This window comes from Pseudomonas sp. TE12508 (assembly GCF_056279485.1).
Genome location: NZ_JBWCCN010000002.1, coordinates 170602 through 226129, shown reverse-complemented (window position 1 = coordinate 226129; position 55528 = coordinate 170602). Strand labels below are relative to the sequence as shown.

The 55528-nt window shown below is 58.0% G+C and carries 62 protein-coding genes, 4 tRNA genes and 1 pseudogene (2 of these 67 running past the window's edge); 44 read left to right on the top strand and 23 right to left on the bottom strand.

Annotated elements, in window-relative coordinates; all coding sequences use genetic code 11:
* From ACZ9IM_RS03300 to ACZ9IM_RS03285, 4 genes are all read right to left on the bottom strand, one after another.
* A protein-coding gene (locus tag ACZ9IM_RS03300) for a VapE domain-containing protein (RefSeq protein ID WP_476223354.1) crosses the window boundary here: on the bottom strand, positions 1-292 show its start. It extends 1925 nt beyond the left edge of the window; 292 of the gene's 2217 nt are visible here — the first part of the coding sequence; it begins with the start codon at positions 290-292; its stop codon lies beyond the left edge, outside the window.
* A complete protein-coding gene (locus ACZ9IM_RS03295) occupies positions 282-509 on the bottom strand; it encodes a TraR/DksA family transcriptional regulator (RefSeq protein WP_476223353.1) in 228 nt (75 codons plus the stop codon). Before ACZ9IM_RS03295 ends, ACZ9IM_RS03300 begins: the two co-directional genes overlap by 11 nt.
* A complete protein-coding gene (locus ACZ9IM_RS03290) occupies positions 502-1020 on the bottom strand; it encodes a phage regulatory CII family protein (protein ID WP_476223352.1) in 519 nt (172 codons plus the stop codon). The genes ACZ9IM_RS03295 and ACZ9IM_RS03290 overlap by 8 nt, the downstream gene beginning before the upstream one ends.
* A 332-nt stretch (positions 1021-1352) precedes the next feature.
* Complete coding sequence (locus ACZ9IM_RS03285) at positions 1353-1613, bottom strand: hypothetical protein (RefSeq protein ID WP_476223351.1); 261 nt, start codon at positions 1611-1613, stop codon at positions 1353-1355.
* 79 nt (positions 1614-1692) lie between these two features.
* Between ACZ9IM_RS03285 and ACZ9IM_RS03280 the strand changes: the two genes are divergently transcribed.
* A complete protein-coding gene (locus ACZ9IM_RS03280; RefSeq protein WP_476223443.1) occupies positions 1693-2424 on the top strand; it encodes a LexA family protein in 732 nt (243 codons plus the stop codon).
* A 7-nt stretch (positions 2425-2431) separates the two neighbouring features.
* Here ACZ9IM_RS03280 and ACZ9IM_RS03275 read toward each other — a convergent pair whose 3' ends face one another.
* Complete coding sequence (locus ACZ9IM_RS03275) at positions 2432-3805, bottom strand: SIR2 family protein (protein WP_476223350.1); 1374 nt, start codon at positions 3803-3805, stop codon at positions 2432-2434.
* A 204-nt stretch (positions 3806-4009) separates the two neighbouring features.
* Here ACZ9IM_RS03275 and ACZ9IM_RS03270 point away from each other — a divergent pair, with 204 nt between their 5' ends.
* From ACZ9IM_RS03270 to ACZ9IM_RS03215, 12 genes are all read left to right on the top strand, one after another.
* A complete protein-coding gene (locus tag ACZ9IM_RS03270; protein WP_476223349.1) occupies positions 4010-4186 on the top strand; it encodes a hypothetical protein in 177 nt (58 codons plus the stop codon).
* Positions 4183-4773, top strand: coding sequence for a hypothetical protein (locus ACZ9IM_RS03265; RefSeq protein WP_476223348.1), 591 nt, complete (start codon positions 4183-4185; stop codon positions 4771-4773). Before ACZ9IM_RS03270 ends, ACZ9IM_RS03265 begins: the two co-directional genes overlap by 4 nt.
* 9 nt (positions 4774-4782) lie before the next feature.
* Positions 4783-5067 carry a phage antirepressor KilAC domain-containing protein gene (locus tag ACZ9IM_RS03260; protein ID WP_476223347.1) on the top strand — a complete coding sequence of 95 codons (285 nt, stop codon included), beginning with the start codon at positions 4783-4785 and terminating at the stop codon, positions 5065-5067.
* A gap of 25 nt (positions 5068-5092) precedes the next feature.
* Positions 5093-5233 carry a hypothetical protein gene (locus ACZ9IM_RS03255; RefSeq protein WP_476223346.1) on the top strand — a complete coding sequence of 47 codons (141 nt, stop codon included), beginning with the start codon at positions 5093-5095 and terminating at the stop codon, positions 5231-5233.
* Positions 5226-5543: a pyocin activator PrtN family protein gene (locus ACZ9IM_RS03250; protein WP_476223345.1), complete on the top strand. Its 318-nt coding sequence runs from the start codon at positions 5226-5228 to the stop codon at positions 5541-5543. The genes ACZ9IM_RS03255 and ACZ9IM_RS03250 overlap by 8 nt, the downstream gene beginning before the upstream one ends.
* Positions 5544-5601: 58 nt before the next feature.
* Positions 5602-6021: a hypothetical protein gene (locus ACZ9IM_RS03245; RefSeq protein WP_476223344.1), complete on the top strand. Its 420-nt coding sequence runs from the start codon at positions 5602-5604 to the stop codon at positions 6019-6021.
* Positions 6018-6239, top strand: coding sequence for a hypothetical protein (locus tag ACZ9IM_RS03240; protein ID WP_476223343.1), 222 nt, complete (start codon positions 6018-6020; stop codon positions 6237-6239). The genes ACZ9IM_RS03245 and ACZ9IM_RS03240 overlap by 4 nt, the downstream gene beginning before the upstream one ends.
* A complete protein-coding gene (locus ACZ9IM_RS03235) occupies positions 6236-6778 on the top strand; it encodes a phosphohydrolase (protein WP_476223342.1) in 543 nt (180 codons plus the stop codon). The genes ACZ9IM_RS03240 and ACZ9IM_RS03235 overlap by 4 nt, the downstream gene beginning before the upstream one ends.
* Complete coding sequence (locus ACZ9IM_RS03230) at positions 6775-7359, top strand: hypothetical protein (RefSeq protein ID WP_476223341.1); 585 nt, start codon at positions 6775-6777, stop codon at positions 7357-7359. Before ACZ9IM_RS03235 ends, ACZ9IM_RS03230 begins: the two co-directional genes overlap by 4 nt.
* Complete coding sequence (locus tag ACZ9IM_RS03225; protein ID WP_476223442.1) at positions 7260-8408, top strand: tyrosine-type recombinase/integrase; 1149 nt, start codon at positions 7260-7262, stop codon at positions 8406-8408. The genes ACZ9IM_RS03230 and ACZ9IM_RS03225 overlap by 100 nt, the downstream gene beginning before the upstream one ends.
* Before the next feature lie 22 nt (positions 8409-8430).
* The gene (gene folE / locus ACZ9IM_RS03220; RefSeq protein WP_123496264.1) at positions 8431-8976 is read left to right on the top strand and encodes a GTP cyclohydrolase I FolE; all 546 of its coding nucleotides are present in this window, start codon (positions 8431-8433) and stop codon (positions 8974-8976) included.
* 101 nt (positions 8977-9077) lie between these two features.
* Positions 9078-9449 (top strand): glutathione S-transferase N-terminal domain-containing protein, encoded by a 372-nt coding sequence (locus tag ACZ9IM_RS03215; RefSeq protein ID WP_123496262.1) that lies wholly within the window; start codon positions 9078-9080, stop codon positions 9447-9449.
* A 197-nt stretch (positions 9450-9646) separates the two neighbouring features.
* Here ACZ9IM_RS03215 and ACZ9IM_RS03210 read toward each other — a convergent pair whose 3' ends face one another.
* Entirely contained in the window at positions 9647-10813 is a 1167-nt protein-coding gene (locus ACZ9IM_RS03210) for an aminotransferase-like domain-containing protein (protein ID WP_476223340.1), read from the bottom strand.
* Positions 10814-10896: 83 nt separating this feature from the next.
* On the opposite strand from ACZ9IM_RS03210, the gene ACZ9IM_RS03205 reads away from it, so the two are divergent.
* The 3 genes from ACZ9IM_RS03205 (at position 10897) to ACZ9IM_RS03195 (ending at position 13714) form a co-directional block, all read left to right on the top strand.
* Entirely contained in the window at positions 10897-11343 is a 447-nt protein-coding gene (locus tag ACZ9IM_RS03205) for a MarR family winged helix-turn-helix transcriptional regulator (protein WP_007898821.1), read from the top strand.
* 315 nt (positions 11344-11658) lie between these two features.
* Positions 11659-13008 carry an NCS2 family permease gene (locus ACZ9IM_RS03200; RefSeq protein WP_123496256.1) on the top strand — a complete coding sequence of 450 codons (1350 nt, stop codon included), beginning with the start codon at positions 11659-11661 and terminating at the stop codon, positions 13006-13008.
* 79 nt (positions 13009-13087) lie between these two features.
* A complete protein-coding gene (locus tag ACZ9IM_RS03195) occupies positions 13088-13714 on the top strand; it encodes a LysE family translocator (RefSeq protein WP_367372313.1) in 627 nt (208 codons plus the stop codon).
* A 201-nt stretch (positions 13715-13915) separates the two neighbouring features.
* Here the strand turns inward: ACZ9IM_RS03195 and uraH are convergent, their stop codons facing one another.
* Positions 13916-14269 (bottom strand): hydroxyisourate hydrolase, encoded by a 354-nt coding sequence (gene uraH, locus ACZ9IM_RS03190; protein WP_007898824.1) that lies wholly within the window; start codon positions 14267-14269, stop codon positions 13916-13918.
* A gap of 435 nt (positions 14270-14704) precedes the next feature.
* Between uraH and puuE the strand changes: the two genes are divergently transcribed.
* The 8 genes and pseudogenes from puuE to ACZ9IM_RS03150 all read left to right on the top strand — a co-directional run bounded on the left by puuE (position 14705) and on the right by ACZ9IM_RS03150 (position 21652).
* Positions 14705-15631, top strand: coding sequence for an allantoinase PuuE (puuE, locus tag ACZ9IM_RS03185; protein WP_476223339.1), 927 nt, complete (start codon positions 14705-14707; stop codon positions 15629-15631).
* Positions 15628-16143, top strand: a complete 516-nt coding sequence (gene uraD / locus ACZ9IM_RS03180; protein WP_476223338.1) for a 2-oxo-4-hydroxy-4-carboxy-5-ureidoimidazoline decarboxylase — start codon at positions 15628-15630, stop codon at positions 16141-16143. Before puuE ends, uraD begins: the two co-directional genes overlap by 4 nt.
* Before the next feature lie 90 nt (positions 16144-16233).
* On the top strand, positions 16234-17229 hold the full coding sequence (gene alc / locus ACZ9IM_RS03175) for an allantoicase (protein WP_427625197.1): 996 nt from the start codon (positions 16234-16236) through the stop codon (positions 17227-17229).
* Between the two features lie 153 nt (positions 17230-17382).
* Positions 17383-17886 carry an ureidoglycolate lyase gene (locus ACZ9IM_RS03170; protein ID WP_008005655.1) on the top strand — a complete coding sequence of 168 codons (504 nt, stop codon included), beginning with the start codon at positions 17383-17385 and terminating at the stop codon, positions 17884-17886.
* 50 nt (positions 17887-17936) lie between these two features.
* On the top strand, positions 17937-19241 hold the full coding sequence (locus tag ACZ9IM_RS03165; protein WP_476223337.1) for a urate hydroxylase PuuD: 1305 nt from the start codon (positions 17937-17939) through the stop codon (positions 19239-19241).
* Positions 19242-19404: 163 nt separating this feature from the next.
* Positions 19405-19524, top strand: a pseudogene (locus ACZ9IM_RS03160) (solute carrier family 23 protein); the annotation flags it as partial.
* A 183-nt stretch (positions 19525-19707) separates the two neighbouring features.
* Entirely contained in the window at positions 19708-20493 is a 786-nt protein-coding gene (locus tag ACZ9IM_RS03155; RefSeq protein ID WP_427625193.1) for an outer membrane protein OmpK, read from the top strand.
* Between the two features lie 373 nt (positions 20494-20866).
* Positions 20867-21652 carry an outer membrane protein OmpK gene (locus ACZ9IM_RS03150; RefSeq protein ID WP_008076341.1) on the top strand — a complete coding sequence of 262 codons (786 nt, stop codon included), beginning with the start codon at positions 20867-20869 and terminating at the stop codon, positions 21650-21652.
* Between the two features lie 87 nt (positions 21653-21739).
* Here the strand turns inward: ACZ9IM_RS03150 and ACZ9IM_RS03145 are convergent, their stop codons facing one another.
* Positions 21740-22894 carry a patatin-like phospholipase family protein gene (locus tag ACZ9IM_RS03145; protein ID WP_427625190.1) on the bottom strand — a complete coding sequence of 385 codons (1155 nt, stop codon included), beginning with the start codon at positions 22892-22894 and terminating at the stop codon, positions 21740-21742.
* 35 nt (positions 22895-22929) lie between these two features.
* Positions 22930-23862: a lipid A biosynthesis lauroyl acyltransferase gene (locus tag ACZ9IM_RS03140; RefSeq protein WP_476223336.1), complete on the bottom strand. Its 933-nt coding sequence runs from the start codon at positions 23860-23862 to the stop codon at positions 22930-22932.
* Positions 23863-23980: 118 nt separating this feature from the next.
* Between ACZ9IM_RS03140 and minC the strand changes: the two genes are divergently transcribed.
* From minC to ACZ9IM_RS03105, 7 genes are all read left to right on the top strand, one after another.
* The gene (gene minC / locus ACZ9IM_RS03135; RefSeq protein ID WP_476223335.1) at positions 23981-24718 is read left to right on the top strand and encodes a septum site-determining protein MinC; all 738 of its coding nucleotides are present in this window, start codon (positions 23981-23983) and stop codon (positions 24716-24718) included.
* Between the two features lie 201 nt (positions 24719-24919).
* Entirely contained in the window at positions 24920-25732 is an 813-nt protein-coding gene (gene minD, locus ACZ9IM_RS03130; RefSeq protein ID WP_007898841.1) for a septum site-determining protein MinD, read from the top strand.
* Positions 25732-25986 carry a cell division topological specificity factor MinE gene (gene minE / locus ACZ9IM_RS03125; RefSeq protein ID WP_007898843.1) on the top strand — a complete coding sequence of 85 codons (255 nt, stop codon included), beginning with the start codon at positions 25732-25734 and terminating at the stop codon, positions 25984-25986. The genes minD and minE overlap by 1 nt, the downstream gene beginning before the upstream one ends.
* A gap of 179 nt (positions 25987-26165) precedes the next feature.
* Complete coding sequence (locus ACZ9IM_RS03120; protein ID WP_008073690.1) at positions 26166-26801, top strand: RluA family pseudouridine synthase; 636 nt, start codon at positions 26166-26168, stop codon at positions 26799-26801.
* A 240-nt stretch (positions 26802-27041) separates the two neighbouring features.
* Positions 27042-28331: a M18 family aminopeptidase gene (locus ACZ9IM_RS03115; protein WP_063342977.1), complete on the top strand. Its 1290-nt coding sequence runs from the start codon at positions 27042-27044 to the stop codon at positions 28329-28331.
* Between the two features lie 229 nt (positions 28332-28560).
* The gene (locus tag ACZ9IM_RS03110) at positions 28561-28737 is read left to right on the top strand and encodes a hypothetical protein (RefSeq protein WP_007898847.1); all 177 of its coding nucleotides are present in this window, start codon (positions 28561-28563) and stop codon (positions 28735-28737) included.
* A gap of 72 nt (positions 28738-28809) precedes the next feature.
* A complete protein-coding gene (locus ACZ9IM_RS03105; RefSeq protein WP_476223334.1) occupies positions 28810-30945 on the top strand; it encodes a mechanosensitive ion channel family protein in 2136 nt (711 codons plus the stop codon).
* A 3-nt stretch (positions 30946-30948) separates the two neighbouring features.
* On the opposite strand, the gene ACZ9IM_RS03100 is transcribed toward ACZ9IM_RS03105, so the two are convergent.
* A complete protein-coding gene (locus ACZ9IM_RS03100; protein WP_007898856.1) occupies positions 30949-31662 on the bottom strand; it encodes a UTRA domain-containing protein in 714 nt (237 codons plus the stop codon).
* Positions 31663-32012: 350 nt separating this feature from the next.
* Between ACZ9IM_RS03100 and ACZ9IM_RS03095 the strand changes: the two genes are divergently transcribed.
* From ACZ9IM_RS03095 to ACZ9IM_RS03070, 6 genes are all read left to right on the top strand, one after another.
* Entirely contained in the window at positions 32013-33077 is a 1065-nt protein-coding gene (locus ACZ9IM_RS03095) for an ABC transporter substrate-binding protein (RefSeq protein WP_476223333.1), read from the top strand.
* Between the two features lie 212 nt (positions 33078-33289).
* A complete protein-coding gene (locus ACZ9IM_RS03090; RefSeq protein ID WP_218394253.1) occupies positions 33290-34096 on the top strand; it encodes an alkaline phosphatase family protein in 807 nt (268 codons plus the stop codon).
* 5 nt (positions 34097-34101) lie between these two features.
* Complete coding sequence (locus ACZ9IM_RS03085; RefSeq protein ID WP_427625251.1) at positions 34102-34938, top strand: ABC transporter permease; 837 nt, start codon at positions 34102-34104, stop codon at positions 34936-34938.
* Positions 34925-35725 (top strand): ABC transporter permease, encoded by an 801-nt coding sequence (locus tag ACZ9IM_RS03080; RefSeq protein ID WP_008073685.1) that lies wholly within the window; start codon positions 34925-34927, stop codon positions 35723-35725. The genes ACZ9IM_RS03085 and ACZ9IM_RS03080 overlap by 14 nt, the downstream gene beginning before the upstream one ends.
* The gene (locus ACZ9IM_RS03075; protein WP_007898867.1) at positions 35722-36711 is read left to right on the top strand and encodes an ABC transporter ATP-binding protein; all 990 of its coding nucleotides are present in this window, start codon (positions 35722-35724) and stop codon (positions 36709-36711) included. Before ACZ9IM_RS03080 ends, ACZ9IM_RS03075 begins: the two co-directional genes overlap by 4 nt.
* Positions 36712-36745: 34 nt before the next feature.
* Positions 36746-37399 carry an HAD family hydrolase gene (locus ACZ9IM_RS03070; RefSeq protein ID WP_476223332.1) on the top strand — a complete coding sequence of 218 codons (654 nt, stop codon included), beginning with the start codon at positions 36746-36748 and terminating at the stop codon, positions 37397-37399.
* A 123-nt stretch (positions 37400-37522) separates the two neighbouring features.
* Here the strand turns inward: ACZ9IM_RS03070 and ACZ9IM_RS03065 are convergent, their stop codons facing one another.
* Positions 37523-38485, bottom strand: a complete 963-nt coding sequence (locus ACZ9IM_RS03065; RefSeq protein ID WP_427625177.1) for a zinc-binding dehydrogenase — start codon at positions 38483-38485, stop codon at positions 37523-37525.
* A gap of 138 nt (positions 38486-38623) precedes the next feature.
* Here ACZ9IM_RS03065 and ACZ9IM_RS03060 point away from each other — a divergent pair, with 138 nt between their 5' ends.
* Entirely contained in the window at positions 38624-40705 is a 2082-nt protein-coding gene (locus ACZ9IM_RS03060) for a carboxy terminal-processing peptidase (RefSeq protein ID WP_476223330.1), read from the top strand.
* A 134-nt stretch (positions 40706-40839) separates the two neighbouring features.
* A complete protein-coding gene (locus ACZ9IM_RS03055) occupies positions 40840-42630 on the top strand; it encodes a bifunctional diguanylate cyclase/phosphodiesterase (protein WP_476223329.1) in 1791 nt (596 codons plus the stop codon).
* 274 nt (positions 42631-42904) lie between these two features.
* Here ACZ9IM_RS03055 and ACZ9IM_RS03050 read toward each other — a convergent pair whose 3' ends face one another.
* The 6 genes from ACZ9IM_RS03050 to ACZ9IM_RS03025 all read right to left on the bottom strand — a co-directional run bounded on the left by ACZ9IM_RS03050 (position 42905) and on the right by ACZ9IM_RS03025 (position 46413).
* Positions 42905-43228: a hypothetical protein gene (locus ACZ9IM_RS03050; protein ID WP_427625172.1), complete on the bottom strand. Its 324-nt coding sequence runs from the start codon at positions 43226-43228 to the stop codon at positions 42905-42907.
* A gap of 488 nt (positions 43229-43716) precedes the next feature.
* On the bottom strand, positions 43717-44124 hold the full coding sequence (locus ACZ9IM_RS03045) for an SEL1-like repeat protein (protein ID WP_218394246.1): 408 nt from the start codon (positions 44122-44124) through the stop codon (positions 43717-43719).
* Positions 44125-44496 carry a hypothetical protein gene (locus tag ACZ9IM_RS03040; RefSeq protein ID WP_007898892.1) on the bottom strand — a complete coding sequence of 124 codons (372 nt, stop codon included), beginning with the start codon at positions 44494-44496 and terminating at the stop codon, positions 44125-44127. It abuts the gene before it with no gap.
* Positions 44493-44834 (bottom strand): helix-turn-helix domain-containing protein, encoded by a 342-nt coding sequence (locus ACZ9IM_RS03035; protein ID WP_007898894.1) that lies wholly within the window; start codon positions 44832-44834, stop codon positions 44493-44495. The genes ACZ9IM_RS03040 and ACZ9IM_RS03035 overlap by 4 nt, the downstream gene beginning before the upstream one ends.
* 115 nt (positions 44835-44949) lie before the next feature.
* The gene (locus ACZ9IM_RS03030) at positions 44950-45405 is read right to left on the bottom strand and encodes a YkvA family protein (protein ID WP_007898895.1); all 456 of its coding nucleotides are present in this window, start codon (positions 45403-45405) and stop codon (positions 44950-44952) included.
* A 294-nt stretch (positions 45406-45699) separates the two neighbouring features.
* Complete coding sequence (locus ACZ9IM_RS03025; RefSeq protein ID WP_007898896.1) at positions 45700-46413, bottom strand: FKBP-type peptidyl-prolyl cis-trans isomerase; 714 nt, start codon at positions 46411-46413, stop codon at positions 45700-45702.
* 269 nt (positions 46414-46682) lie between these two features.
* On the opposite strand from ACZ9IM_RS03025, the gene ACZ9IM_RS03020 reads away from it, so the two are divergent.
* Positions 46683-48515 carry a di-heme-cytochrome C peroxidase gene (locus tag ACZ9IM_RS03020; protein ID WP_476223328.1) on the top strand — a complete coding sequence of 611 codons (1833 nt, stop codon included), beginning with the start codon at positions 46683-46685 and terminating at the stop codon, positions 48513-48515.
* Between the two features lie 3 nt (positions 48516-48518).
* A complete protein-coding gene (locus ACZ9IM_RS03015; RefSeq protein WP_476223327.1) occupies positions 48519-49655 on the top strand; it encodes a catalase family protein in 1137 nt (378 codons plus the stop codon).
* A 308-nt stretch (positions 49656-49963) separates the two neighbouring features.
* Here ACZ9IM_RS03015 and ACZ9IM_RS03010 read toward each other — a convergent pair.
* The 4 genes from ACZ9IM_RS03010 to ACZ9IM_RS02995 form a co-directional block, all read right to left on the bottom strand.
* Positions 49964-50040 (bottom strand) — tRNA-Asp (locus ACZ9IM_RS03010).
* Positions 50041-50059: 19 nt separating this feature from the next.
* Positions 50060-50135, bottom strand: a tRNA-Val gene (locus ACZ9IM_RS03005).
* Positions 50136-50322: 187 nt separating this feature from the next.
* Positions 50323-50399: transfer RNA gene (locus tag ACZ9IM_RS03000), tRNA-Asp, on the bottom strand.
* 18 nt (positions 50400-50417) lie between these two features.
* Positions 50418-50493, bottom strand: a tRNA-Val gene (locus ACZ9IM_RS02995).
* Positions 50494-50653: 160 nt separating this feature from the next.
* On the opposite strand from ACZ9IM_RS02995, the gene rdgC reads away from it, so the two are divergent.
* The 3 genes from rdgC (at position 50654) to sugE (ending at position 53119) form a co-directional block, all read left to right on the top strand.
* A complete protein-coding gene (rdgC, locus tag ACZ9IM_RS02990) occupies positions 50654-51574 on the top strand; it encodes a recombination-associated protein RdgC (RefSeq protein ID WP_007898901.1) in 921 nt (306 codons plus the stop codon).
* 145 nt (positions 51575-51719) lie between these two features.
* Entirely contained in the window at positions 51720-52685 is a 966-nt protein-coding gene (locus tag ACZ9IM_RS02985) for a bile acid:sodium symporter family protein (RefSeq protein WP_007898902.1), read from the top strand.
* Between the two features lie 119 nt (positions 52686-52804).
* Entirely contained in the window at positions 52805-53119 is a 315-nt protein-coding gene (gene sugE, locus ACZ9IM_RS02980; RefSeq protein WP_008071553.1) for a quaternary ammonium compound efflux SMR transporter SugE, read from the top strand.
* Between the two features lie 97 nt (positions 53120-53216).
* On the opposite strand, the gene ACZ9IM_RS02975 is transcribed toward sugE, so the two are convergent.
* Both ACZ9IM_RS02975 and ACZ9IM_RS02970 read right to left on the bottom strand, forming a co-directional pair.
* Positions 53217-55091 (bottom strand): MFS transporter, encoded by a 1875-nt coding sequence (locus ACZ9IM_RS02975; RefSeq protein WP_427625165.1) that lies wholly within the window; start codon positions 55089-55091, stop codon positions 53217-53219.
* Between the two features lie 112 nt (positions 55092-55203).
* Positions 55204-55528, bottom strand: the 3' portion of a protein-coding gene (locus ACZ9IM_RS02970; RefSeq protein WP_427625164.1) for a TDT family transporter. The gene runs 827 nt beyond the window's last position; only the last 325 of its 1152 coding nucleotides appear in the window; the start codon falls outside the window, past its right edge; it ends in the stop codon at positions 55204-55206.

Here is a 55528-nt window from a genome sequence, read left to right as displayed (position 1 = left end):
CAGCGCGGCGCTTGGCGTCCTCCTGACGAGCGCGCATGACTTCGCGCTCTTCTGGCGACATCCGCCCGGCCTTGACCTTTACCTTCTGCGACTCACCCGAACGCCAGTCACCAAAACTGCCGAAGATCAGCGTTTCGTTTTTCTCTGTGTGGTGCTCGTGGACGACGTACCAACCGTTCTTTTCCGCGCCCCTGTCCTGCGCTGTTTTGCAGCGGGTCAGCTTGCCGAAACTCAGCGGTAGTTTTGGCTCAAGACCAAAGTCTGCGAATTGATCCAGAACCTCATCGAGCATGCCGGGCCTCCCGCGATTCCTCAATGGCTAGGCAATCCACGCACTGCGTACACCCCGGCTGCGCTACGCGGCGTGCCTCCGGGATCGGCTCATCGCAGTCTTCACAGAACAGAAATGAATGCGCCGCCAAAACGGGCTTGGCGGCGTTACGTGCAACAAGAGCCTGATCAAGACGCTCCTGGACCAGGTCATTAGCAAAGTCGGCGATATCAGCCACGGTCAACACCCCGCGTCGTCTGATTGACATAGGTGGCGCGGTTGAACATCCCCAGCAGCCCCTGAATACCGCGAAACACCTGCAGGCGGATCGCGGCCAGTTCGTTGTCACTGACCACACCGTCGCCGATGCTCTTGGCCCATGTATCAGCCAAGTCAGCTACTTGCCGAAAGTACTCAGCAATACCGGTAGTCAAGGTTTCAGGCATGTCGTTGGTGTACGCCTCGGCCAATTCCTGCCAGGTCGTATCCCCCACCAACGCGTGTACGGCATCCAGAATGCGGCGGTCCTTGGTCAGCTCCAGGATCTCGCCAAACTCCTGAATGTTGACCGTGTGACTTGGGTGCGTCGGAGACAGCTTGTGCTGCAGCGTGGTGGCGTTTCTGCCGGTGGTAGCGGCAATTGCAGCGGCGCCGCCGGGATAGTCCCGAGCAGCATGGTAAAGCGCTAAATCGAGCGGCAAGATTTCCCGCTGCGCCCGTTCTACAGAACTCAGAGCGATTCGGCTCATGGCATTAATCCTTGTAAGTTGCCAGTGCCGCGCGACATGCAGTGGTGATACATTTGCCGCGTGGCTTGAAAGGGCCCAAACGCCGGCTAGATCCTCAAGATCGAAACCAGCACCGTGCCGAGGCGAACGATCCGTCGTTCACCTCTGGCGCAACAGCTGCCCAATCTGTGGTGGAAAAGGCAGTACACACCAAGGCCTCCGTGCCTTGGAAAGCGCGGTAAAGAGAGGTGGTTAGCATGTGGTGTGCCCGCCTATCTTTATCGCGACCCGACAGCGCTGTGGTGGTGCGTGCCGGGAGGAACTGGGCGGCCCTTGGGTCGCCTTCTTTCTGACTATGCAGCAGCTTTCTGCGGTGCAGATGCATTCAGCAACCAAGCGGACTCAAACGAGTTGCCCTTCTGCTTTGCAGCTGTCGCCAAAAGAACTGCGTATTTGGTTTCACCGGTGTAGTCAGTTCGAGGCAGGCTGGCTGCCAGACGCCACTTGTTCAACGCCTGATAACTCCTGTCGCAAACCTTCGCGGCGGCCCCGATGCCGCCTACTGCTTCAAATGCGAACGCAATGGCGTTCGGGAAATCTTCGGGGTCCAACATGGCAACCTCCATTAATCAACTCGTAGTTGATATTAAACATCAACTGACTATTGCGCAAGCTCCGTGGCACTCTCAACCCATGGTTGATAAAAACAAATTACGTGCTGCTTTCAGCACGCGACTACACGAAGCTCTCGACGATGCCGGCGTACGCAGTCGGGGGCGTGGCGTGGACATACATCGTCAGTTGAAAAGCTTGGGGGTTGATAAAACTACACAAGCTGTCAGCAAATGGCTGAACGGCGAAGCTATGGCCGAAGCAGACAGCATGGCTGCGCTTTGTTCTTGGCTGAAGATAAGACGGGAATGGCTTGAGTACGGAGTGTTACCAAAGCAGCAGACTGGTGAAAGCAACGTGCGCCAACTGGTCGGCAACGAGGAGAGCAACGTAAGCGAAATCAACCAGCAATTTGGTAAGGTCCCGCTGATTTCTTGGGTGCAAGCTGGATCCTGGTGCGAGGCTATTTCGAATTTCGAGGAGTATGACTCTGATTCGTGGCTATCCTGCCCGGTTCCAATCAGCGCGCATGGCTACGCACTTAAGGTACTTGGCGATTCGATGACAAATCCTGGACCGGGCCGAAGCTATCCTACAGGCTGTATTATTTTTGTAGATCCTGATGTAGAAACCAGGACAGGGGATCGAGTTATAGCAAGGGTTCCACGCACCAATGAAGCAACATTCAAAATTCTGGTAGAGGATGCAGGCCGCCAGTTTTTGAGGCCAATTAATCCGCAATATCCAATTATAGAAATTACGGAAGAAACACATATATGTGGAAAGGTGGTAGGAGCCTTCCTACCCGAATAACTTAAAACTAATAAGCTCGTCGCTCTCTAAAATCAACTTCATCCAACAACTCTAAGACAACAAACCAATGCTTGCGCCTAGAATAAATCTCCAACTCTCTTAGCTGCCTATGTGGCAACTCCCTCCTCCTACGAATCCATTGCCTATTTGATTCGTGGGACTGCCCTAGATTCGGACCAATACGTGGTGCAAGACGATTGAAGGCATGAGCAATTTTTTGGAACAATGCAGGTGGTACAGTCCTATTATTGTAGGCCATCAAGACATCTAGAATAACTGTCAAACATTCCGAGTATCCTTGAAACTGCCCTGCAGCACCCGACCGCCTAAAAGCCTCATCGACGCAACTTTCGAAAAATGGAATAAAGCAGTGAATTAAATGTGAGTGGTTCTCACGCAACAGAGTCAGAATTTCGTTCCTGCGTCCTTCGTCATCCAAAAACAATTCAATAGCTTGATCAGTACTTGTATTGATGTAACGCTCCAGAGCTGCCAGATTCGCATGCTCACTAGCGTCCTGCTCTCTTCTCGCCTCAATTTTAGGCATGAACTCGTTAAAAAAATCTTCGAGGCTACTCACCTCTAAAACTAAAACACCATTACTTGCCCTATACGGCCCGAAATTTGGCTCCCGAGCCCGCACAACCTGCACAACACCGTGTGGATAATCGCCCCCCTGAAAACTGAATACATGCTGGGACCAATCATAGGCAGTTAAAACATTATCATCTCCTAACCCGTAACCCAAAAGCAAAGTAGTGGATTCCTTAAGAGTTAAGGCAAGTTTTATCTGTCGATACTCGTTAGGTCGAAACAATGCCGTATAGTCTTCACGCGCGATAACTATACCTTCAGGATCGGTTCTAACACCATGCAAGTGATAAACAGGTATCCTTCCTTTTGGAAATACTAGCGGCTCATTTGGACCAATTGTCATAGAAGTTACAGGCAATAAACTTTCCAGAACCAAATCGTAATTAGTAGTAACTATCCACGATGGTGAAATATCCGAAAGCCTCGTCGAATAAAATGCCTTTTTCTCTTCACTCGGATACCAAGAAGTTAGTTCCGCTACTTCTATCTTAAGATCAGCCAATGACCGGCTAAACAACAAATCATTTTCGCGAGAATGTTGTTGACATAGTAACGAGGCAACTTCAGGATATCCTATACCCGCCAAAGCGCCGTGAGAAAAATCGAATTCCACCCCCATTTCTGCGGCGGCCACCTGCAATAATGTCCCCCATGAAAGTGCTTCTTCACCCACCAGCTCCTTCGAAAATCCAGCTCCGATAAATAAACATAAATTGCCATAGGCGCTAGATGCGGCTAGATACTCTAAAACCTCCTCCCGCTCTGGTTGTTCTTGTAGTGGACGCATTATCCCTCCTTGGGATTGGAAACATATGTTTCATCAGCTTGCGGCGAAATGAACTTAGGTCCACGCTACTGAAATGCCATCAGACTGTCTACCTATGACACGAACAACCGGATCATCAAAAAATTGACAACCAATGGTTGTTGACACAGATCAACCAGTGGTTGATATTTGCCTCACTCTTCCACCACAGAGCGAGGCAACACCATGCACACCACAGCCACCCTGCACGTTCATCCAGCCACTGCTGACCCCTTCCGCATCTTCGAGATTCGTCGCTTGGCCCGCGAATGCGGCTGCACGTTTGTCACCACCAAACCAAAGCAGAAAGCCCGCACCATACCCGCTCCGTTCGATCCGAATGGCGGAGGGTATGCAGCATGAGCAAATACAAGCTGGACAACCGCACCCTGCAGCTGCTCAACGCCCAGGTCAATCTGACCGAGACCTTCAACCACGTTGTACGATCGACACCCAAGCGCGAGGCCCTGGCGTTTCGCCTGAAAGTCGAACGCAACACATCTGACACTCTTTTCACCGTTGAACTGGGCAGCGAGCGCCACACGCTGACCTTGAAGAACGAAAAAAAGATGCACCTCAAGCTGGCCGACTTTATCGAAGAGATCGTCAACGGCCCATTCGATCCCAGTAACACAGCTGATTTGCTGAACCTCCCGCACGTAAGCCGCCAATACGCTCGGTTTGATGTCGAGAACAAGCAGCGAGTGTTCGAGCTGGTGAGTACCGGCGGCGTACTGAGTCTCGACATGGGGTTCGAGCTCCCCCTCCATGTCTCCATCCATCGCACCCAAACTCGCACCGGCGTCACCACGATCATGAGCATCGGCGTGAAGCGCCCGCGCACGAAGTGCTTCACCGTCTGCGGTACTGACGTCGAGATCTACGAAAAAGTAGTCGAGTCCATTAACCACCTGGCTGCCGTGGCGACTCCTGCCGCGCATGCAGCCTGAGGAGGTGCCATGGAACGCACACTTGCTCAAGCCGCAAAACACCTGGGCCTGACCCGGTCCAAACTAATCAGCCTCATGCGGGGAAAGGGTCTGCTCAATGAACGGAACCTGCCCACCTATCCGACCCGTGATCGCGAATACCTGCGGATCAAGGAAAGCAACTGGTACCACGACCAGCTCGGCATGCAGTACAGCCAGTCAACCCGAATCAAGCAGCCCGGCATCCGCTGGCTGGCCGAGCAACTGAGGCTGAACCTACCCGAAATCCCGGTAGACAGCCGTGACATGGCCTAGGGAGTACGCCCGCCAGATTGTCGCCATGCGCACACGCGAGGAGCGCAACGCCGCGCTCCTCGAAGTGCCGGAGCATCTGCGCGAGTTGACCAAACGCCACTGCTTGAATGCCTGGATCCATCCGGCAAGAACACAACGCAAGGAGGCTGCGCAAGCCAATGACTAATGTAGGTCAAACACCACTCCGACTGCTGCCCGCACCAGAGTCGGCCACCGTAGAACTGCTCTACCGCACTTTCGGCGACGTGCTGATCCCGCTGGAAAAAGTGCGCGAGCAGTACTTCCGCAATCTCAACGAACAATCGTTTGTGGCGGAGATCAACAGCGGCCGGATCCAGCTACCCATCACCACGCTGGACACCAGCCGCAAGGCGCCGAAGTACGCCCATATCCGGCATGTCGCCTCACTGATCGATATCCGCGCCTACAAGGCGGATGAAGAAATGCTGCGGCCGCAGGACGAACCAACCGAATAAAACCAGCAACCCAAATGGCTGCCACCACCAGCCTAAGACAACACCAGGAGCACACCACATGACCGAGATTCAAATCTACGCACTGATCGGATTCATCATCACCGTCGGCCTTCTATTCTGGTTTGGCTACAAGATGGGCCGTAGCGACGGCTTAGCCGCCGGCATCGCAGAAGGCCAGAGCATCGAGCGGGCAGACAGCACCGAGAAACTCCACGAGCTGAACCTGCGACTTGATCAAGCCCATCAGCACCACCAACAGCTTTGGGACCACTACACACGCGCATTGGCCGCATCCAAACTCGGCGAACTTGACCGCCAGGTCCTGCTGGATATTGCCGAAAAACTGAGGATTGCCGCCGAGACATTCAGCGCATTCCGCACCGGTAAAAAGCTCGAACGCGAGTCACTCGCCCTTCGCGAGCAAGCCCTGATCATGGCCGCCCTGTTGGAGCCTGCAGCTCAGGAGAACGCAGCATGAAGCGTCTCATCCCAATGCTACGCCTGACCCCGCATGCTGCCGGCGAGCTGCAACAGCAATGCACCAAAGCCACCACCGAGTTGCTTGAAGTGACGCGCTTCCGCAAAGAGTTCGACCGTCAGTTGGCCGCGTTAATCGGGTACGACGCGATGCGTCAGTTGCACAAGGACACCAAGCACGCACTGCTGCTGGCCGATCTGGTCAAGGAGGCCGCATGAGCCAGATTCTGACCTATACCGGCAAGCACTTTGATTTGTATGAGCCTGATGCAGACCTAATTGACCCACGGGATATCGCCCATTCACTGGCGCATCTGTGCCGCTTCAACGGCCACACCCGCGAGTTCTACAGCGTGGCACAGCATTGCTGCATGGTCGCCGACCTGGTGCCTGACGAAGACAAGCTGGCTGCACTTCTGCACGACGCGACCGAAGCCTACATCGGCGACATGGTGCAGCCGCTGAAACAATGGATGCACGCCTACCAGGATGTCGAGAACTGGATCTGGGACCGCATCTGCACCCGCTTCGACCTGGACCAGGACCTGCCGACCTCTGTTCGCCAAGCAGATCTGATCGCACTCGCCACCGAACGCCGCGACCTCATGCCCACCGACCCGGCCATCTGGGATTGCCTGATCGGCATCGACCCCATGGCCGAACCCATCCGCCCATGGTCCGCCATCGAAGCACGGCTCACGTTTCACCAGCGCCTGATGGACCAACTCGCTATCGAACACCGGAGGAAAGCGGCATGAAGATGGACCGGCACACAACCCAAACATCGACCGCTTTGCTCCGCCACGCTAATGGCGTCGACGCACAAAAAACAAAGAGTCTCTGCTGCGCAGCAGCAGGCATTACTGCTTTTCCTTGCGCCACCACCGAGGTGCTTATACCCCACCAAACGCTGCGCCGGGCAGCCACACCCAATGCGACGCTGATCGCTCAGAACCGCCCGCCCGCGCAGCCTGTCGTGGGGTATACGCAATTCGACTCTGCAGCAGATCCGCTGCATCAGACCTACCAGGTCGACAAGATTCCGGAAGACAAGATGGCCGAGCTGGTCGGCACGACCCGCCGAGCATTGCAAGGCAAGCGAGCCAGAGGGGTCATCCCCAAAGGCGTCTGGAACACCATAGACAGCCGCATTTACTACAGCATCAGGAGATACGAGGCATGGCTCGAGAGTCAATGGGATTGCCCACCGGAGTTGAATTTGTTGGACAGTCCGTCCGCATTCGCTTCACCTGGAATGGGCAACGCCGTTGCGAGACCCTCCCCTATCCCCAAACGCCGAAGGGGATTAAAGCTGCCGCCGATCTACGCGCTAACGTAACCAGCCTGATCAAGCATGGCGTTCTCGACGATCAGCGCTATACCGAACTCTTTCCTAACTCCACCTATGCCACCTACTCAGCGACTCCCCGATTCGGGGAGTACGCCCAGGAATGGCTCAACAGCCGAGAGGTCGTGGAAGGCACTCGCAAAAACTACCGCACATCCCTCAATTTATACTGGATGCCCTACCTGGCTCTGCTGCCCATCGATAGCATCAACTCGGTGATGTTGCGAAAGATCGTCGGCAACACCGAGTGGAAAACGCCGGGTGTAAGGCGCTCGGCCATTCAGCGACTGGTCATGGTGTTCGGCACCGCAGTAAAGGATGGGCTGATCAATCGCAACCCGGTCGAGTCCATCGAGCTGCCGGCGAAAACCAAGAAGGCGATTGACCCCTTCACGGTGGACGAGGCCGACGCGATTATTGATCACCTGTATAAGACCCTGACCCATTCGATGCGCATTTACGCGGCGTACTTCGAGTTCGCCTTCTATACCGGCATGCGCCCGAGTGAAATGGCGGCGCTGCGCTGGGAAGAGATCGACCAGGAGAAGCGCCTGGTGAACGTGTGTCGGATCGTCGCGGACTACAAGATTGAAGAGCGCACCAAAACCCGCAATACCCGGCAGGTCATGCTCAACAGTCGCGCTTTGCACGCTATAGAAGAAGCCGAGCGCGTGGCCAAGCAACGCACGCAGCAGAGCCGCCGCAAGCAGGCGGAGTCGCCGTTTGTGTTCCCGCCAACCAAGAACTTCGAGTTCATTCAGCAGGCTAGCGTGACCGACAAACACTTCCAGGCGGCGCTGACCGATTTGAAGCTTCGCGCCCGCCGGCAATACAACTGCCGGCACACATACGCTACCATGTGCCTCATGGCGGGGATGAACCCTGCATTTATTGCCACTCAGCTCGGTCATAGCGTTCAGATGCTGCTATCGACCTACGCCCGATGGATAAACTCCAGCACCGACTGGGGTGAACTCGGGAAGCTCGAAAACAGCTGGATTGGTACAAAATTGGTACAGACTGAAACAGTACCCCTCTGAAACCCTTATGGAATCAGCCTCTGTGACACTGGAACAGAATTACACCGAGATTCTCGGCCAATTGGGCGAGGACGCCTCCCGCGAGGGCCTGCTCGACACGCCAAAACGTGCCGCCAAAGCCATGCAGTACCTTTGCCGCGGTTATGAACAGACACTGGAAGAGGTCACCAACGGTGCCTTGTTCAGCTCCGACAACAGCGAGATGGTGCTGGTCAAGGACATCGAGCTCTACTCGTTGTGCGAGCACCACATGCTGCCGTTCATCGGCAAGGCCCATGTTGCCTACATCCCGAGCGGCAAGGTCCTGGGGCTGTCGAAAGTCGCGCGGATCGTCGATATGTACGCTCGCCGCCTGCAGATCCAGGAAAACCTCAGTCGCCAGATCGCTGATGCGGTCCAGCAAGTCACCGGCGCCCTGGGCGTTGCGGTGGTGATCGAGGCCAAGCACATGTGCATGATGATGCGCGGTGTGGAGAAACAGAATTCGACGATGATCACCTCGGTGATGCTCGGCGAGTTCCGCGAAAACGCGGCCACCCGCAGCGAGTTTCTCAGCCTGATCAAGTAACTCGCAGCACGAAGAAAACCGGCACTCATCGCCGGTTTTTTTTCGCCTGCGAAAATCAGGTAAGCTGCGCGCCTTCTGTTTGCCCCTGTGAGGCTTATACCGTGTTCGTTAAAGCGCTTCGTGTCGGCCTTGGCCAACTGATCATCTTCATCGACTTCATCACCCGTCCGGGCAAAAAACAGCGCCCTGCCGAAGCTCAGGCTCAGGTCAACACGGCCGCCAAGGACCTGACCCTGTATCAGTTCCACGCTTGCCCGTTCTGCGTAAAAACCCGTCGCACCTTGCGTCGCCTGAACGTACCGGTGGCGTTGCGCGATGCCAAGAACAACGAACAGGATCGCCAGGCTCTGCTGGAGCAAGGTGGCAAGATCAAGGTGCCGTGCCTGCGCATCGAAGAGAATGGCCAGACCACCTGGATGTATGAGTCCAAGGTGATCATTGATTATCTGGATAAGCGGTTTGCTGCAGTCTGATAGTTTTGTCGTGCTCTGACTGACGCCTTCGCGAGCAAGCCCGCTCCCACATTGGTTTTGTGGTTTGATGGGATTTGTGTTCAACACCGATTCAGTGTGGGAGCGGGCTTGCTCGCGAAGAGGCCGGCACAATCACTGCAAATTTCAGACAAAAATAAACCGGCCCTTGCGCCGGTTTATTCGTTTCTACCCTCCCCTCAAGCCGCTTCTGCCGCCTGGGCCTCGCGCACCACCGTCGCCAATCGCTTGAGCCCTTCGTCCAGCCGCGCCGGGTCGATGTGGCTGAAATTCAGCCGCAGATGACCGGGGTTCTTGTCCGGCTCAGGAAAAAATGGCTCGCCCGGCATAAACGCCACATCCGCCGCCAGCGCAGCCTTGAGCAGCGTGCGCGTATCCAGCGGCTGCTTGAGTGTCAGCCAGAAAAACAACCCGCCCTGCGGCACGTTCCACTGCGCCAGATCGCAAAAGTGCGTCTCCAATGCCGACTGAAACGCATCCCGACGAACCCGATAGAAATCACGCAACTCACCCAGATGCTGTTGGTATTTCTCAGTGCCGATCCATTGCAGCGCTTGCCACTGCCCGATGCGGTTGGTGTGCAGATCGGCCGATTGCTTGAGCCGCAGCAAGTGCGCAAACAGGTCCGGGCTGGCGATCAGGTAACCGACCCGCAAGCCCGGCAACAGGGTTTTCGACACGGTGCCGGTGTAGATCCAGCTGGCTTTGTTCAAGCGGCTGACGATCGGCGTGGCACTGCCGCCGTCGAAGGTCAGTTCGCGGTAGGGTTCGTCTTCGATCAGGGTTACGCCGAACTCGTCGAGCAACGCCGCCACTGCATCGCGCTTAGCCTCGCTGTAGCGCACTGCCGACGGGTTCTGAAACGTCGGAATCAGGTAGATGAACGCTGGCTTGTGTTTTTCCAGACTATTACGCAGTTGTGCCAGGTTCGGGCCATCGGCTTCCAATGGGACGGTGATGCAGTCGGCGCCAAACAGCTGAAAAATCTGCAACGCCGCCAGGTAAGTCGGCGCTTCAAGCAGAATCTCGGTGCCTTTGTCGATGTAGAGCTTGGCCGCCAGATCGAGGGTTTGCTGAGAACCGCTGACCACCAATACCTGACTCGCCTCGCACGGTACGCCCAACGCTCGGGCTTCGGCCGCCAGCGCCTCACGCAGTGCTGGCTCGCCTTCGCTCATGCCGTACTGCCCCATGGACAGCGGCATATCCGCCCACTCGACTTTCGGCAACATGGCTTCGGCCGGCAAGCCGCCGGCGAACGACATCACTTCCGGACGCTGGGCGGCGGCGAGGATTTCACGGATCAAAGAACTTTTAAGGCGCGAGACACGTTCGGAAAAAGCCATGGGGGGTCACCGGTAGCGAGGCCTGAGGAAAATGAGTCAAACTGGTTGACCGAAATTACGACAGACCGAGCGGATACGTCAATATGCTTGACCTTAAAAACCCCAGCACTCAGCAACAAGCCATGGAAGCGTTTTTCTTCGGTTACCAGGCATTCACCGCCAAGGCCGACGAAATGCTCGAGCGTCGCGGCTTGAGCCGGGTGCACCAACGCATCGTGTTTTTCATTGCCCGCTACCCTGCCCTCAGCGTCAAGGAGTTGCTGGCGTTGCTCGGCGTGAGCAAACAGGCGCTGAACATTCCGCTGCGTCAGTTGGTGGAAATGCATTTGGTGAACAGCGTCGCGTCCGAGACCGACAAGCGTAAGCGGTTGCTGGAACTGACTGCAGAAGGCGCGCGGTTCGAGCAGTCGTTGCGGCGCGAGCAGGTGAAATTGCTCGAGCGGGTGTTTGCCGAAGCTGGGGAGACGGCGGTGAATGGGTGGTTGGCGGTGAATCTCGCGCTGGGTAAAGCCCAGGTCTTTCCAAGCTGATCGTTCCCACGCTCTGCGTGGGAATGCATCCCGTGACGCTCTGCGTCACATCAACGGCGGACGCAGAGCGTCCATGGCGGCATTCCCACGCAGAGCGTGGGAACGATCGTCTATAGCCGATATATCCCGATCAACAAACTTTTCGTCTACAAAATCAAAAACATTATTTGCTTTATTTGTATACAAAAGCATAATTCGCTTCGTGCGAGTTCCTGACCATCAGATCAACAAATTCGCAAGTACCTCAAAGGGTCGCTGCCACCCTCATGGGTCCGGCCCTGGAAATAACAATAAAACTCTTGAGGAGTACTCGCTGTGGAAAGCCGCAAATCCGAAGCCCCGACGCTGGAACTCTCGCCGCCATTACGCAATGGCTGGCTGGAGCGCATCTTCAAACTCAGCTTGCACGGCACCACGGTGAAGACCGAGCTGATCGCCGGTCTGACAACCTTCATCACCATGGCTTACATCATCTTCGTCAACCCGAACATCATGGCCGATGCCGGCATCGATCACGGCGCGGCGTTCGTCGCCACCTGCATCGCCGCCGCGCTGGGTTGCCTGCTGATGGGCCTGTACGCCAACTGGCCGGTCGGCCTGGCACCAGGCATGGGCCTGAACGCGTTCTTCACTTACACCGTGGTCGGCACCATGGGCTACAACTGGGAAACCGCCCTCGGTGCGGTGTTCGTCTCCGGTGTGTTGTTCATGTTCCTGACCTTTTCCCGGATTCGCGAATGGCTGCTCAACAGCATTCCAGTGAGTTTGCGCTTTGCCATGGGCGCCGGTGTGGGTCTGTTTCTGGGGCTGATCGGTTTGAAAACCGCGGGCATCGTTGTCGATAGCCCGGCCACTCTGATCAAGCTTGGTTCCCTGCGCGAACCTGGTCCGCTGCTGGCGGCCATCTGCTTCCTGATGATCGCCGTGCTCAGCTACCACAAAGTGTTCGGCGCGATCCTCATCAGCATCATCACCGTGACCCTGGCTGGTTGGGGCCTGGGCCTGGTGCACTACGAAGGGATTATGTCAGCGCCGCCGAGCCTGGCACCGACCTGGATGGCCATGAATGTCGCCGGCGTATTCAACGTCAGCATGATCAGCGTGGTACTCGCTTTCCTCTTCGTGCACATGTTCGACACCGCCGGCACCCTGATGGGCGTCGCCCAGCGCGCCAACCTGGTGAACGCTGACGGCCGGATCGAAAACCTTTCCCGCGCCATGAAAGCCGACAGTGCTTCCAGCGTATTTGGTGCGGTGGTCGGTGTTCCGCCGGTCACCAGCTACGTGGAAAGTGCCGCTGGTGTAGCCGCTGGTGGTCGGACTGGTCTTACCGCCGTGACCGTAGGTGTGCTATTTATTGCCGCGATGTTTTTCGCACCGCTGGCTGGCATGATCCCCGCTTATGCAACCGCCGGTGCGCTGATTTATGTGGCGATGCTGATGATGGGCGGCATGGCGCATATCGAATGGGACGAAGCCACCGACAGCATTCCGGCGATCGTTACCGCGATCATGATGCCGCTGACCTTCTCGGTCGCCGACGGTATCGCGCTGGGCTTTATCACTTACGTGGTGCTGAAGGCTTTCACCGGTAAACACAAGGAAATTTCCGTCAGTTTGTGGGTGCTCTGCGCGATCTTCATCGCCAAGTTCATTTTCTTGTAAGCCGTCTACGTTTCAAAAACAGTGTTTCAAAACAGCCTCACCCCGTCGGGTGAGGCTTTTGCATATAGGGAGGAAAGTGATGAGTCTGGAAACCTGGCTGCTGTTCAGCGGCGCTGCGCTGGTGGTGATCCTGATCCCGGGACCACTGTCGTTGCTGATGATCAGCAACAGTCTGAATTACGGTTTGCGCCGCTCTTACCCGGCGTTTCTGGGAGGCGTGATTGCGTCGATCTGCCTGCTCAGTGCTTCGGCGCTTGGCTTGGGCGCATTGTTGCTGGCGTCGGAACAGCTGTTCAGCGCCCTGAAAATCGTCGGTGCGTTGTACCTGTTCTATCTCGCCTGGCAGAGCTGGCAGCAATCGCGTCAGCCATCCCAAGGCGCCGAAGTGCCCCAGGCTGCGCCGGTGCCGCGCTTTCGTGCACTGTTCGGGCGCGCGTTCATGCTCGGCGCGAGCAATCCGAAAGACATTTTGTTCTTTGCCGCTTTCCTGCCGCAGTTTTTGAGTGCTGAGCAACCGTTCCTGCCGCAATTGCTGGTGATGATTGCCACCTGGACCGTGCTGGATCTGCTGTGCAAGCTGGCTTATGGGCTGGGTGCTCATGGCGCGGCGCGGTATCTGCGCAGTGGCAAGGGCCAGAGCTGGTTTAACCGGGTCAGTGCCGGGTTGTTCAGCGGGGCTGGTGCGGCGTCGTTGTTGAGCCGCTAAAGAACAAAAGCATCGCGGGCAAGCCCGCTCCCACAGTGAACTGCGGCGTTCACAGAACCTGTGGGAGCGGGCTTGCCCGCGATGGCGCCAGACCAGACACCTACTTTTTCAAGGGCAAAAAAAGCCCGCAGTGTGAGCGGGCGAAAGACCAAAGAAGCTATATGCGCAGTCGCTTCTCGGAGGAGGCAGCTGCTTGGGGGATCAACTGCCTCGGTACGTGGAATAGCTATACGGCGAAATCAACAACGGCACGTGGTAGTGATCCTGTTCCGCAGAGATGCCGAAACGCAGCACCACCACATCCAGGAACGCAGGCTCAGGCAGCTGAACCCCACGAGCGCGGTAGTAATCACCCGCATGAAACTGAAGCTGATAGACCCCGGACCGATAGTCATCACCTTGCAGCAGCGGCGAATCGACACGGCCATCGCTGTTGGTGAGCGCAGTGGCGACCAATTCCAGCTGCGAACCTTCAACGCGGTACAACTCGACCTTGATCGAACTGCCCGGGCAACCGTGTGCAGCGTCCAAAACGTGTGTAGTCAAACGTCCCATTGATTCTGCGCGCCTGCCTGCGTGGAGCAGTCAGACCTCGCGCCTCCCGAAGTCAGTTGAAAAGGAGACCGCACCGTTTCGGAGCACGAAAAGCTGCGGCGAGCGACTGATTAAGACACTTTTCATAAAAATTGTACACAATAAAAACGACATTTTTACCGCTGCCACCTCCATTCAGGGTTTGTCAGCGAATCTTGCGCCGAACCATGAGATCAGAGGACCTCCTATCCATTAGCTGACCAGTCAGGCAGGTTTCTTGCAGTACCCTTCAAAGTGGATAGCCTATGAAAAATGCAAAAAAACAGGCTTACAAAGTGAATATAAAGTTGTATACAATCACTCCATCGCTGTGACGCCAGCCTGCCCTCTCATCGCCAGGCCGCCACACACACCCTGACTTTGAACAAGTCGACACGAACAAGAAGGAAGACTGCAGTGAGCGCTGACTATCCACGCGACCTGATCGGTTACGGCAGTAACCCTCCTCACCCACACTGGCCGGGCAATGCCCGCATCGCGCTGTCCTTCGTGCTCAACTACGAGGAAGGTGGCGAGCGCAATATCCTGCACGGCGATAAAGAGTCCGAAGCGTTCCTCTCGGAAATGGTCTCGGCGCAGCCGCTGCAAGGCGAGCGCAACATGAGCATGGAATCCCTTTACGAGTATGGCAGCCGTGCCGGCGTCTGGCGGATTCTGAAACTGTTCAAGGAATTCGACACTCCGCTGACCATCTTCGCCGTGGCCATGGCCGCCCAGCGCCACCCGGACGTGATCCGCGCCATGGTCGATGCTGGCCATGAAATCTGCAGTCACGGCTACCGCTGGATCGACTACCAGTACATGGACGAAGAGCAGGAACGCGAGCACATGCTCGAAGCGATCCGCATCCTCACCGAAATCACCGGCGAGCGCCCACTGGGCTGGTACACCGGCCGCACCGGCCCGAACACCCGTCGGCTGGTGATGGAAGAAGGCGGTTTCCTCTACGACTGCGACACCTACGACGACGACCTGCCCTACTGGGAACCGAACAACCCGACCGGCAAGCCGCACCTGGTGATTCCGTACACGCTGGACACCAACGACATGCGCTTCACCCAGGTCCAGGGTTTCAACAAGGGCGACGATTTCTTTGAATACCTCAAAGACGCATTCGATGTGCTGTATGCCGAAGGCGCCGAAGCGCCGAAGATGTTGTCGATCGGCCTGCACTGCCGGCTGATTGGCCGTCCGGCACGTCTGGCCTCGCTCAAACGCTTTATCGAATACGCTAAAAGTCATGAACAGGTGTGGTTCAGCCGCCGCGTCGACATCGCTCGCCACTGGCACGCAACGCACCCGTATCAAGGGGCTGCGAAATGAGCCACTTCCAAACCCTGAAGCCATCGACCCTGAGCCGCGACGCGTTTGTCGCCGCCTTCGCCGACATCTACGAACACTCGCCATGGGTGGCCGAGAAGGCCTTCGACCTGGGCCAGGACCCTTCGATCGACGAGATCGAAACCCTGCACCAGCGCATGAGCGACATCTTGTTGAGCGCTGATCACACAAGCCAACTGGCCCTGATCAACGCTCACCCGGACCTGGCCGGCAAAGCCGCCGTCCAGGGCCAGCTTACCGCTGCCAGCACTGAAGAACAGTCTGGCGCGGGTATTCACCAATGCACGGCCGAAGAGTTCCAGCGCTTCACCGAGCTGAACGACGCCTACAAAGCCAAGTTCAAGTTTCCCTTCATCATGGCGGTAAAAGGCAGCAACCGGCATCAGATCCTCGCAGCGTTCGAAACGCGCATCCACAACTCGGTCGACACCGAATTCAAATGCGCGCTGGCGCAGATCAACAAGATCGCCCTGTTCCGATTACTGACCCTATAGCAAGCCTGGCCCGAGTGGATTCATGAACGCCGAAAACACCCAGGGCCCTGCAAGCATCCCAAGCCAACTTATTAAAGGCAGACAAGAAGAATGAAAGCTTACGCCGTACCTTTCGAGAAGTTCGTCAACCTGGCCGACGCCCGCCTGGGCACCAAAATCATCTCGGTCACCGATGACTGGTTCGCCGACGCCAACCGTCTGTTCCAACCGACCCCGGCCGTGTGGAAGGAGGGCGTGTTCGATGACAACGGCAAGTGGATGGACGGCTGGGAGTCGCGCCGCAAGCGCTTCGAAGGCTACGACAGCGCGGTGATCCGCCTGGGCGTACCGGGCTCGATCAAGGGCGTGGACATCGACACTTCATTCTTCACCGGCAACTACCCGCCATCGGCTTCCCTGGAAGCCTGCTTCCTGGCCTCGGGCGAGCCGGACGAAAACACCCAGTGGACTGAAGTGCTGTCGGCCGTCGAGCTGCAAGGCAACAGCCACCACTACCACGAAATCAACAACGACCAGGCGTTCAGCCACCTGCGCTTCAACATCTACCCGGATGGCGGCGTGGCTCGTCTGCGTGTGTACGGCATTCCTTACCGCGACTGGTCGGCTGTGGGCGACAACGAACAGGTCGACCTGGCCGCAGCCCTGAACGGTGGCCGTGCACTGGCCTGCTCCGATGAACACTTCGGCCGCATGAGTAACATCCTCAACCCGGGTCGTGGCATCAACATGGGCGATGGCTGGGAAACCGCACGTCGTCGCACGCCGGGCAATGACTGGGTGATCGTCGCGCTGGGTCATGCGGGCGAGATCGAGAAAGTCATCGTCGACACCCTGCACTTCAAAGGCAACTACCCGGACACCTGTTCGATCCAGGGTGCATTCGTGAAAGGCGGCACCGACAGCCAGATCGAAACCCAATCGCTGTTCTGGCGCGAACTGCTGCCAAGCCAGAAGCTGGAAATGCACGCCGAACATACCTTCGCCGAGCAGATCAAGGCACTGGGCCCGATCACCCACATCCGCCTGAACGTGTTCCCGGATGGTGGTGTGAGCCGCCTGCGCGTTTTGGGCAAGGTCGCTAAGTAAGCCGTAATGATCGTTCCCACGCTCCGCGTGGGAATGCATCAATGGACGCTCTGCGTCCGCTTTGGATGTGACGCGGAGCGTCACGGGCTGCATTCCCACGCAGAGCGTGGGAACGATCAACAAACAACACAGAATTCGGAAAAGAAGACCAGCATGCGCACATTGACGATTGAACCGCTGACCAAAGAAGCCTTCGCCCCTTTCGGTGACGTGATCGAAACCGACGGCAGTGATCACTTCATGATCAACAACGGTTCGACCATGCGCTTTCACAAACTGGCGACGGTAGAAACCGCCACGCCAGAGGACAACGCGATCATCAGCATCTTCCGCGCCGACGCGCAGGACATGCCGCTGACCGTCTGCATGCTGGAGCGTCATCCGCTGGGCAGCCAGGCTTTCATTCCGCTGCTCGGCAACCCCTTTCTGATCGTGGTCGCGCCACTTGGCGATGAACCTGTATCAGGCTTGGTCCGCGCCTTCGTCACCAACGGCAGGCAGGGCATTAATTACCATCGCGGCGTTTGGCACCATCCGGTGCTGACGATCGAAAAGCGGGATGACTTCCTGGTGGTTGATCGCAGTGGCACAGGCAATAACTGCGATGAGCATTTTTTCAAAGAGGATGAGCGTTTGATCCTCGCCCCCCACCAATAAGAGAAGGTCTGATCACTCGACAACAGAGTGACAGGCGAGAGGTAAAGACTGTGGAAGCACATCTGTTGGAATGGCTGAACCTGAGCGTGCGCTGGGTTCACATGATCACTGGCGTGGCCTGGATCGGCGCGTCGTTCTATTTCGTCTGGCTGGAGAACAACCTCAATCGGGTCAACCCGAAAAACGGGCTGGCGGGCGATTTGTGGGCGATCCATGGCGGCGGTATCTACCACCTGGAAAAATACAAACTGGCTCCACCGACCATGCCGGACAACCTGCACTGGTTCAAATGGGAAGCCTACTTCACCTGGTTGTCGGGGGTCGCGCTGCTGTGCGTGGTGTTCTACTCCAACCCGACGCTGTACCTGCTCGCTCCGGGCAGCAGCCTGACCGGCCCTGAAGGTGTTCTGCTGGGCATAGGCTCGCTGTTCGTCGGCTGGTTCATCTACTCCTTCCTCTGCGACTCGGCCCTGGGCAAACGCCCTGCCCTGCTCGGTTTCATCCTGTTCGTGCTGATCATTGGCGCCGCTTACGGCTTCAGCAAAGTGTTCAGCGGTCGTGGTGCGTACCTGCACGTCGGCGCGATCATCGGCACCATCATGGTCGGCAACGTGTTCCGCATCATCATGCCGGCGCAGCGCGCATTGGTGGCGGCGATTGCCGAGAACCGCACGCCCGATCCGGCGCTGCCGGCCAAAGGCTTGCTGCGTTCGCGACACAACAACTACTTCACCTTGCCGGTGCTGTTCATCATGATCAGCAACCACTTCCCGAGCACTTACGGCAGCCAATACAACTGGCTGATCCTGGCCGGGATCGCAGTGCTGGCGGTGTTGGTGCGTCACTACTTCAACACCCGTCACGACAGCCACAAATTCGCCTGGACCCTGCCCGCTGCGGCGGTCGGCATGATCTGCCTGGCCTACGTGACCGGGCCGGCGCCAATGTCCAGCGCACCTGAAGTGGCCAAGGCGCCTGGGGCCATCGAGTATCAGCCGCTGCCGGAAACAGCCCTCGGCGGCGGCAAGAAACCGGCTGAAGCTGCACCGACGGCAGCCCCTGAAACTGCACCCGCCCAGGCATCCAATGCCGGTCCTGCCTTCGACAAGGTGCACGACGTGATCCAGGAACGCTGCACGGTCTGCCATTCGGCGAAACCCACCAGCCCGCTGTTCAGCGCGGCGCCGGCGGGCGTGATGTTCGATACCCCCGAGCAGATCAAGCTTCAGGCCCCGCGCATCCAGGCCCAGGCTGTCGCCAGCCAGATTATGCCATTGGGCAACATCACCCAGATGACCCAGCAAGAGCGCGACCTGATCGGTGCGTGGATTGTTCAGGGAGCTCAAACCCCATAAGCAACACACCGTTGTGGCGAGGGGGCTTTTGTGGCCACAGCAAGCCCCTCGTCACAGGTCCACCCGATACACAAATCACAAGAATAAAAAAGATCCGAGGTGTTGCATGTCCGAGCTATCCGAAGCCCGTATCCCCGACGCACCCGCCATTCAGCGTTTACCCCTCTTGCAACTGCCGAAAGCGGCGCTACTGGTGGCGTCGATTCCTGCGGTACTGGGCGGTACGGCGATTGCGATGTTCGGCATGGTCGCCGCCACCGGGATCAAGATTCTTCAGGAAGCCGGCTGCCACGCCCACCCGCACTGACCCACTAAAAGACACACCCACTGTGGGAGCGAGCCTGCTCGCGATGACGGTATGACATTCAACATCAGTGTTGACTGAACCAACGCCATCGCGAACAGGCTCGCTCCCACAGGGGTGGCTACCTGTGCCTCAAACAATAAAAACAAAAGGGAGCAACAGATGACTCGGACAAAAACCAGCGTGCTGCTGGGCTCTGGCCTGTTGGCCGCGAGCCAGGCCATGGCCAGCGATTTACTGCTGTGGCAAACCAATAGCCTGAGCTACCTGTACGGCAAGAATTTCGTGATCAACCCGTCGATCCAGCAGACGGTGACGTTCGAGCACGCCGACAAATGGAAGTACGGCGATAACTTCCTGTTCATCGACAAGATCTTCTACAACGGCGAAGAAGACCGCAATAAAGGCCCCCACGCCTTCTATGGCGAATTCAGTCCGCGCCTGTCCTTTGGCAAGATACTCGACCGTCGTTTCGAGTTTGGCCCGATCAAGGACGTATTGCTGGCCATGACTTACGAGTATGGCGAAGGCGACAGCGAAGCGTATCTGATCGGCCCGGGTTTCGATCTGGCAGTACCGGGTTTCAACTACTTCACCTTGAACTTCTATCGTCGCCAGACCGAAGGCCCACGCCCCGGTGATGGTGTCTGGCAGATCACTCCCACTTGGTCCTACAGCGTTGCGCTAGGCAATTCGAACCTGTTGATCGATGGCTATCTGGACTGGGTGGTGGACAACGATCGCAACGCACGCGGCACTTACCACGCCAACTTGCACATCAATCCGCAGATCAAGTACGACCTGGGCAAGGCGTTGGGCTGGGGCGAGAAACGGGTCTACGTCGGCACCGAATACAGCTATTGGAAAAACAAGTACGGAATCAAAAACAGCGCCAACTTTGACACTGACCAAAACACCGCCAGCCTGCTGGTAAAGGTGCACTTTTAAGATGGCCCGCAACCGTGCCCGATACCTGTCACCGGTGCTCTGTTGCGGGGCACTTGAGACCTGGCCAAGGAGTCAGTATTCTCCGCGCCCGCCCGAATCCGCTCTAAAAAAAAGCGCGGATTTAATTCCTGACCAGAAAGCCAACTTATCCCGGCTCTGGACAGTACCAAGGCTTCTCGAATTGACGCTCAATCGACTGTTTTCGAACAGCCGAGCGGGCGTTTTTTTACTTTTTGAAAGCCTTGGCTCAGCTCTTGCTAACAGCACTAAAGCTGACCGACTGGATTGTTTTTACAGCAAAGAAAAGGCGCCACACCAGAGCGCCGACCTTAGAAAAATAACGTGGAACCACCTACTTTTTGGGAGCAACCGAATGAAACGTACGTGCACCAGCCTGATGCTCGCGGGATCCTTGCTGGCCGGGGGCCAGGCAATGGCCGGCGACTTGCTGCAATGGCAGAACAACAGCCTGACCTACCTCTATGGCAAGGACTTCCAGGTCAACCCGCGCATTCAGCAAACCGTCACCTTCGAGCACGCCGATGCCTGGAAATACGGGGACAACTTCGTGTTCGTCGACAAGATTTTCTACAACGGCAAGGAAGACAGCGGCGTCGGCTCGAACACCTATTACGGCGAAATCAGCCCACGCTTGTCGTTTGGCAAGATCTTCGACCAGAAACTGGCGTTCGGCCCAATCAAAGACGTGCTGCTGGCCATGACGTACGAGTTCGGTGAGGGCGATACCGAGTCCTACCTGATCGGTCCGGGTTTCGACCTGGCGATTCCCGGGTTCGACTACTTCCAGCTGAACTTCTACCAGCGTCACACCGAAGGCAGCCGTGCTGGTGACAACGTCTGGCAGATCACACCGGCCTGGTCCTACACCATTCCCGTGGGCGATTCGAATATCCTGATCGATGGTTTCATGGACTGGGTAGTCGATAACGACAAGAACAGCAAAGGCACCTACCACGCCAACCTGCACTTCAACCCACAGATCAAATACGACTTGGGCAAAGCCCTGAACATCGGCGAGAAGCAGTTGTACGTCGGTGTCGAGTACGACTACTGGTCAGACAAGTACGGGATCAAGGACAGCCAGTACTTCAAGACCGATCAGAGCAACACGAGCTTCCTGGTGAAGTTCCACTTCTGATTTAAAGTCAAAAAATCGCAGGCTTCGCCAGCTCCTACGGACGTGCGCATCCGGGGTAGGAGCTGCCGCAGCCTGCGATCTTTTGCTTTATGACACCCCCAGAAACCGGCACAGCTCATCCCGCTTGGCCAACGCATCGCGCCGCCCCAGATCGATCAACTCACTGCAATATCCCGCCTCGAACAGCAGATAACTCAATACCCCTGCCCCGCTGGTCTTGGTCGCCCCCGGCCCGCGCAAAAACAGACGCAAGGCCGCCGGCAATTCCTGGCGATGCCGCGCCGCAATTTCATCGATCGGCTGACTCGGCGAAATCACCAGCACCTCCACCGGCGCTGCTCCCAATGCCCGACTCGGCGCGCCGTCGGGCAACAGATGGCTGAACTGATTCAGACGCTGCAGCAACTCGATATCACTTTCCAGGCTGTCAATGAACGTACTGTTGAGCATGTGCCCGCCGATTTGCGCCAGGGTCGGCTGCTGACCTGTGTAGGCGCGTTGCAGCGGCTGTTGCGGGTCGACCCCGCGCGGGTTGCCGCTGACGCCCACCACCAGTACCCGGCTGGCACCCAGGTGCAGGGCCGGGCTGATCGGTGCCGATTGACGCACCGCGCCATCGCCGAAATACTCTTCGCCGATTTTCACCGGCGCAAACAATAACGGAATCGCCGAACTGGCCAGCAAATGTTCGACGCTCAATTGTGTCGGCACGCCGATTCGCCGATGGCGCAACCAGGCTTCGATGGTGCCGCCGCCCTGATAAAACGTGACGGCCTGACCGGACTCATAACCAAACGCCGTGACCGCCACCGCCTTCAATTGCTTCTGCGCAATGGCCTCGGCAATTCCGGGCATGTGCAGTTTTTCGTTGAGTAAACCGCGCAGCGGCGAGCTGTTGAGCAGGGCCACTGGCACCTGAGCGCCAATCCCCAGCAGACTGTGACTGACAAACCGGGTGGCTTGATGGATCACCCCCGGCCAGTCGCTGCGCAATACCAGATGACTGCGGAAACCTTGCCAGAAGGCAGTCAGACGCTGAATCGCGCCGCGAAAGTCCATTGCCCCACTGGCCAGGCTGACCGCGTTGATCGCGCCAGCCGAAGTACCGACGATCACCGGAAACGGATTCGCCGCTCCCACCGGTAGCAGCTCGGCAATCGCCGCCAGCACGCCCACCTGATAAGCCGCCCGAGCCCCGCCGCCGGAAAGTATCAACCCTGTAACCGGTTCAGCAGAACTCATCGCAACACTCCATGGTGCTTAAAGGGATCGGTGACTCAACCGCGTTTGGCGTACAGCTTCGCCTCGCCCGGTGGACGGGTCTTGAAGCGGCGATGTGCCCAGAGGTATTGCTCCGGACATTCGCGCAAAGCACTTTCGACCCACTGGTTGATCCGAATGCAGTCAGCCTCTTCCGTCTCACCGGGAAAGCCCTCGAGCGGCGCATGAATCACCAACCGATAACCACTGCCGTCCGCCAGGCGTTGCTGAGTGAATGGCACTACCAGTGCCTTGCCCAGCCGTGCGAACTTGCTGGTGGCGGTGACGGTTGCCGCTTCAATCCCGAACAGCGGCACGAAGATACTTTGCTTGGCGCCATAGTCCTGATCCGGCGCGTACCAGATCGCTCGGCCTGAGCGCAGCAGTTTGAGCATGCCGCGCACGTCGTCACGCTCCACCGCCAGCGAGTCGAGGTTGTGCCGCTCGCGACCAAGACGCTGGATGTAGTCGAACAGTGGATTCTTGTGTTCGCGGTACATGCCATCGATGGTGTGTTGCTGACCGAGCAGTGCCGCACCGATTTCCAGCGTGGTGAAATGCACGGCCATCAGAATCACGCCCTTGCCGTCGCGTTGGGCCTGCTTCAAATGCTCCAGGCCTTCGACATGGGCCAGTTTCGCCAGACGCTTGCGCGACCACCACCAGCTCATGGCCATCTCGAAGAAGGCGATGCCGGTGGAGGCGAAGTTTTCCTTGAGCAGACGCTTGCGCTCGGCAGCGGACTTTTCAGGGAAACACAGCTCAAGATTGCGCTTGGCAATGCGCCGTCGGTCGCCGGCCACTCGATACATCAAGGCACCCAAGACGCGACCGACCGACAGCAACGCCGGATATGGCAACTGCACAATCAGCCACAATAGCCCCAAGCCACACCACAGCGGCCAGAAACGTGGAGAAAGAAATGCTGTTCGAAAACGCGGGCGATCCATTAAAGGTTCCGTCAAGACAGTGGCCGCGCATTCTACATCGTTCGACCCGGCTTGCGGCCTGCGGGCGTTCTCGTTATAAGTCTCGGCACTTTTAGTGACAAGTCGTTGTATGCCGACCATGAGCCAAACCGAACCGCTAGACCAAGATCCCGTGTTCCAGTTGAAGGGCAGTATGCTTGCCATTACGGTGCTGGAACTGGCCCGTAACGACCTTGAGAACCTTGATCGGCAACTGGCCGCCAAGGTCGCCCAGGCGCCAAACTTCTTCAGCAATGCGCCGCTGGTCCTGGCCCTGGACAAACTTCCGGCCAGCGAAGCCTCGGTCGATCTGCCGGGGCTGATGCGCATCTGCCGCCAGCATGGCCTGCGCACACTGGCGATCCGTGCCAGCCGCATTGAAGACATTGCCGCCGCCATCGCCGTCGATCTGCCGGTGCTGCCGCCGTCCGGCGCCCGTGAGCGCCCGCTGGACCCGCACGAAGGCACCGTTGCGAAAAAACCGGAAAAACCACCGGAACCAGCCATTAAACCGACCAAAATCATCACGTCGCCCGTACGCGGTGGCCAGCAGATTTATGCCCAGGGTTGCGATTTGGTGGTGATTTCATCGGTCAGCCCGGGGGCGGAACTTCTCGCCGATGGGAACATCCATGTATACGGCGCGATGCGCGGTCGTATCTTGGCCGGCGTCAAAGGTGACACGAAAGCCAGGATTTTCTGTCAGCAAATGACCGCTGAACTGGTCTCCATCGCTGGCCACTACAAGGTTTCCGAGGATCTGCGTCGTGATCCATTGTGGGGCGCGGGCGTACAAGTCAGCCTGTCGGGCGACGTGTTGAACATCATTCGGCTTTAACGGATACTGCCGCATTTTCCAAGCATCTCTAAAACGTAGCGAAAACGGCTCAAACGAAGTAGGAAAAAGGCCAAAAGCAGTGTTTACCGGGGGTAAACGCCGCTCAGAACCGGATTCCAGCCAAGGCTGTCCGACTGCAGTAGTTTTTCAAGAGATGTTTTTCAGGGGCTAAACGTCCTTTTTCCTTAGGGGTAAAACACCTTGGCCAAGATTCTCGTGGTTACATCCGGCAAGGGTGGTGTGGGTAAGACCACCACCAGCGCCGCTATCGGTACCGGCCTCGCTCTGCGTGGTCACAAAACAGTTATCGTCGACTTCGACGTCGGCTTGCGTAACCTCGACCTGATCATGGGTTGCGAGCGCCGCGTGGTGTATGACTTCGTCAACGTGGTAAACGGCGAAGCCAACCTGCAACAGGCTCTGATCAAAGACAAGCGTCTGGAAAACCTCTACGTACTGGCCGCCAGTCAGACTCGCGATAAAGACGCGCTGACTGTCGAAGGCGTCGAAAAGGTCCTGATGCAGCTCAAGGAAGACTTCGAATTCGTGGTCTGCGACTCTCCGGCGGGCATCGAGAAAGGCGCCCACCTGGCCATGTACTTCGCTGATGAAGCGATTGTAGTGACCAACCCGGAAGTCTCCTCCGTACGTGACTCGGACCGCATGCTGGGCCTGCTGGCCAGCAAGTCCCGTCGTGCCGAAAACGGCGAAGACCCGATCAAGGAACACTTGTTGCTGACCCGCTACAACCCGACACGCGTGAGCAACGGTGAAATGCTCGGCGTCGAAGACGTCAAGGAAATCCTCGCAGTAACCCTGCTAGGCGTGATTCCGGAATCGCAAGCCGTCCTCAAGGCCTCCAACCAGGGCGTGCCGGTCATTCTCGACGATCAGAGCGACGCCGGTCAGGCGTACAGCGATGCCGTTGATCGCCTGCTGGGTAAAACCGTGGACCATCGTTTCCTCGATGTCGAGAAGAAGGGATTCTTCGAGCGACTTTTTGGAGGTAGGTAATGAACCTTTTTGACTTCTTTCGTGCCAGTAAAAAGGTCAGCACCGCGTCGGTAGCGAAAGAGCGTCTACAGATCATCGTGGCGCATGAACGCGGCCAGCGCAGTACGCCGGATTACCTGCCAGCCTTGCAGAAGGAACTGGTGGAAGTGATCCGCAAGTACGTCAATATCGGGTCCGATGACGTGCACGTCGCTCTGGAAAACCAGGGCAGTTGCTCGATCCTGGAACTCAATATCACCCTGCCAGATCGCTGAGTCGATCCGGCGGGAGCCACGGCGGCTCAGAACCTTCAGGCTTTTGCAGGAGCTGCCGCAGGCTGCGATCTTTTGATCTTGTTTTAAAAGCAAAATCAAAAGATCGCAGCCTGCGGCAGCTCCTGCATTGGGCATTAGGGTTCTGAGCCGCCGTTGGCGTTTGTTACGAGGCTGTTTTAATGCCGTTGTCCAACATCCGCATCATTCATCAGGACGCCGCCGTACTGGTGGTGAACAAACCAACCCTGTTGCTCTCCGTCCCCGGCCGGGCCGATGACAACAAGGACTGCCTGATTACGCGCCTGCAAGAAAACGGCTACCCGGAAGCGCGAATCGTCCATCGGCTGGACTGGGAAACGTCCGGTATCATTCTGTTGGCCCGTGACCCGGACACTCATCGCGAGCTGTCTCGGCAATTTCACGACCGCGAAACCGAAAAAGCCTACACCGCCCTGTGCTGGGGACAACCGGAACTGGACAGCGGCAGCATCGACTTGCCCCTGCGCTACGACCCTCCAACCAAGCCACGCCACGTGGTGGACCACGAATTCGGCAAGCATGCCCTGACGTTCTGGCGTGTGCTGGAGCGTTGTGGCGACTGGTGCCGCGTCGAACTGACGCCGATCACCGGCCGCTCTCACCAGTTGCGCGTGCATATGCTGTCGATAGGTCACCCGCTGTTAGGTGACGGACTCTATGCCCATGAACAGGCACTGGCTGCCTGGCCACGCTTGTGCCTGCACGCGAGCATGCTCAGCTTCACTCATCCCCAGACCGGCGAACGCCTGCGCTTTGAGTGCCCCGCACCGTTTTAACGGTCAATGAGCGTGCTTTTGTGGCGAGGGGGCTTGCCCCCGTTGGAGTGCGAAGCACTCCTGAAACCAGCTAAACCGCATCTGCAGGATTTACGACTGCTTCGCAGCCGAACGGGGGCAAGCCCCCTCGCCACAGCAAGCTCCCTCGCCACATTAAGACTCATCGCCACCAAGAACAGGCCCGCCGCACTTTGCGCTTTCAATACGTTAAACTGGCGCCACTGCTGTCTGGAGCTTCTTATGCGCGAAGAGTTGAACCAAGGCCTGATCGACTTCCTCAAGGCCTCCCCTACCCCGTTCCATGCCACCGCCAGCCTTGTTCAGCGTCTGGAAGCGGCCGGTTTCATGCGCCTCGACGAGCGCGAGCCGTGGACCACTGAAGCCAATGGTCGTTACTACGTCACCCGTAACGACTCTTCGATCGTCGCGTTCAAAATGGGTCGTCATTCGCCCCTGCACGGCGGCATCCGACTGGTCGGCGCGCACACTGACAGCCCGTGCCTGCGGGTCAAACCCCAGCCGGAACTGCAACGCCAGGGCTTCTGGCAACTGGGCGTCGAAGTCTATGGCGGTGCATTGCTGGCGCCGTGGTTCGACCGCGATCTGTCTCTGGCCGGCCGCGTGACTTTCCGCCGTGATGGCAAGGTCGAGAGCCAGTTGATCGACTTCAAGGCACCTATCGCGATCATTCCGAACCTGGCCATTCACCTCAACCGTGAAGCCAATATGGGCTGGGCGATCAATGCCCAGACCGAACTGCCGCCGATCCTCGCGCAATTCGCCGGTGACGAGCGCGTGGACTTCCGCGCCGTGCTCACCGATCAACTGGCCCGCGAACACGGCCTGAACGCTGACGTAGTGCTCGATTACGAGCTGAGCTTCTACGACACCCAAAGCGCAGCGGTCATTGGCCTGCATGGCGATTTCATTGCGGGTGCGCGCCTCGATAACTTGCTGTCGTGCTACGCCGGCCTGCAAGCTTTGCTGACGACCGAAACCGACGAAACCTGCGTGCTGGTCTGCAACGATCACGAAGAAGTCGGTTCCTGCTCCGCCTGTGGCGCCGACGGTCCGATGCTTGAGCAAACCCTGCGTCGTCTGTTGCCCGAAGGGGATGAATTCGTACGGACCATTCAGAAATCCCTGCTGGTTTCGGCCGACAACGCCCACGGCGTGCATCCGAACTATGCGGACAAGCACGACGCCAACCACGGCCCGAAACTCAACGCCGGCCCGGTGATCAAGGTCAACAGCAACCAGCGCTACGCCACCAACAGCGAAACCGCCGGGTTCTTCCGCCATTTGTGCATGGCCGAAGAAGTACCGGTGCAGAGCTTCGTGGTACGCAGCGACATGGGCTGCGGCTCTACCATCGGCCCGATCACCGCCAGCCACCTGGGCGTGCGCACTGTGGACATCGGCCTGCCGACGTTCGCCATGCACTCGATCCGTGAGTTGTGCGGCAGCCATGACCTGGCGCATCTTGTCAAAGTGCTGAGCGCGTTTTACACCTGCCGCGAATTGCCGTAGTCCTTAGTGATTAAAAGGTAACTTTTGTGGCGAGGGAGCTTGCTCCCGCTCGGCTGCGAAGCAGTCGTACCTTGGCGAACTCGGCCTGTCTGATAATCCGATATTGCTTGTTTTGGGGCTGCTTCGCAGCCCAACGGGAGCAAGCTCCCTCGCCACAATGATCTCCATCACCTCCGCTCGTCCGAAAGCCGCCTAGACTTGCAGTACCCTCTCCGACAAGGCTGTCACCATGATCTCGTTGTCTTCGTTCCACGCCATGCTGATCCCGATTCTTTCCGGGATGATCATGCTGGCCATCGGCTTCAACTTTCGCGACAAGAACGCCGGTGTGTTCGCGATGTGGGTTGGCATGCTGATGATCCTCGCCACTGTGATCTACAAGATCCTCGCCAAACTCAACGAATAAATCCTCGCGCCTGGCTCGCATTGATTTTGACGGGCTCGTACACTCGGCCGATTCGTTCATCCGAGGTCGACCGTGTTCGCTCGTCTTTTTGCCCTGCCATGTTTGCTCCTTGCCTGCCTGATGACACTGCTGCCGATGGCACCTGCCCAAGCGGTCGGTTTGCCGGGGTTGCTCAATGGCTCGGCGAAAACCCAGCCGCAAGCACAAGAGCCGTTGGGGCAATCGCTGGACGAAGTCATCAAGTCCCTGGAAAACGATCAGCAGCGGACTCAGCTACTGACGGACCTGAAAAAACTTCGCGACGTCACCCAAAAGGCTCAGCCGACCACTGAACAAGGCGTGCTGGGGCTGATCGGCGGCACCCTGGCCGGTCTCGAAAAGCAATTTTCCGGCACCGACAGTCCGCTCAATCGCTGGTCCGAAGAGGTCGATCTGGCCAAGGATGAACTGGCGGCGCTGATGCTTCCGGCCAATGAATGGCTGCCGATCATCTTCGCTTTTGCTGTAATCCTGATGGTCTGGAGCCTGCTGGCCGCCGCCCTGATCTGGCTCGGCCACCGGGTACGCATGCGCTTTGGTCTCACCGAAGAACTGCCACAACACCCGAAGGCGCTGGACATGCTGCGCTTCGCCTTGCGCAAACTCGGGCCGTGGTTGATTGCCTTGGTCATGACGGTTTACATGACCTACGCCCTGCCTTCGTCATTGGGCAAAAGCTTGGCCATGGTGTTGGCCTATGCGCTGGTCGTCGGTACCTGTTTCTCGGCGATCTGCGTGATCGCGTTTTCCGTGCTGGATGGTCCGCATCGTCACCGTGCCTTGTACATCCTGCGGCATCAGGCCTTCCGCCCGTTGTGGCTGATCGGCAGTTTCGCTGCCTTCGGTGAAGCCCTGAACGATCCGCGCCTGATCGCCAGCCTCGGCAGTCACCTGGCTCACACCGCAGCGACGTTCGCCAATGTGTTGGCGGCGATCTCCACCGGTTTTTTCGTTCTGCGTTTCCGTCGGCCCATCGCGCACCTGATCCGCAACCAACCGCTATCCCGGCGCCTGACTCGCCGGGCCTTGAGCGACACAATCGAAATCCTCGGCACTTTTTGGTATCTGCCGGCGCTGGTGCTGGTGGGCATCTCTCTGTTCGCCACCTTCGTCTCCGCCGGCGACACCAGCACGGCCTTGCGTCAGTCACTGATCTGCACTGTGCTGCTGGTGTTGTGCATGGTCATCAATGGGCTAGTGCGCCGCCATTCGCTCAAACCGCAGCGCAGCGTGAAGCGCCACGCGCTGTATTCGGATCGCCTGAAAAGCTTCTTCTACACCCTCGCCCATCTGCTGGTGTGGCTGGCATTCATCGAACTCGGCCTGCGCGTCTGGGGGATGTCGCTGATCCGTTTCACCGAAGGCGAAGGCCATGAGGTCAGCGTCAAACTGTTCAGCCTCGGCGGCACGCTGATTTTTGCCTGGCTGATCTGGATCCTCAGTGACACCGCCGTGCATCACGCCCTCACCCGCTCGCGCAAAGGCCTGGCCAATGCCCGCGCACAGACGATGATGCCGCTGATCCGCAACGTGCTGTTCGTGGCGATTTTCATCATTGCGCTGATCGTCGCCCTGGCGAACATGGGCATGAACGTCACGCCGTTGCTGGCCGGTGCCGGTGTGATCGGCCTGGCCATCGGTTTCGGCGCGCAATCACTGGTGGCCGACCTGATCACCGGGCTGTTCATCATCATCGAAGACTCCCTGGCCATCGACGACTACGTGGACGTCGGCGGCCACTTGGGCACGGTCGAAGGCTTGACCATCCGCACCGTGCGCCTGCGGGACATCGACGGCATCGTTCACACCATTCCGTTCAGCGAAATCAAAAGCATCAAGAACTACTCCCGGGAATTCGGCTACGCGATCTTCCGGGTGGCGGTGCCCTCCAACATGGACATCGACGAGGCGATCAAACTGATGCGCGAAGTTGGCCAGAAAATGCGCACCGACCCGCTGCAACGGCGAAACATCTGGTCGCCGCTGGAGATTCAGGGTGTAGAAAGTTTCGAATCCGGCAACGCGATTCTTCGCGCACGCTTCAAGACCGCGCCAATCAAGCAGTGGGAAGTTTCCCGGGCGTTCAATTTGTCGCTCAAGCGCCATCTGGATGAAGCCGGGCTGGATCTGGCGACGCCGCGGATGAGTGTGCAAGTCGCCAAGGAATAAAGCTCAGACCACATCCACCCCGACATGAATCGCATCATGGCGCCAAAATTCGAGGTCGCAATCGATCAACCGCTCGTGCTGATCGTAATTGACCCGGGCAATCCGCAACCCCGGGCTGCCCACCGACACCCGTAAAGCCGCTGCCGCATCCACCGACAATGCCGTCGGCACAATCTCGAAACGCACCCGCCCGTAGTGCAAGTCGTAATGCCGGGCATACAGTTCGGTCATCGACTGATTCAGGTCGAAGTCCAGAATCCCGGGGAAAAACTGCGGGTTCAGGTAGTGCTCCACATACAACACCAATCGCCCGTCAATCCGTCGCGAGCGGCAAATCTGAATCACGCTCGACAGCGCCGGCAACTGCAACCAGGCACACACCGCCGCCGACGCCGGTTGCAAGCGCGCCGAGATCACTTCGGTGGACGGCACTCGCCCCTGCGCACTGACCATCGCGTGAAAGTGGCTGCGCTGCATCAGGTTATAAGCCAGTCGCGGTGGCGACACGAACCAGCCACGTCGCTCCTCGCGATAAATCTGGCCCTGGGCCTCCAGCTGCAATAAAGCCTCACGCACGGTGATCCGCGTGGTACCGAACAACTCACTGAGCTTGCGCTCTGCCGGCAACTTGCTCCCGGGCGCCAACAGACCGTGGTCAAGCTGTTCTTGCAGAACCTGCCCGATGGCTGTCACCGCTTTGGTGGTCTCGATGCGCATCAACGTTACCTATCTGGACTAGACCAGCACTGATTCAGGGCAGAACCGTGATTCAAATCGGTTCCTTCAACTGCCTGCAAGCCTAGGCACTGCATATGACTGACAGATGACAAAGCCGCCGAACGGTTGCGCCAGACACCTGCAATTTTATGGCCAAGTCCCTTTCATATCAGCTCCTTAGCCATGGTCTACGCTTATCTCGCACCCCGCGTATCCGAGCGCAGAAAATTCAGGCCGACCGGTCGTCGACATCAAAATGTCATCCAACCCGCCTAAATTGGCTCAGGTATTGCTGACCTAGACCAACACAACCGCAATCGCAGCGTTGAAAACGCCCAAAGGAGCTTCGGATGAAACAGTTTTTCCTGGCATCACTGTTAGGCTCGACCATTGCCCTGTGCACCTCCGCCATGGCGGCGGATGATCTGAAAACCCTGGAAGCCGCTGCGAAAGCGGAAGGCGCAGTCAACAGCGTCGGCATGCCCGATGACTGGGCCAACTGGAAAGGCACCTGGGAAGACCTGGCCAAGAAATATGGCCTGAAACACATCGACACGGACATGAGCTCGGCTCAGGAAATCGCCAAGTTCGCCGCCGAAAAAGATAACGCCACAGCCGACATCGGCGACGTCGGTGCCGCCTTCGGCCCGATCTCGGTCAAGCAGGGCGTGGTGCAACCTTATAAGCCAACTACCTGGGAACAGATTCCCGACTGGGCCAAGGACAAGGACGGTAACTGGGCGCTGGCCTACACCGGCACCATTGCATTCATCGTCAACAAAAAACTGCTGCACGGTTCTGAAGCACCAACCAAATGGGCGGACCTCAAGACCGGCAAGTACAAAGTCTCTATCGGTGACGTGAGCACCGCGGCACAAGCGGCCAACGGTGTACTGGCCGCCGCCCTCGCCAACGGCGGTGACGAGAAAAACATTCAGCCAGCCCTGTTGCTGTTCGCTGACATCGCCAAGCAAGGTCGCCTGTCCATGGCCAACCCGACGATCGCCACCATGGAAAAGGGTGAAATCGAAGTCGGCGTGGTCTGGGACTTCAACGGCCTGAGCTACAGGGCCAAGATGGCGAATCCGGATGACTACATCGTGCTGATTCCATCCGACGGCTCGGTGATTTCCGGCTACACCACCATCATCAACAAATACGCGAAGAACCCGAACGCCGCCAAGCTGACCCGCGAATACATCTTCAGCGATGCCGGCCAAATCAACCTGGCGAAAGGCAACGCCCGTCCGATCCGCGCCGAGCACATCAAACTGCCGGAAGACGTGAAGTCCAAGCTGCTGCCTAACGAGCAGTACAAAAAGGTTACGCCTATCAAAGACGCCGACGCATGGGAAAAGACCTCCAAGGGGCTGCCACAGAAGTGGCAGGAAGAAGTCATCATCAATATGCCGTAACACGGTAGATCCCCATTCGGGGATCTGATGGAGATCCAATGTGGGAGCGGACCTGTGGCGAGGGAGCTTGCTCCCGTTGAACTGCGCAGCAGTTCCTTTTTTGGGGCCGCTTCGCAGCCCAACGGGAGCAAGCTCCCTCGCCACACAAGCCCGCTCCCACAGGGGATTGGTTGCGTATTTGAATCATCTGTTTTTGCGGAGTCCCAGCCCCTATGAAGCACAACGTCATCCTTGTCGTGCTCGACGGCCTCAATTACGAAGTCGCGCGCCACGCCATGGGGCATCTGCAGGCTTACGTTGGCGCAGGACGCGCGGCACTCTACAAACTGGAGTGCGAACTGCCGGCCCTGTCCCGCCCCCTTTACGAATGCATCCTGACCGGCGTTACGCCGATCGACAGCGGCATCGTTCACAACAACGTCTCGCGCCTGTCCAACCAGCGCAGCATCTACCATTACGCCACCGACGCCGGCCTGAAAACCGCAGCCGCGGCCTATCACTGGGTCAGCGAGTTGTATAACCGTTCGCCGTTCATGGCCGCCCGGGATCGTCATACCGATGACCCCAAACTGCCAATCCAGCACGGTCACTTCTACTGGAACGACCACTACCCCGACTCGCACCTGTTCGCCGACGCGGAAAACCTGCGTCTGCGCCACGAGCCGAACTTTTTATTGGTCCACCCCATGAACATCGACGACGCCGGGCACAAGCACGGCCTCGACACCTCGCAGTACCGCAACAGCGCTCGCTCAGCCGACATCATCCTCGCCGATTACCTGCAAGGCTGGCTCGACGCCGGTTACCAGGTGCTGGTGACGGCTGACCACGGCATGAACAACGACCGCTCGCACAACGGCCTGCTGCCCGAAGAACGCGAAGTGCCGTTGTTCGTCCTCGGCGATGCCTTCAGCTTCAACCAAAACGCCGCGCCAAAACAGACCGAAATCTGCGGCACCGTCTGCGAACTGCTGGGCGTGCCCCACGACAAACCTGTGTGCCGGGAGCTGCTCAAGTGAATGCCATGACCCGCGGTAAATGGCTGGCCGCTTTGTGCCTGGTGCCCTTCGCGATTTTCTTCTTCGTGTTCCAGATCGCCCCGCTGCTCTGGGTAATGATCAACAGCCTGCAATCGGAAGAGTTCGGCTGGGGCCTGGCCAACTTCAGCAAAATCTTCAACTCGAGGTTCTATTTGCAGGCGATCCAGTACAGCCTCGAGATCAGTTTCTGGTCCAGCGTGTTCGGCATCATCATCGCCGTACTCGGCGCCTACTCCTTGCGCCGGGTCGACTCGAAACTGCGCAACTTCGTCAACGCCTTCGCCAACATGACCAGCAACTTCGCCGGCGTGCCCCTGGCCTTCGCGTTCATCATTTTGCTGGGGTTCAACGGCAGCATCACCATCATGCTCAAACAGGCCGGGATCATTCAGGACTTCAACCTGTACTCGAAAACCGGTCTGATCATTCTCTACACCTACTTCCAGATTCCCCTGGGCGTGCTGCTGCTCTACCCGGCTTTCGACGCCTTGCGCGAAGACTGGCGTGAGTCCGCCGCGTTGCTCGGTGCCAACGGCTGGCAATTCTGGCGACACATCGGTTTACCGGTACTGACCCCGGCGCTGCTGGGCACATTCGTAATCCTGCTGGCCAACGCCCTCGGCGCGTATGCCACGGTCTACGCCCTGACCACCGGCAACTTCAACGTGTTGCCGATCCGCATCGCGGCAATGGTCTCCGGCGACATTTCCCTGGACCCGAACCTGGCCAGCGCCTTGGCCGTGGTGCTGGTGGCGTTGATGACCCTGGTGACTATCGTGCATCAGCTGCTGTTGAAGAGGAGCTACCATGTCTCGCGCTGAACTGGGCCCCGTCGGTATCTACCACCGGGTGGTGGTGTATTTGTTGTTTGCCATTCTGCTGTTGCCGCTGCTTGGAACATTGATCTACTCGATCTCCAGCAGTTGGTCCGCGACGATCATGCCCAGCGGTTTTACCTTCAAGTGGTACCTCCAGCTTTGGAGCGATCCGCGCTTTCTCGACGCGTTCGGTCAGTCCTTGCTGGTCTGCGTCGGCTCGCTGATTCTGTCGGTGGTGCTGATTCTGCCGCTGCTGTTCGTGGTGCATTACCACTTCCCGAAACTCGACGCCTTGATGAATATCCTGATCCTGCTGCCCTTCGCGGTGCCGCCGGTGGTGTCGTCGGTGGGGTTGTTGCAACTCTATGGCTCGGGGCCGTTCGCGATGGTCGGCACGCCTTGGATTTTGATCGGTTGCTACTTCACCGTGGCGCTGCCGTTCATGTACCGAGCGATCACCAACAACCTGCAAGCGATCAACCTGCGCGACCTGATGGACTCCGCGCAACTGCTTGGTGCCAGCACTTGGCAAGCGGCATTCCTGGTGGTGCTGCCGAACCTGCGCAAGGGTTTGATGGTGGCGTTGCTGCTGTCGTTCTCGTTCCTGTTCGGTGAGTTCGTGTTCGCCAACATCCTCGTCGGCACCCGTTATGAAACCCTGCAGGTCTACCTCAATAACATGCGTAACAGCAGCGGCCACTTCACCAGTGCGCTGGTGATCTCCTACTTCTTCTTTGTGCTGGTTCTGACCTGGGCGGCCAATATCTTGAACAAGGACAAAAGCGAATGAGCTATGTCAGCGTCCAACACCTTCAGAAAAATTACTCTGGAACCACGGTATTCAGCGACATCAACTGCGAAATCAAGAAAGGCGAATTCGTCACGCTTCTCGGCCCGTCCGGTTGCGGCAAGTCCACCCTGCTGCGTTGCATCGCCGGCCTGACCTCGGTGGACGGCGGCAAGATCCTGCTGGAAGGTCAGGACCTCGTCCCGCTGAGCCCGCAAAAACGCGGGATCGGCATGGTGTTCCAGAGTTATGCGCTGTTCCCGAACATGACCGTGGAGCAGAACGTCGCCTTCGGTTTGCGCATGCAGAAGGTCAACGCGGACGACAGCCACAAGCGCGTCGCCGAAGTGCTGGCACTGGTGGAGCTCAACGACTTCGCCGCCCGTTACCCGCATCAATTGTCCGGCGGCCAGTGTCAGCGTGTCGCCCTGGCCCGCTCGCTGGTGACCCGGCCTCGGTTGCTGTTGCTGGATGAACCGCTGTCGGCACTAGACGCGCGGATTCGCAAGCACCTGCGCGAACAGATCCGTCAGATCCAGCGCGAACTGGGTCTGACCACGATCTTCGTCACTCACGATCAGGAAGAAGCCCTGACCATGTCTGACCGAATCTTCCTGATGAATCAGGGAAAGATCGTACAAAGCGGCGATGCCGAAACCCTCTACACCGCGCCAGTCGATGTGTTTGCCGCAGGCTTCATCGGCAACTACAACCTGCTGGACGCCGACAGCGCCAGTAAGCTGTTGCAACGACCGATCACCCATCGCCTCGCGATTCGCCCGGAAGCCATCGAGCTAAGCCTCAACGGCGAACTCGACGCGCAAATACGCAGCCACAGCCTGTTGGGCAACGTGATTCGCTATCGGGTCGAAGCCCGGGGCGTGGAATTGGTGGTGGATGTGCTGAACCGTTCGGCGGCCGACCTGCATCCCGATGGTCAGCGCCTGGCACTTTCCATCGATCCGACGGCCCTGTGTGAGGTAGCCTGATGACCTTGCTGATGTTGAAGAGAGAACTGCACTGATGGCCCTGGCAATTTTTGATCTGGACGAAACCCTGATCCACGGCGACTGCGCCACCCTTTGGAGCGAGCAAATGGGTCGCCTGGGCTGGGTCGATCCCGAGTCGTTCATGCGTCAGAACAACGAAATGATGGACGCTTACAGCCACGGCAAGTTGCGGATGGAGGAGTACATGACCTTCAGTCTGGAACCGATGATCGGCCGCACACCGGAAGAAGTCGACCATCTGGTCGGGCCTTGGGTGGAAGACTTCATCGAGCCGATCATCTTCAGCGACGCCACCAAAGCCATCGCCGCCCACCGCAAGGCCGGCGACCGGATCCTGGTGATCTCGGCCTCGGGCACGCATTTGGTCAAGCCGATTGCCGACCGTTTGGGCATCGACGAGATTCTCGGCATCGAGCTGGAAGTGGCCCATGGGGTTTATAGCGGCCAAACCGTTGGTACCCTGACCTACCGCGAAGGCAAGATCACCCGGTTGCTGGAATGGCTCGATGCCGAAGAGGAAAACCTGGAAGGCGCGAGTTTCTATTCAGATTCGCGCAATGACTTGCCGCTGCTGCTGAAGGTGGACTTTCCGCATGTGGTGAATCCGGATCCGGTGCTGCTTGAACACGCCGAAAAGGCCGGCTGGCCGATCCATATCTGGAAGTAACCCCGCCCTACTGCTCGTTCCCACGCTCTGCATGGGAATGCAGCCCGGGATGCTCCGCGTCCCAGAAGCGGACGCAGAGCGTCCATTGAGGCGTTCCCACGCGGAGCGTGGGAACGATCATCCCTAAACCAGGCTTTCGTCGATCACCAACACCAGTTTGCCGGAAACCTTATTCGTCGCCAGTTCCGCAAATGCCGCTTCGGCATCCTTGATTGCAAATGTCCTGGCCAGTTGCGGGCTCAAACGCCCTTCGGCAAACAGCGGCCAGACATGCTGGCCGAGATCGCTGAACAAATCGGCCTTGAACTGCTCATCGCGGTTGCGCAAGGTTGAACCCAGCAGTTGCACACGTTTGGCCAGTACCTGCGCCAGATCCAGCTGCGCCTCGCGACCGCCCATCAATCCGATCAGCACCCAACGACCATCGCGAGCCAGCAGCTTGAGGTTCAACGCCGCATAGTTACCACCTACCGGGTCGAGGATCACGTCGAACGGCGCGAGATCATTCAAGCTATCCAGATCGCCGTTGCGCACCACGCCACCCTGCGCGCCCAACGCTTCACAGTAAGCCAGACGCTCGGCGGAACCGACGCTGACCCAGCACGGGTTACCAAACGCCTTGCACAGCTGAATGGCAGCTGAACCGATTCCACTGGCGCCGGCGTGCAGGAGAACTTTCTCACCCGGTTTGAGCGCAGCCAGTTGAAACAAATTCAGCCAAACAGTCGCATACACTTCCGGCAATGCCGCGGCCTCGGCCAGGGACAAACCTTCGGGAACCGGCAACACATGCCGTCCGTCGACAACTACCTCTTCGGCCATCCCACCCCCGGCCAGCAAGGCGCAAACCCGATCGCCGACCTGCCAGGACGAGCCCGGGCCGACCTCGCTGATCACCCCGGAACACTCAAGACCCAGTACTTGACTGGCCCCCGGCGGTGGCGGATAAAGTCCTGCTTTCTGTAACAAATCAGCGCGATTGAGTCCTGCTGCCGCCACTCGGATGCGAACTTGTCCTACATCGCACGTAGGACTCGGCTCTTCAACCCACTCCACTCGCCCCTCAACGCCTTGCAATGCTTTCACAGTGCCTCCATAGTGAGTCTGGACTGAGCCCGAAGCTGTAGCGCCGGGCTTTTTGCATTATGCGACCGGTCCTTGTGGATCCGGCGACTTCAAAGACGGCCTAATATGCGTTATCAATTGTCCCCGCGTCGAATCAGCATGAAGCATCTGCTCCCCAGCACCGCCCTCGCTCTTGTCATTGGTCTCGGTCTTTTGCCGATGTCGAGCAATTCGTTCGCAGCCAACAGCTGGGACAAGCTTCAGCCCGATCGTGACGAAGTAATCGCCAGTCTGAACGTCGTCGAATTGCTCAAGCGTCACCATTACAGCAAACCACCGCTCGACGATGCACGCTCCGTGATCATCTACGACAGCTATATCAAGCTGCTGGATCCATCGCGTAGCTATTTCATGGCCAGCGATATTGCCGAATTCGACAAATGGAAAACCCAGTTTGACGACTTCCTCAAAAGCGGCGACCTGAACGCCGGGTTCACCATCTACAAGCGCTACCTGGACCGCGTCAAGTCGCGTCTGGACTTTGCCCTTGCCGAGCTGAACAAGGGCGTCGACAAGATCGACTTCACCGCCAAGGAAACCTTGCTGGTCGATCGCAAGGATGCCCCTTGGCTCAAGACCACCGCCGAGCTGGACGACCTGTGGCGCAAACGCGTCAAGGACGAAGTGCTGCGGATGAAGATCTCCGGCAAAGAGTCGAAGCAGATTCAGGAAACCCTGACCAAGCGTTACAAGAATCAGCTGTCGCGTCTGGACCAGACCCGTGCGGAAGACATCTTCCAGGCGTACATCAATACCTTCGCCATGTCCTACGACCCGCACACCAACTATCTGTCGCCGGATAACGCGGAAAACTTCGACATCAACATGAGCCTGTCCCTGGAGGGCATCGGCGCCGTGTTGCAGAGCGATAACGATCAAGTGAAAGTCGTGCGCCTGGTGCCTGCCGGCCCGGCCGACAAGACCAAGCAGGTTGCACCGGCCGACAAGATCATCGGCGTGGCCCAGGGCAACAAAGAGATGGTCGACGTGGTCGGCTGGCGCCTGGACGAAGTGGTCAAACTGATTCGTGGCCCCAAAGGCACCGTGGTGCGCCTGGAAGTGATTCCGGCCAGCAACGCGCCGAACGACCAGACCACCAAAATCGTGCCGATTACCCGCGAAGCGGTGAAGCTCGAAGATCAGGCAGTGAAGAAGTCGGTCCTCAACCTCAAGCAGGATGGCAAGGACTACAAACTCGGCGTCATCGAGATCCCGGCCTTCTACCTGGACTTCAAGGCCTTCCGTGCCGGTGATCCGGACTACAAGAGCACCACCCGCGACGTCAAGAAGCTGCTGACCGAGCTGCAGAAAGACAAGGTCGACGGCGTGGTCATCGACCTGCGCAACAACGGCGGCGGTTCCTTGCAGGAAGCCACCGAGCTGACCAGTCTGTTCATCGACAAAGGTCCGACCGTACTGGTGCGTAACGCCGACGGCCGGGTCGATGTGCTGGAAGATGAAAACCCGGGCGCGTTCTACAAAGGCCCGATGGTGTTGCTGGTCAACCGTTTGTCCGCCTCGGCTTCGGAGATTTTCGCCGGCGCAATGCAGGACTACCACCGCGCGCTAATCATCGGCGGCCAGACCTTCGGCAAAGGCACCGTGCAGACCATTCAGCCGCTGAACCATGGCGAACTGAAACTGACCCTGGCCAAGTTCTACCGGGTTTCCGGCCAGAGCACCCAGCATCAGGGCGTGCTGCCGGACATCGATTACCCATCGCTCATCGACACCAAGGAAATCGGCGAAAGCGCCCTGCCGGAAGCCATGCCGTGGGACACCATTCGTGCGGCCATCAAGCCTGCGCTTGACCCGTTCAAACCGTACATCACGCAGCTCAAGTCCGAGCATGACGTACGCACGGCCAAAGACGCGGAGTTCGTGTTCATCCGCGACAAACTGGCCCTGGCGCAGAAGTTGATGAGCGAAAAAACCGTCAGCCTCAATGAAGCCGAGCGTCGTGCACAACATGCCGATATCGAAGCCAAGCAACTTGTCATGGAAAACATCCGTCGCAAGGCCAAGGGCGAAGAGCCGCTCAAAGAGCTGAAGAAAGAAGACGAAGATGCCATCGCGGCCGAGCAGGACAAGACCAAGCCAGAAGACGATGCTTATCTGAGCGAGACGGGGCGGATTCTGCTGGATTACTTGAAACTCAACACCGCGGTTGCCAAGCACTAAGTGGTTACAATCAGAATGATGGCAATTTAATGCTAACGCTCCCCGGAGCGTCATCAAACAGACATCATTCTGTCGTGAAATAAAGGACTGGGTGCACCTTGCACCCGGTCCTTTTTTTATCGCCAGAGAACGCCATGACCACAACCGAACAGCTGAGTGCCTTGAGCTCGATACTGACTCAAAGCGGTTTGCACAGCCTGTTCCAGCCGATCATTTCCCTCTCTGAACGACGTATCATCGGCTACGAAGCCCTCAGCCGTGGCCCCTCCAACAGTCCGCTGCACTCCCCCGTTGCCCTGTTCGCGGTAGCCCGCCAGGCCGGTCGCCTCAGCGAACTGGAAATCGCTTGCCGTCAAAGTGCTTGCCGCCGCTTCAATGAACAGCAATTGCCCGGCAAACTCTTCCTCAACGTATCCCCGGAATCCCTGCTCGAAGCCGCCCACCAACCCGGACGTACCCTGCAACTGCTGCAGGATTTCGGCATCCCACCGAGCCAGGTGGTAATTGAACTCACCGAACAGACCCCGACCGACGATTTCCAGCTGCTGCAAAACGCCCTGCATCACTATCGGGCGATGGGGTTTTCCATCGCGCTGGATGATCTGGGCGCCGGTTATTCGAGCTTGCGACTCTGGTCTGAATTGCGCCCGGACTACGTCAAGATCGATCGGCACTTTATCGACGGCATTCACCAGGACGCGCTCAAGCGTGAGTTCGTTGGCTCGATCCTGCAGATCGCCAAGGCTTCCCGGGCCAAAGTGATCGCCGAAGGCATCGAATTGCCGGAAGAACTGGCCGTGCTGACCGAAATGGGCGTTGATCTGCTGCAAGGTTATCTGCTCTGCCGGCCCCAGGAGCATCCGCCTCGCGATGCCCGAACCTTGATGCCCAAACCAAACAGCATCGCCGCGATACTGAACGAGGAAGTCAGTGACCTCAGCGCCCTGCTCAACGACCAGCCGGCGGTGACCAGCGACACCCCGACCGCCACCGTGCTGGAAGCCTTCCGCCGCCAGGCCAACCTGAACTCCCTGGCGGTGCTCGACAAACAGGGCCAGCCCTGTGGCATCGTCCACCGCCATTCGCTCTCGGACGCCTTGCTCAAGCCCTTTGCCACTGACCTGTTTGCCCGCAAGCCGATCAGTCGCTTGATGAGCGACGACTTCCTCGCTGTGGAGTTGAGCCAGTCGCTGCAACAGGTCAGCCGCTTGATCACCAGCCGCGCCCGCCAGCGCATCGAAGAAGACTTCATCATCACCCTCAACGGCAGCTATTTGGGGCTGGGCCGAGTGATCGACGTGCTCAAGCTGATTACCGAACTGAAAATCCAGCAAGCCCGCTACGCCAACCCGCTGACCCTGTTGCCGGGCAACGTACCGATCCAGCAATGCCTGACACGGCTGCTGCAACAGGAACGGGAATCGGTGATCTGCTACGTGGACATCGACAGTTTCAAACCCTTCAACGACATCTACGGCTACGGTCGCGGCGATGAAGTCCTACTGTGTCTGGCGCAATGCCTGAACGACCGCATCGACCCATCTCGCGATTTCGTTGGCCATATCGGCGGCGACGATTTCCTGCTGGTGCTCAGCCCGGAAGACTGGCGCAAACGCCTGCACCAATTGCTGGACGACTTCCACAGCCAATGCCGACGCTTTTACCGCAGCGAACACCTGGAAGCCGGCTGCTTCATCGCGCCGAATCGCCAAGGCATACGGCAGGAGTTTGCGCTGCTGTCCCTGTCCATCGGCGTGGTGCATTTGCATCCACAGGCCTGCGGACAACTCGATGCGAGCCAGTTGGCAGAGATGGCATCACAGGCCAAGCATCACGCGAAGAATGTGCCGGGGTATAGCGTGCATGTGATTGATAGCCTGGCGGTGCCGACAACCAAGGAAACGTTGGTTGCCGGGCATCGGTGATTTGCCATACATCCCGTAGGAGCTGCCGAAGGCTGCGATCTTTTGATCTTGTTCTTATGTGGCGAGGGAGCTTGCTCCCGCTGGGCTGCGCAGCAGCCCCAGAAACCTGAGACCACCACAAAACTCTGTGGCGAGGGGGCTTGCCCCCGTTCGACTGCGCAGCAGTCGCCAAACCAAGCCCCGCGGTGTACCTGAAAAATCCGGAATGCAGGTTTTGGGGCCGCTCCGCAGCCCAACGGGGGCAAGCCCCCTCGCCACAAAAAACCACTCGGCTCTAGTCCGAAGACCGCGCCCGCAACCGCCGCCCAATCACATCCAGCACATCACAGCCATCGCGCAGTGGAATGGCGCAGAGCAAGGCAAAGTCGCTGAGTATCGTCGAATCACACTCGACTGAGCCGCGCATGGACAGGTTCTCAAGCACCTGGGTGACGGCACGAATTCGATAGCTGGCAGCCTCATACAAAACATCGAGCGGCGCATGGGTATCGACGAACAGCGTGGGCATGTCGTTGCAGTTGCTGGTGAGTGCCATGAAGCGGTTTTTGGGGTGGGGAATTGGTTTTTCGTAGGGTGGATCAGGGGTAATTGCTGTCATTGTTTGATTCCTAACGTATGGATTGGAGCCGCCAGAAATCACTTCCACGCAATAGGTGGCGGCTGTACGCAGGTGTGGAAGACCAGGACGTTAGGCACCTGGCGCACTCGAAAGCGCCCCGCGCACAGCCACCATAAAACACAGACGATAAAAAACGCCGAACTGGTGGCGCTTGATGCGCCTAACGATAGAAGGGCTTCCACACCCTGTCACTGAATTTGCAGTGACAACCCCAAGACTATCGATGGAGCGCATCGCGCACCAGTTCATGAAAACCGCTACAACTTGAAGGAAATCTCCGATGGATCTACACGGTAATAAACGCGCGAGACTTTGCGGGGGATCAATCAGGAAAGAAGTCGGGAAAGGATGATGTTGATGTAGGGTGATTCGCTAATGATCACCCCATTAATCAACAAGCAACCAGAAACGCAAACGTGGCGGGAGGTTTCCCTCACGCCACGTTAATTTGTCAGACACTTAATTGCTTAATCCGCAGAACCACGAGACGCCAACTCTTTCAACTTGAGTTCAGCCAGCGGATGCCCGGCCTTCGCCGCCATTTCCCACCAGCGAGCCGCTTCCACCGGGTCCGGTGCCTTGCTCGGCGTTCCCGCAAGGCTGATCACCCCAACCTGATACGCCGCTTTCGCATCCCCCGCCAACGCGGCCAGACGCAGCAATCGCACACCCTCCTCGCGTGCCCCAAGACCGACGCCGCGAAAGGTCAGAATGTGGCCGTAGAAGCTCTGGGCGCCGACATCACCCAGGTTCGCCATACGCGCAAACTGGCCCTCGAGCCAGCTCCAGCCTCGCGGCTGACGCACAAACCACGACCAGTGGAACAACCGGCGGGCCAACCAGTAACTGGCCCGCGCCTTGAGTCGTAAAAACACTCAGGCTTCCGCCGATTCGGGGTACTCGTATTCGAACACCCGCACCACTTCCGAGGCATGCCAGGACGCGGCAGCCACGCCATCGGACGGGCCGGAAAAGCGCCCGAGTCGCTCGACACATTCAAAGAAGCCGGTGCGCGGCAAGCGGCTGGCCCCCTGGCTGATCACCAACGAGCTGCGCAACGGCTGCTCGGCTCTGGCATCCAGTGCGGCCAGGTGCTCAAGGGCTGCGGTCAAGGTTTGCATGGCCGGCGTGGGTAGCTGCAAACGCTCCAGCAACGCCCGATAAGTCAAAAGATGGCGCTGACGACGCGCCTGATCCAGCTCCCCCAGCAATCCATCCCAATGTTGACGACTGATGCGTACGCTCACGATTCATCCCTCCATCCTGGCACCGTCAATTCCCAGGCGAGGCTGCGGCGAATAGCAGCGTCGGGTTGACGCTCACCGCTTTCGATCAAGGCGAGATATGACGGGCTGATGCCTACCGTGCGGGCGAGCGCCTCAATGGCGATGCCCTTCCCTTCGCGCAAATTGCGTAGTTGATCCAGACCCGGAAGAATCTGGTCTGGTGCCGCCGCGGGAGGCGCTGTGGCGTCACGCGGTGGTTGTTGCTTGATGCCTGCTGCTTTCAGTAGAGCCTGATACTGAGCCCATGGCAGAACCGCATATTCGGGCTCGCCTTCGCGTGTAATTATCTGAATATCCATGACTACCCCGTAGGACAACGACACTTAGCGAGTCGGCGCTTTTCCTTAGAAGTGTAATCCTAACAGCGGCTAAGGTCGCGGGGGGGTATGAATATCTGGAGGATTTTGAATTGGCTCAGTTTTTTTTCGGCCCCTGAAGCTGCAGTTGTTCGGGGGTATCAGGCAAGCGTTCGACTACCGCAAGCTTCTCGGGCAGCTGACGCTTGCGCCAAGCGCGGAAGGCGTTGAGCTCGTCATCGAGAACTTTCATCAACCAGGCCAGTACGGCAATGTCGTCGAGCATGCCGAATACCGGGATGAAATCCGGGATTGCATCCACCGGGCTCAGGAAATACATCAAGCCGGCCACCACCGAGACCAATGCTTTGGGGCTGATGGCCCGGTACTCACCACGCCAGTAGGCCAGGCAGAGTGCCTGTAACAAACGCAGATCATCTTTGAGTTTACCCAGACGATTGCCCTGGCTCGCGCCTTTGCTGGCAACCGCAAACAGCAGGGTCGGTAAACGACCACGGGCGAGCAGGCGTCCAGCCAGAGGCAGGAAACGAGCAAAATTCCAGGGCGTTTTCATTTATTACTCCCACTGAAATGTTATCCACACAAATTGTGGATAACCTTGTGAACAGAGCTGCATTTCACCGCTGAAAGCCCCGTTTCATAAGGGCCTGACTCAGATCGGGCGTTTTTTACTCACATAAAAAAACCCAAGATTTCATTGACTTGGCGTTCTGGCCCGTCTAGCTCGAGCGCCCTCACTGGCTATGACTTCAGCGTACCGCATCCGTTCGCTTTGTTTACCTCCACTGAACGCCAGATGCAACAACGCCCCGCATAAGCGAGGCGTTGTTTTTAAAGCAGACGCGAATTACTTGGGGGCGTCTTGTTTTGCTGGATCCTTGATGGCCAGCAGCTCCAGGTCGAATACCAGTACCGAGTTGGCTGGAATCGCCGGGCTTGGGCTTTGGGCGCCGTAAGCCAGTTCACTAGGGATGTACAGCTTGTACTTCTCGCCAACGTGCATCAGTTGCAGGCCTTCGACCCAACCCGGAATCACACCGCTGACCGGCAGATCGATCGGGCTGCCGCGTTCGACGGAACTGTCGAAAACGGTGCCATTGGTCAATTTACCGGTGTAGTGAACAGTCACTACGTCGGTCGGCTTAGGCTGAGCGCCGTCGGCTTTCTTGACCACTTCGTATTGCAGGCCGGAAGCCGTGGTGGTGACACCCGCTTTCTTGCCGTTCTCTTCGAGGAATTTCTTGCCAGCGGCTGCCGACTCTTCGCTCATCTTGGCCAAACGCTCTTCAGCACGTTTTTGCAATGCAGCGAAGGCTTCAACCAGCTCTTCATCTTTCAGCTTCTGTTCTTTCTTGCCGACGGCATCTTCGATGCCCTGGGCTACCGCTTTGGAATCCAGATCATCCATGCCTTCCTGAGCCAGGCTTTTGCCCATGTTCAGGCCGATACCGTAGGAAGCTTTTTGCGCCGGGGTTTTCAGCTCTACGCTGGTCTGCGAATCACAACCCGCAAGTACCAGGCCAACCAGGGCCACCGCCGCCGCCAACCGATGCTGTTTCATGCTATTTCCTTGTTCATGCGCCTAAAGGGCAATCGAGTAAAGCCGCGAGCTTATCAGGCCGCCACGACCAATGGCTACCGGCATGAGAGCAGGAAACGTCTGATAAGTTCAGGTGTTTAAACGCATTTTGGCTATAGAAGGATGAAGCTTCTGTCATTTGGCTCTTACGGACTTGAGGGCCGGTTCCCACAGACTCTGGCGTAATGGCCTCTTGCCGCACTTCGTGAGCTGAGGCATAAGAGAGTTACAAACTGACAAGGACGTTTATCGTGCGCCTCATATTCCGCTTGCTGATCCTGATCGCAGTATTGCTGGGGCTGGGCCTCGCCGTAGTGCTGTATTACGTCGCCAACCCGAAATTGCCGGCCTGGTCACCGGCGCAACAGGTCAATTACCTGGAGCAATGGAGCGCCGACGACCGACAGGCTTACTACTTCACCCCTCAGGGTACCCAGGTCAAAGGCTTGCGCTATGACTGGTTCAGTGCCCTTGAATTGCCCTTTTCGCAAAAACGATTCGCCGCTCCTGAATACCTTGCACGCTTTGGTTTTCTGATCGACCCGAGCCAGAAAGCCACACCGAACAATCCTGGTAACTTGCCCGTCGGTTTTGCCCGTCATCAAAACCCCGGCAGCCAGGATGAGTTTCTGGACATCACGTGCGCCGCCTGCCACACCGGCGAATTACGCTTCAATGGCCAGACTGTGCGCATCGACGGCGGCTCGGCCCAGCATGTGTTGCCCTCCAGCGTCCCTACCCTGCGTGGCGGCAGTTTCGGCCAGGCACTAGTGGCCAGTCTCGCCTCGACTTACTACAACCCCTGGAAATTCGAACGTTTCGCCCGCAATGTTTTGGGTCAGGACTACGATGCACGGCACCAACAGCTGCGTCGGGAGTTCAAAGGATCCCTCGATACCTTCTTGAAGGTGGCCTGGAACGACACCCATCGAGGCCTTTACCCCACCGAAGAAGGTCCTGGCCGCACCGATGCTTTCGGGCGCATTGCCAACGCCAGCTTCGGCGACGCGATCTCACCCGCCAACTACCGTGTGGCCAACGCTCCGGTGGACTACCCGCAACTGTGGGACATGTGGACCTTCGACTGGGTGCAGTGGAACGGTTCGGCGCAGCAACCGATGGCCCGTAATATCGGAGAGGCCTTGGGTGTGGGCGCCACGCTGAATTTCTTCGACAGCAGCGGGCAGCCGCTCAAGGGCGACGACCGCTACCCGTCCAGCGTCCGGGTGCGCGATCTGCATCGGATCGAAAAAACCCTGCAACGACTCAAACCGCCTGCCTGGCCGGAAGCCCTGTTGGGCAACATCGACAAGCCCCTGGCCGCAAAAGGCCGCGAACTGTTCGCTGAAAATTGCGCCGGGTGTCATGTCCCCCGCGTCACCCAAAGCGACGGCAGACCGGTGCAACATCTGAAATTGCTGCCTGTGGAGATCATTGGCACAGACCCCGGCGCCGCCAACAACATTGCCGATCATCGCTTCGATCTGACGGCTTTACAGTGGGATCCGGCGGAGCTTGCGCAACTGGACGTACAACTGCATCCCAAACCCACAGAACCCTTGGATATGAGCCAATTGTCCGTGGCCAAGGGACTGGCTTACGTCACTGCTTTCGTGGGCAACCAGGCCTACCGCGAAGCCAAAGTGACACCCGCAGAGCGCCCGAACCTGGACGGATTCGGCCTGCCGATCGGCGTTCAGGAGTTGCGTAGCTACAAGGCCCGACCTTTGGCGGGCGTCTGGGCCACGCCGCCGTTTCTGCACAACGGTTCGGTACCGAGCCTTTATCAATTGCTCTCGCCACAAAGTGAACGCCCGACCACGTTCTACAAAGGCACCTTCGAATATGACCCTAAACACTTGGGCTATCGCACCGAAGCCTTCACCAACGGTTTTGTGTTCGACACGCGCATTACCGGTAATCACAACAGCGGTCACGAGTTCCGCGCAGGTGAACGCGGTAACGGCGTCATTGGTCGTCTGCTGCAACCGGAGGAACGCTGGGCGCTGCTGGAATACCTGAAAGTGTTGGGCGGCCCGATGGAGTCGCAATTGCCAGACCGCCGCCTCAGTCAAAAGGATTGACCCATGCTGATCACTCTCTGGTTGCGCCTGGGCGCCTTCCTCGGCAAAACCCTGCTGTGGTTGTTGGGTCTGGGCCTGCTTGGCTGGGCGCTGATCATGGCCTGGTCCGCCTGGCAGCATCGCGGCCCGGTATCGGCTGAAGAACTGATTCCGGACGGCGAAGCGGCAATGACCCAGGACATCATCCAGACGGCCGTACGTATCGTCGATCAACACCGGGAAAGCACCCGCTACCTGCGCGATGCCCATGCCAAGGCCCATGGCTGCGTGAAGGCCGAGGTTCAGGTGCTGCCAGGTCTGACGGCGGAGTTACGTCAGGGCGTGTTCAGCGAACCGGGCAAAACCTGGCAAGCGACGATACGGCTGTCCAACGGCAATGCGTATCCGCAGTTCGATAGCATCCGCGATGCCCGGGGCATGGCCATCAAACTATTCGATGTGCCTGGTAAACAATTGCTGAGTGACCGACAAGGGCACAGCGAACAGGACTTCGTGATGTTCAACCATCCGAACTTCTTTGTCAGCGATGTCGCTGAGTATCGTCAGAATGTGGCTGCTCAGGCTGATGGCAAAAAGGCGATGGCGTTCTTCCCGGGCTGGGATCCGCGCACGTGGCAAGTTCGCCATCTGTTTATTGCGCTGGCGACGCTCTCCCCTGCCCCGGCAAGCCCGACGCAGACCACTTACTTTTCGGTTTCGCCGTACAAGTTCGGTAAAGCTAACGCTAAATTCCGCGTGATGCCGGACCCTGATAGCTGCCCGGTCTACGCGCTGCCCACGCAAAATCAAAACCTGCCGAATTTCCTGCGCAGCGCGCTGAATCAGCAGCTGTCGACCGATCGGGTGCCGGCCTGTTTCGTTTTACAGATCCAGCGTCAGGATGCGGGCAAGTACATGCCGATCGAAGACACCAGTATCGAGTGGAACGAAAGCGACGCGCCCTTCGAAACCGTGGCCCGGATCAAACTGCCTGCCCAGGATTTCGACACCCCGGCGCTGAACCTGCAATGCGACAACCTGTCCTTCAACCCATGGTTCGGGCTTGAAGCCCATAGGCCGATTGGCGGGATCAACCGGTTGCGAAAAGCGGTGTATGAGGCCGTCAGCGACTACCGGCACAGTCGTAACGCCGAACAATAGGCAAGACAGAAACGAAAAAAGCGACCCGAGCAGGGCAATGCCTGTCAGTTCAGGTGCACAACTTGTGGGAGCGAGCCTGCTCGCGATGACGGCGGTACATTTAGCATCAATGTTGGCTGACCCGCCGCTATCGCGAGCAGGCTCGCTCCCACAGGGGCTGCGGTGTTCAAGTCCTAACTGACGGGCGCTGCCCGAACAGGTCGCTTTTTCAGTGGATTCGCTACAAAGCCAAATCCCAGACAGCAAAAAGCCCGCATTAAGCGGGCTTTCTGTGGTGATCTGGCGTTCAGCGTTCCAGATACCGAATATGGCGCAGCGGACGGGACTCGAACCCGCGACCCCCGGCGTGACAGGCCGGTATTCTAACCGACTGAACTACCGCTGCGCGTAGCGTTGAAAGTAAGTGGTGGGTGATGACGGGATCGAACCGCCGACATTCTGCTTGTAAGGCAGACGCTCTCCCAGCTGAGCTAATCACCCTTTACCTTCGTTGCGGGGCGCATTGTGCCACAGATTTTCATAAAGTGTTGATTTAATTGATAAAAAATCAAAAAAATCTGAAAACCGGTAAAACGACACACCCTGCAGGAACCTCAGGCAGAAAAAAACCCGCGTTAGCGGGCTTTTCCGTGGTGACCTGGCGTTCAGCGTTCCAGGTTACCGAATATGGCGCAGCGGACGGGACTCGAACCCGCGACCCCCGGCGTGACAGGCCGGTATTCTAACCGACTGAACTACCGCTGCGCGTAACACTAAAGCGAATGGTGGGTGATGACGGGATCGAACCGCCGACATTCTGCTTGTAAGGCAGACGCTCTCCCAGCTGAGCTAATCACCCTTCACTTTCGGTGTGGCGCGCATTCTACGTAGCGACCCAACCTCTGGCAAGCACTTTTTTAATTAATTTTCTCAGGCCTTCCAAAGGCTTAGAGAAGGGTTGGCCTATGGCACACGGAGGACAATAATGCCCCCCTTTGTATAAAGGAGAGACTCACCCCATGTGGTTCAAAAACCTGCTTATCTATCGCCTGACCCAAGATCTGCCTTTTGATGCCGAGGCGTTGGAAACTGCACTGGCCACCAAACTGGCGCGTCCATGTGCAAGCCAGGAGTTGACCACCTACGGTTTCGTCGCGCCATTCGGCAAGGGCGAAGACGCACCACTGGTGCACATCAGCGGCGACTTCTTGCTGATCGCCGCCCGTAAGGAAGAACGCATTCTGCCGGGCAGTGTCGTGCGTGATGCGGTGAAGGAAAAGGTCGAAGAGATCGAAGCCGAACAAATGCGCAAGGTCTACAAAAAGGAACGCGATCAGATCAAGGATGAAATCATCCAGGCCTTCCTGCCCCGCGCCTTTATCCGTCGCTCGTCGACCTTCGCCGCCATCGCGCCGAAACAGGGCCTGATCCTGGTTAACTCGGCCAGCCCGAAACGCGCCGAAGACCTGCTCTCCACCCTGCGTGAAGTGATCGGCTCGCTGCCAGTGCGTCCGCTGACAGTGAAGATGTCGCCGACCGCCACCATGACCGAGTGGGTCACCACCCAGAAAGCCGCGGACGATTTCTTCGTGCTGGACGAGTGCGAACTGCGCGACACCCACGAAGACGGCGGCATCGTGCGCTGCAAGCGTCAGGACCTGACCAGCGAAGAAATCCAGCTGCACCTGAGCACCGGCAAAGTGGTCACTCAACTGTCGCTGGCCTGGCAGGACAAACTGTCGTTCGTGCTTGACGACAAAATGGTGGTCAAGCGCCTGAAGTTCGAAGACCTGCTGCAGGATCAGGCGGAACAGGACGGTGGCGACGAAGCCCTGGGGCAACTGGACGCCAGCTTTACCCTGATGATGCTGACCTTCGGCGACTTCCTGCCGGCGATGGTTGAAGCGTTGGGTGGTGAAGAGACCCCGCAAGGTATTTAAAGGCTTGTGATCTCTACTGTGGGAGCGGGCTTGCTCGCGAAAGCGCACTGACAGTCGACATTGATGTTGAATGTTATGACGCCTTCGCGAGCAAGTCCGCTCCCACATTGGTTTTGTGGTGTTACTCAAGAATAAGGATCAGGCCATGCGCGCACTGGCTGCATTGAGTCGTTTTGTCGGCAATACCTTCGCTTACTGGGTACTGATTTTCGCCGTGGTGGCGTTTGTGCAACCGACCTGGTTCATCGGTTTGAAAGGCGCCATCGTACCGCTGCTGGGGCTGGTGATGTTCGGCATGGGCCTGACCCTCAAGCTTGAAGACTTCGCCGAAGTCGCTCGCCATCCGTGGCGCGTGGCGCTGGGCGTAGTCGCCCATTTCGTGATCATGCCCGGTGTGGCGTGGTTACTCTGCCAGGTTTTCCACCTGCCGCCAGAGATCGCCGTCGGTGTGATTCTGGTCGGCTGCTGCCCAAGCGGCACCTCCTCGAACGTGATGACCTGGTTGGCGCGTGGCGATCTGGCGTTGTCGGTGGCCATTGCCGCCGTCACTACCCTCCTCGCTCCGCTGCTGACGCCAGCGCTGATCTGGCTACTGGCTTCGGCCTGGTTGCCGGTGTCGTTCATGGAGCTGTTCTGGTCGATCCTGCAAGTCGTGCTGCTGCCGATCGTGCTCGGCGTGGTTGCCCAGCGCGTACTCGGTGATCGGGTTCGTCACGCGGTAGACGTATTACCACTGGTGTCGGTGGTGAGCATCGTGATCATCGTCACTGCCGTGGTGGCTGCCAGCCAGGCGAAGATTGCCGAATCCGGCCTGCTGATCATGGCCGTGGTGATGTTGCACAACAGCTTCGGCTACTTGCTGGGTTACTTCACCGGGCGCCTGTTCAACCTGCCACTGGCCCAACGCAAATCCCTGGCACTGGAAGTCGGCATGCAGAACTCCGGCCTGGGCGCGGCCCTGGCCAGCGCGCACTTCTCGCCGCTGGCAGCGGTGCCAAGCGCGTTGTTCAGCGTCTGGCACAACATTTCCGGAGCACTGCTCTCGACGTATTTCCGTCGTATGAGCGAGAAAGAAGACCGGCAAATCGCTGCTCAGCAGGCAGCGGATTAAGCCGAAAACTTGATCCTCGGGTTAATGATGGGCACTCTATTGCGCAACGCGGGGACGACCTCGCGGCTCGATCGAATCATTAATCCGGGGACGACCCCATCCATCGATGGAGGTCTCTGATGTCCTGGATCATTCTGTTTCTCGCCGGCCTTTTCGAAGTCGGCTGGGCCGTCGGCCTGAAATACACCGACGGTTTCAGCCGCCCTCTTCCTACCGCACTGACCATCGCGGCCATGGCGATCAGCCTTGGCCTGCTGGGCCTTGCCATGAAGGAATTGCCGCTGGGCACGGCCTATGCGATCTGGACTGGCGTGGGTGCGGTGGGCACGGTAATCGCCGGGATCATTTTGTTTGGTGAATCCATGGCGTTGTTTCGGCTGGCGAGTGTGGCGTTGATCATTGCCGGGTTGGTTGGGCTCAAGGTTAGCGCTTAGGCCACTACCGCTTTCGCGAGCAAGCCCGCTCCCACATTTGACCTCATTCCCAATGTGGGAGCGGGCTTGCTCGCGAAGAGGCCCGCAAAGTCACCGACTACCTTACCGCCCCACGCAATTCCCCCACCAACCCTTGCAGTGTCGCCGGTTCAGCCACTTCAACGGCAACCGCCGGCCCCGCCACCAATGTCACCCGCGACCACAACCGACGAAACATCCCCTTGTTCGGATCGCGACTGAAGAAACTCCCCCACAACCCCTGCAATGCCAGCGGAATCACCGGCACCGGTGTTTCTTCGAGAATCCGTGTCAGCCCGCCCTTGAATTCATTGATTTCGCCATCGGCGGTCAACTTGCCTTCAGGGAAAATGCACACCAGTTCGCCGTCCTTCAGATACCGGGCGATGCGGGTGAAGGCTTTTTCGTAGATCTGAATGTCTTCCTGACGCCCGGCAATCGGAATCGTCCCCGCCGTACGGAAGATGAAGTTCAGCACCGGCAGATTGTAGATTTTGTAATACATCACAAAGCGAATCGGCCGACGCACTGCGCCGCCAATCAGCAAGGCATCGACGAACGACACATGGTTGCAAACCAGCAATGCCGCGCCTTCATCGGGAATCAGCTCCAGATTGCGATGCTCAACGCGGTACATGGAATGGCCAAGCAGCCAGATCATGAAGCGCATGCTGAACTCGGGGACGATTTTGAAGATGTAAGCATTGACGCCAATGTTCAGCAGCGACACCACCAGGAACAGCTGCGGGATCGACAGCTTGGCGATGCTCAGCAAGACGATCGACACAATCGCCGAGACCACCATGAACAGGGCGTTAAGAATGTTGTTGGCGGCGATCACCCGCGCCCGTTCGTTCTCGACAGTACGCGACTGGATCAGCGCATACAGCGGCACGATGTAGAAACCGCCGAAGATTCCGAGCCCGAGGATGTCGATCAACACCAGCCAGGCGTGACCGAACCCAAGGACTTCGATCCAGCCATGACCGGCAACGCTGTCTGGAATCGCGCCGGAATGCCACCACAGCAACAGGCCAAACACCGTCAGACCGAATGAGCCAAACGGCACCAGACCGATCTCGACTTTGCGCCCGGAGAGTTTCTCGCAGAGCATCGAACCCAGTGCGATACCGACCGAAAACACTGTAAGAATCAGCGTCACCACAGTCTCGTCGCCGTGCATCCATTCCTTGGCATACGCCGGGATCTGCGTCAGATAAATCGCCCCGACAAACCAGAACCATGAGTTGCCGACGATCGAACGCGATACTGCCGGGGTTTGCCCCAGGCCCAACTTCAAGGTAGCCCAGGACTGGCTGAAAATGTTCCAGTTCAAACGCATTTCCGGCGATGCCGCGGCAGCCCGGGGAATGCTGCGGCTGGCCAGGTAACCGAGCACGGCGATACCAATGATTGCCGTGGACACCACCGGCGCGTAGTTGCTGGCCGACATCATGATGCCGGCGCCAATGGTCCCGGCGAGAATCGCCAGGAAGGTGCCCATTTCCACCAGACCATTGCCGCCCACCAGCTCCTCTTCGCGCAACGCCTGCGGCAGGATCGAGTACTTCACCGGCCCGAACAGCGCCGAGTGGGTGCCCATGGCAAACAGTGCCACCAGCATCAGCGACAGGTGATCGAACATGAAACCGACCGCCCCCACCGCCATGATGACGATTTCCCCGAGCTTGATCAGACGGATCAGTGCGTCCTTGGCAAACTTTTCCCCGAACTGCCCCGCCAGAGCCGAGAACAGGAAAAACGGCAAGATAAATAGCAACGCACACAGGTTGACCCAAATCGAACGGTCACCCTCGATGGTCAGCCGGTACAAAATGGCGAGGATCAACGACTGCTTGAAAATGTTGTCGTTGAAGGCCCCCAGCGACTGCGTGACAAAAAACGGCAGGAAGCGCCGAGTGCGAAGCAAGGTGAACTGCGAGGGGTGACTCATCTTCCATGTGTCCCTGATGTTGGGTAGCTGATGTTGGATAAAAAGTGGCGTGGCAATTGTTATTGGAATGTCGAACGTCGATCCAGGCCACAGATTACCCAATCTTTGCCGGTTATTTGTTTAATCCTGCAATGCACGGCGAAACAAACAACTCACCTCGCCATGCGCCCTGCACCGTGCGTTTGGCAACAATCAGCCACATCACCGCCAGCAACGCCACCAGTACACAGCCAAAGACACTGAAAAACGTCAGGTGCAACGTGCTCGCCAGGTTCAACGTCGCCAAAGAATAGACGCCCAACGGGAAAGTGAAGCCCCACCAGCCGAGGTTGAACGGAATACCGGCGCGCAAGTAACGCACAGTGATCAACAGCGCAATCAGCATCCACCAGAGCCCGAAGCCCCACAGCGTGATGCCGGCCACCAAGCCAAGCCCT

Coding starts and splice junctions, on each gene's coding strand:
- ACZ9IM_RS03095 (WP_476223333.1), top strand. CDS start 32,013: ATGAAACAGTTTTTCCTGGCATCACTGTTAGGCTCGACCATTGCCCTG.
- ACZ9IM_RS03280 (WP_476223443.1), top strand. CDS start 1,693: ATGGTTGATAAAAACAAATTACGTGCTGCTTTCAGCACGCGACTACAC.
- ACZ9IM_RS03090 (WP_218394253.1), top strand. CDS start 33,290: ATGAAGCACAACGTCATCCTTGTCGTGCTCGACGGCCTCAATTACGAA.
- ACZ9IM_RS03100 (WP_007898856.1), bottom strand. CDS start 31,662: ATGCGCATCGAGACCACCAAAGCGGTGACAGCCATCGGGCAGGTTCTG.
- ACZ9IM_RS03195 (WP_367372313.1), top strand. CDS start 13,088: ATGAGTCTGGAAACCTGGCTGCTGTTCAGCGGCGCTGCGCTGGTGGTG.
- ACZ9IM_RS03120 (WP_008073690.1), top strand. CDS start 26,166: ATGCCGTTGTCCAACATCCGCATCATTCATCAGGACGCCGCCGTACTG.
- uraD (WP_476223338.1), top strand. CDS start 15,628: ATGAGCCACTTCCAAACCCTGAAGCCATCGACCCTGAGCCGCGACGCG.
- ACZ9IM_RS03235 (WP_476223342.1), top strand. CDS start 6,236: ATGAGCCAGATTCTGACCTATACCGGCAAGCACTTTGATTTGTATGAG.
- ACZ9IM_RS03170 (WP_008005655.1), top strand. CDS start 17,383: ATGCGCACATTGACGATTGAACCGCTGACCAAAGAAGCCTTCGCCCCT.
- ACZ9IM_RS03140 (WP_476223336.1), bottom strand. CDS start 23,862: ATGGATCGCCCGCGTTTTCGAACAGCATTTCTTTCTCCACGTTTCTGG.
- ACZ9IM_RS02975 (WP_427625165.1), bottom strand. CDS start 55,091: ATGAGTCACCCCTCGCAGTTCACCTTGCTTCGCACTCGGCGCTTCCTG.
- ACZ9IM_RS03145 (WP_427625190.1), bottom strand. CDS start 22,894: ATGAGTTCTGCTGAACCGGTTACAGGGTTGATACTTTCCGGCGGCGGG.
- ACZ9IM_RS03070 (WP_476223332.1), top strand. CDS start 36,746: ATGGCCCTGGCAATTTTTGATCTGGACGAAACCCTGATCCACGGCGAC.
- ACZ9IM_RS03025 (WP_007898896.1), bottom strand. CDS start 46,413: ATGAAACAGCATCGGTTGGCGGCGGCGGTGGCCCTGGTTGGCCTGGTA.
- ACZ9IM_RS03260 (WP_476223347.1), top strand. CDS start 4,783: ATGGAACGCACACTTGCTCAAGCCGCAAAACACCTGGGCCTGACCCGG.
- ACZ9IM_RS03285 (WP_476223351.1), bottom strand. CDS start 1,613: ATGTTGGACCCCGAAGATTTCCCGAACGCCATTGCGTTCGCATTTGAA.
- alc (WP_427625197.1), top strand. CDS start 16,234: ATGAAAGCTTACGCCGTACCTTTCGAGAAGTTCGTCAACCTGGCCGAC.
- ACZ9IM_RS03050 (WP_427625172.1), bottom strand. CDS start 43,228: ATGACAGCAATTACCCCTGATCCACCCTACGAAAAACCAATTCCCCAC.
- ACZ9IM_RS03205 (WP_007898821.1), top strand. CDS start 10,897: ATGCTTGACCTTAAAAACCCCAGCACTCAGCAACAAGCCATGGAAGCG.
- ACZ9IM_RS03250 (WP_476223345.1), top strand. CDS start 5,226: ATGACTAATGTAGGTCAAACACCACTCCGACTGCTGCCCGCACCAGAG.
- ACZ9IM_RS03150 (WP_008076341.1), top strand. CDS start 20,867: ATGAAACGTACGTGCACCAGCCTGATGCTCGCGGGATCCTTGCTGGCC.
- ACZ9IM_RS03275 (WP_476223350.1), bottom strand. CDS start 3,805: ATGCGTCCACTACAAGAACAACCAGAGCGGGAGGAGGTTTTAGAGTAT.
- ACZ9IM_RS03245 (WP_476223344.1), top strand. CDS start 5,602: ATGACCGAGATTCAAATCTACGCACTGATCGGATTCATCATCACCGTC.
- ACZ9IM_RS03290 (WP_476223352.1), bottom strand. CDS start 1,020: ATGAGCCGAATCGCTCTGAGTTCTGTAGAACGGGCGCAGCGGGAAATC.
- ACZ9IM_RS03270 (WP_476223349.1), top strand. CDS start 4,010: ATGCACACCACAGCCACCCTGCACGTTCATCCAGCCACTGCTGACCCC.
- ACZ9IM_RS03155 (WP_427625193.1), top strand. CDS start 19,708: ATGACTCGGACAAAAACCAGCGTGCTGCTGGGCTCTGGCCTGTTGGCC.
- sugE (WP_008071553.1), top strand. CDS start 52,805: ATGTCCTGGATCATTCTGTTTCTCGCCGGCCTTTTCGAAGTCGGCTGG.
- ACZ9IM_RS03210 (WP_476223340.1), bottom strand. CDS start 10,813: ATGGCTTTTTCCGAACGTGTCTCGCGCCTTAAAAGTTCTTTGATCCGT.
- ACZ9IM_RS03030 (WP_007898895.1), bottom strand. CDS start 45,405: ATGAAAACGCCCTGGAATTTTGCTCGTTTCCTGCCTCTGGCTGGACGC.
- ACZ9IM_RS03085 (WP_427625251.1), top strand. CDS start 34,102: ATGACCCGCGGTAAATGGCTGGCCGCTTTGTGCCTGGTGCCCTTCGCG.
- ACZ9IM_RS03015 (WP_476223327.1), top strand. CDS start 48,519: ATGCTGATCACTCTCTGGTTGCGCCTGGGCGCCTTCCTCGGCAAAACC.
- ACZ9IM_RS03240 (WP_476223343.1), top strand. CDS start 6,018: ATGAAGCGTCTCATCCCAATGCTACGCCTGACCCCGCATGCTGCCGGC.
- ACZ9IM_RS03115 (WP_063342977.1), top strand. CDS start 27,042: ATGCGCGAAGAGTTGAACCAAGGCCTGATCGACTTCCTCAAGGCCTCC.
- uraH (WP_007898824.1), bottom strand. CDS start 14,269: ATGGGACGTTTGACTACACACGTTTTGGACGCTGCACACGGTTGCCCG.
- minC (WP_476223335.1), top strand. CDS start 23,981: ATGAGCCAAACCGAACCGCTAGACCAAGATCCCGTGTTCCAGTTGAAG.
- ACZ9IM_RS03080 (WP_008073685.1), top strand. CDS start 34,925: ATGTCTCGCGCTGAACTGGGCCCCGTCGGTATCTACCACCGGGTGGTG.
- ACZ9IM_RS02985 (WP_007898902.1), top strand. CDS start 51,720: ATGCGCGCACTGGCTGCATTGAGTCGTTTTGTCGGCAATACCTTCGCT.
- ACZ9IM_RS03035 (WP_007898894.1), bottom strand. CDS start 44,834: ATGGATATTCAGATAATTACACGCGAAGGCGAGCCCGAATATGCGGTT.
- minE (WP_007898843.1), top strand. CDS start 25,732: ATGAACCTTTTTGACTTCTTTCGTGCCAGTAAAAAGGTCAGCACCGCG.
- ACZ9IM_RS03075 (WP_007898867.1), top strand. CDS start 35,722: ATGAGCTATGTCAGCGTCCAACACCTTCAGAAAAATTACTCTGGAACC.
- ACZ9IM_RS03255 (WP_476223346.1), top strand. CDS start 5,093: ATGCGCACACGCGAGGAGCGCAACGCCGCGCTCCTCGAAGTGCCGGAG.
- ACZ9IM_RS03265 (WP_476223348.1), top strand. CDS start 4,183: ATGAGCAAATACAAGCTGGACAACCGCACCCTGCAGCTGCTCAACGCC.
- ACZ9IM_RS03230 (WP_476223341.1), top strand. CDS start 6,775: ATGAAGATGGACCGGCACACAACCCAAACATCGACCGCTTTGCTCCGC.
- rdgC (WP_007898901.1), top strand. CDS start 50,654: ATGTGGTTCAAAAACCTGCTTATCTATCGCCTGACCCAAGATCTGCCT.
- ACZ9IM_RS03055 (WP_476223329.1), top strand. CDS start 40,840: ATGACCACAACCGAACAGCTGAGTGCCTTGAGCTCGATACTGACTCAA.
- ACZ9IM_RS03060 (WP_476223330.1), top strand. CDS start 38,624: ATGAAGCATCTGCTCCCCAGCACCGCCCTCGCTCTTGTCATTGGTCTC.
- ACZ9IM_RS03110 (WP_007898847.1), top strand. CDS start 28,561: ATGATCTCGTTGTCTTCGTTCCACGCCATGCTGATCCCGATTCTTTCC.